The 56,724-nt window shown below is 59.1% G+C and carries 52 protein-coding genes and 2 pseudogenes (1 of these 54 only partly in view); 26 read left to right on the top strand and 28 right to left on the bottom strand.

What is annotated here, in order from left to right:
• Positions 1-509: the 5' portion of a sulfate ABC transporter substrate-binding protein gene (locus VCA57_RS05040; protein WP_411183870.1), read on the bottom strand. It extends 502 nt beyond the left edge of the window; the window shows 509 of its 1,011 coding nt (coding positions 1-509); it begins with the start codon at positions 507-509; the stop codon falls past the left edge of the window.
• A gap of 166 nt (positions 510-675) precedes the next feature.
• A complete protein-coding gene (gene oscA, locus VCA57_RS05035) occupies positions 676-858 on the bottom strand; it encodes a sulfur starvation response protein OscA (RefSeq protein WP_411183869.1) in 183 nt (60 codons plus the stop codon).
• A 259-nt stretch (positions 859-1,117) separates the two neighbouring features.
• On the opposite strand from oscA, the gene VCA57_RS05030 reads away from it, so the two are divergent.
• Both VCA57_RS05030 and VCA57_RS05025 read left to right on the top strand, forming a co-directional pair.
• Positions 1,118-1,699, top strand: a complete 582-nt coding sequence (locus tag VCA57_RS05030) for an alpha/beta hydrolase (protein WP_411183868.1) — start codon at positions 1,118-1,120, stop codon at positions 1,697-1,699.
• An 86-nt stretch (positions 1,700-1,785) separates the two neighbouring features.
• Complete coding sequence (locus VCA57_RS05025; protein WP_411183867.1) at positions 1,786-2,739, top strand: sigma 54-interacting transcriptional regulator; 954 nt, start codon at positions 1,786-1,788, stop codon at positions 2,737-2,739.
• Here VCA57_RS05025 and VCA57_RS05020 read toward each other — a convergent pair.
• Positions 2,736-3,659, bottom strand: coding sequence for a choline sulfate utilization transcriptional regulator (locus tag VCA57_RS05020; RefSeq protein WP_411183866.1), 924 nt, complete (start codon positions 3,657-3,659; stop codon positions 2,736-2,738). The two genes, VCA57_RS05025 and VCA57_RS05020, sit on opposite strands and share 4 nt — an antisense overlap.
• Before the next feature lie 112 nt (positions 3,660-3,771).
• Between VCA57_RS05020 and betC the strand changes: the two genes are divergently transcribed.
• From betC to cysW, 6 genes are all read left to right on the top strand, one after another.
• The gene (gene betC / locus VCA57_RS05015; protein WP_411183865.1) at positions 3,772-5,280 is read left to right on the top strand and encodes a choline-sulfatase; all 1,509 of its coding nucleotides are present in this window, start codon (positions 3,772-3,774) and stop codon (positions 5,278-5,280) included.
• Positions 5,281-5,333: 53 nt separating this feature from the next.
• Positions 5,334-6,257, top strand: a complete 924-nt coding sequence (gene choX, locus VCA57_RS05010; RefSeq protein ID WP_411183864.1) for a choline ABC transporter substrate-binding protein — start codon at positions 5,334-5,336, stop codon at positions 6,255-6,257.
• 82 nt (positions 6,258-6,339) lie between these two features.
• Positions 6,340-7,905 (top strand): SulP family inorganic anion transporter, encoded by a 1,566-nt coding sequence (locus VCA57_RS05005; RefSeq protein WP_411183863.1) that lies wholly within the window; start codon positions 6,340-6,342, stop codon positions 7,903-7,905.
• Positions 7,906-8,121: 216 nt separating this feature from the next.
• Complete coding sequence (gene cysP, locus VCA57_RS05000) at positions 8,122-9,135, top strand: thiosulfate ABC transporter substrate-binding protein CysP (RefSeq protein ID WP_411183862.1); 1,014 nt, start codon at positions 8,122-8,124, stop codon at positions 9,133-9,135.
• Positions 9,136-9,203: 68 nt separating this feature from the next.
• Positions 9,204-10,052 (top strand): sulfate ABC transporter permease subunit CysT, encoded by an 849-nt coding sequence (cysT, locus tag VCA57_RS04995; RefSeq protein ID WP_411183861.1) that lies wholly within the window; start codon positions 9,204-9,206, stop codon positions 10,050-10,052.
• The gene (gene cysW / locus VCA57_RS04990) at positions 10,049-10,876 is read left to right on the top strand and encodes a sulfate ABC transporter permease subunit CysW (protein ID WP_411183860.1); all 828 of its coding nucleotides are present in this window, start codon (positions 10,049-10,051) and stop codon (positions 10,874-10,876) included. The genes cysT and cysW overlap by 4 nt, the downstream gene beginning before the upstream one ends.
• A gap of 422 nt (positions 10,877-11,298) precedes the next feature.
• On the opposite strand, the gene VCA57_RS04985 is transcribed toward cysW, so the two are convergent.
• Positions 11,299-12,237, bottom strand: coding sequence for a DMT family transporter (locus VCA57_RS04985; protein ID WP_411183859.1), 939 nt, complete (start codon positions 12,235-12,237; stop codon positions 11,299-11,301).
• A 93-nt stretch (positions 12,238-12,330) separates the two neighbouring features.
• Between VCA57_RS04985 and VCA57_RS04980 the strand changes: the two genes are divergently transcribed.
• The gene (locus VCA57_RS04980) at positions 12,331-13,251 is read left to right on the top strand and encodes a LysR family transcriptional regulator (protein ID WP_411183858.1); all 921 of its coding nucleotides are present in this window, start codon (positions 12,331-12,333) and stop codon (positions 13,249-13,251) included.
• Between the two features lie 9 nt (positions 13,252-13,260).
• Here the strand turns inward: VCA57_RS04980 and VCA57_RS04975 are convergent.
• Positions 13,261-13,541, bottom strand: a pseudogene (locus tag VCA57_RS04975) (DUF1820 family protein).
• Between the two features lie 100 nt (positions 13,542-13,641).
• Positions 13,642-14,301, bottom strand: a complete 660-nt coding sequence (locus tag VCA57_RS04970; protein ID WP_411183857.1) for a TetR family transcriptional regulator — start codon at positions 14,299-14,301, stop codon at positions 13,642-13,644.
• Between the two features lie 219 nt (positions 14,302-14,520).
• Between VCA57_RS04970 and VCA57_RS04965 the strand changes: the two genes are divergently transcribed.
• The 10 genes and pseudogenes from VCA57_RS04965 (at position 14,521) to VCA57_RS04920 (ending at position 26,805) form a co-directional block, all read left to right on the top strand.
• Positions 14,521-15,675: an efflux RND transporter periplasmic adaptor subunit gene (locus VCA57_RS04965; RefSeq protein ID WP_411183856.1), complete on the top strand. Its 1,155-nt coding sequence runs from the start codon at positions 14,521-14,523 to the stop codon at positions 15,673-15,675.
• Positions 15,676-15,678: 3 nt separating this feature from the next.
• Positions 15,679-18,837 carry an efflux RND transporter permease subunit EmhB gene (gene emhB, locus VCA57_RS04960; protein WP_411183855.1) on the top strand — a complete coding sequence of 1,053 codons (3,159 nt, stop codon included), beginning with the start codon at positions 15,679-15,681 and terminating at the stop codon, positions 18,835-18,837.
• Positions 18,834-20,270, top strand: a complete 1,437-nt coding sequence (gene adeC, locus VCA57_RS04955; protein WP_411183854.1) for an AdeC/AdeK/OprM family multidrug efflux complex outer membrane factor — start codon at positions 18,834-18,836, stop codon at positions 20,268-20,270. The genes emhB and adeC overlap by 4 nt, the downstream gene beginning before the upstream one ends.
• Before the next feature lie 750 nt (positions 20,271-21,020).
• Positions 21,021-21,659 (top strand): peroxiredoxin, encoded by a 639-nt coding sequence (locus VCA57_RS04950; protein ID WP_411183853.1) that lies wholly within the window; start codon positions 21,021-21,023, stop codon positions 21,657-21,659.
• Between the two features lie 178 nt (positions 21,660-21,837).
• Positions 21,838-22,431 carry an NADPH-dependent FMN reductase gene (ssuE, locus tag VCA57_RS04945; protein ID WP_411183852.1) on the top strand — a complete coding sequence of 198 codons (594 nt, stop codon included), beginning with the start codon at positions 21,838-21,840 and terminating at the stop codon, positions 22,429-22,431.
• 90 nt (positions 22,432-22,521) lie between these two features.
• Positions 22,522-23,529, top strand: a complete 1,008-nt coding sequence (locus VCA57_RS04940) for a sulfonate ABC transporter substrate-binding protein (RefSeq protein WP_411183851.1) — start codon at positions 22,522-22,524, stop codon at positions 23,527-23,529.
• 91 nt (positions 23,530-23,620) lie between these two features.
• Positions 23,621-24,760, top strand: a pseudogene (ssuD, locus tag VCA57_RS04935) (FMNH2-dependent alkanesulfonate monooxygenase); the annotation flags it as partial.
• A 201-nt stretch (positions 24,761-24,961) separates the two neighbouring features.
• Entirely contained in the window at positions 24,962-25,756 is a 795-nt protein-coding gene (ssuC, locus tag VCA57_RS04930) for an aliphatic sulfonate ABC transporter permease SsuC (RefSeq protein WP_411183850.1), read from the top strand.
• On the top strand, positions 25,753-26,553 hold the full coding sequence (gene ssuB, locus VCA57_RS04925; protein WP_411183849.1) for an aliphatic sulfonates ABC transporter ATP-binding protein: 801 nt from the start codon (positions 25,753-25,755) through the stop codon (positions 26,551-26,553). The genes ssuC and ssuB overlap by 4 nt, the downstream gene beginning before the upstream one ends.
• A 36-nt stretch (positions 26,554-26,589) precedes the next feature.
• Positions 26,590-26,805, top strand: a complete 216-nt coding sequence (locus tag VCA57_RS04920) for a TOBE domain-containing protein (protein ID WP_411183848.1) — start codon at positions 26,590-26,592, stop codon at positions 26,803-26,805.
• 87 nt (positions 26,806-26,892) lie between these two features.
• Here the strand turns inward: VCA57_RS04920 and VCA57_RS04915 are convergent, their stop codons facing one another.
• From VCA57_RS04915 to VCA57_RS04905, 3 genes are all read right to left on the bottom strand, one after another.
• A complete protein-coding gene (locus tag VCA57_RS04915; RefSeq protein ID WP_411183847.1) occupies positions 26,893-27,669 on the bottom strand; it encodes an OmpA family protein in 777 nt (258 codons plus the stop codon).
• The gene (locus VCA57_RS04910; protein ID WP_411183846.1) at positions 27,666-28,070 is read right to left on the bottom strand and encodes a DUF4398 domain-containing protein; all 405 of its coding nucleotides are present in this window, start codon (positions 28,068-28,070) and stop codon (positions 27,666-27,668) included. The genes VCA57_RS04915 and VCA57_RS04910 overlap by 4 nt, the downstream gene beginning before the upstream one ends.
• 83 nt (positions 28,071-28,153) lie before the next feature.
• Positions 28,154-28,315, bottom strand: coding sequence for a hypothetical protein (locus VCA57_RS04905; RefSeq protein WP_411183845.1), 162 nt, complete (start codon positions 28,313-28,315; stop codon positions 28,154-28,156).
• A gap of 222 nt (positions 28,316-28,537) precedes the next feature.
• On the opposite strand from VCA57_RS04905, the gene VCA57_RS04900 reads away from it, so the two are divergent.
• Positions 28,538-29,092 (top strand): hypothetical protein, encoded by a 555-nt coding sequence (locus VCA57_RS04900; protein WP_411183844.1) that lies wholly within the window; start codon positions 28,538-28,540, stop codon positions 29,090-29,092.
• A 5-nt stretch (positions 29,093-29,097) separates the two neighbouring features.
• On the opposite strand, the gene VCA57_RS04895 is transcribed toward VCA57_RS04900, so the two are convergent.
• On the bottom strand, positions 29,098-29,826 hold the full coding sequence (locus VCA57_RS04895; protein WP_411183843.1) for a serine protease: 729 nt from the start codon (positions 29,824-29,826) through the stop codon (positions 29,098-29,100).
• A 255-nt stretch (positions 29,827-30,081) separates the two neighbouring features.
• Here VCA57_RS04895 and VCA57_RS04890 point away from each other — a divergent pair, with 255 nt between their 5' ends.
• Entirely contained in the window at positions 30,082-30,297 is a 216-nt protein-coding gene (locus tag VCA57_RS04890; protein WP_411183842.1) for a general stress protein CsbD, read from the top strand.
• Positions 30,298-30,304: 7 nt separating this feature from the next.
• Here the strand turns inward: VCA57_RS04890 and VCA57_RS04885 are convergent, their stop codons facing one another.
• Positions 30,305-30,877, bottom strand: coding sequence for a hypothetical protein (locus VCA57_RS04885; protein WP_411183841.1), 573 nt, complete (start codon positions 30,875-30,877; stop codon positions 30,305-30,307).
• Between the two features lie 127 nt (positions 30,878-31,004).
• Between VCA57_RS04885 and VCA57_RS04880 the strand changes: the two genes are divergently transcribed.
• Complete coding sequence (locus VCA57_RS04880) at positions 31,005-31,541, top strand: DUF3087 domain-containing protein (RefSeq protein WP_411183927.1); 537 nt, start codon at positions 31,005-31,007, stop codon at positions 31,539-31,541.
• Positions 31,542-31,679: 138 nt separating this feature from the next.
• Positions 31,680-33,560, top strand: coding sequence for a diguanylate cyclase (locus VCA57_RS04875; protein ID WP_411183840.1), 1,881 nt, complete (start codon positions 31,680-31,682; stop codon positions 33,558-33,560).
• Here the strand turns inward: VCA57_RS04875 and VCA57_RS04870 are convergent.
• The 9 genes from VCA57_RS04870 to VCA57_RS04830 form a co-directional block, all read right to left on the bottom strand.
• Positions 33,527-35,287 (bottom strand): NahK/ErcS family hybrid sensor histidine kinase/response regulator, encoded by a 1,761-nt coding sequence (locus VCA57_RS04870; RefSeq protein WP_411183839.1) that lies wholly within the window; start codon positions 35,285-35,287, stop codon positions 33,527-33,529. The genes VCA57_RS04875 and VCA57_RS04870 overlap by 34 nt on opposite strands.
• Positions 35,271-36,434: an alcohol dehydrogenase-like regulatory protein ErcA gene (ercA, locus tag VCA57_RS04865; protein WP_411183838.1), complete on the bottom strand. Its 1,164-nt coding sequence runs from the start codon at positions 36,432-36,434 to the stop codon at positions 35,271-35,273. Before ercA ends, VCA57_RS04870 begins: the two co-directional genes overlap by 17 nt.
• Positions 36,435-36,525: 91 nt before the next feature.
• Positions 36,526-38,391, bottom strand: a complete 1,866-nt coding sequence (locus VCA57_RS04860) for an alpha/beta hydrolase family protein (protein ID WP_411183837.1) — start codon at positions 38,389-38,391, stop codon at positions 36,526-36,528.
• A 7-nt stretch (positions 38,392-38,398) separates the two neighbouring features.
• A complete protein-coding gene (gene pqqE, locus VCA57_RS04855; RefSeq protein WP_411183836.1) occupies positions 38,399-39,529 on the bottom strand; it encodes a pyrroloquinoline quinone biosynthesis protein PqqE in 1,131 nt (376 codons plus the stop codon).
• Positions 39,530-39,659: 130 nt separating this feature from the next.
• Entirely contained in the window at positions 39,660-39,938 is a 279-nt protein-coding gene (gene pqqD / locus VCA57_RS04850) for a pyrroloquinoline quinone biosynthesis peptide chaperone PqqD (RefSeq protein ID WP_411183835.1), read from the bottom strand.
• On the bottom strand, positions 39,935-40,687 hold the full coding sequence (gene pqqC / locus VCA57_RS04845) for a pyrroloquinoline-quinone synthase PqqC (RefSeq protein ID WP_411183834.1): 753 nt from the start codon (positions 40,685-40,687) through the stop codon (positions 39,935-39,937). Before pqqC ends, pqqD begins: the two co-directional genes overlap by 4 nt.
• Positions 40,688-40,696: 9 nt before the next feature.
• Positions 40,697-41,611 (bottom strand): pyrroloquinoline quinone biosynthesis protein PqqB, encoded by a 915-nt coding sequence (gene pqqB, locus VCA57_RS04840; protein ID WP_411183833.1) that lies wholly within the window; start codon positions 41,609-41,611, stop codon positions 40,697-40,699.
• Between the two features lie 59 nt (positions 41,612-41,670).
• A complete protein-coding gene (gene pqqA / locus VCA57_RS04835; RefSeq protein ID WP_003253598.1) occupies positions 41,671-41,742 on the bottom strand; it encodes a pyrroloquinoline quinone precursor peptide PqqA in 72 nt (23 codons plus the stop codon).
• Between the two features lie 169 nt (positions 41,743-41,911).
• Positions 41,912-42,697 (bottom strand): EAL domain-containing protein, encoded by a 786-nt coding sequence (locus tag VCA57_RS04830; protein WP_411183832.1) that lies wholly within the window; start codon positions 42,695-42,697, stop codon positions 41,912-41,914.
• A 550-nt stretch (positions 42,698-43,247) separates the two neighbouring features.
• On the opposite strand from VCA57_RS04830, the gene VCA57_RS04825 reads away from it, so the two are divergent.
• Positions 43,248-44,288, top strand: coding sequence for an AraC family transcriptional regulator (locus tag VCA57_RS04825; protein WP_411183831.1), 1,041 nt, complete (start codon positions 43,248-43,250; stop codon positions 44,286-44,288).
• Between the two features lie 101 nt (positions 44,289-44,389).
• On the opposite strand, the gene VCA57_RS04820 is transcribed toward VCA57_RS04825, so the two are convergent.
• From VCA57_RS04820 to pedF, 7 genes are all read right to left on the bottom strand, one after another.
• Positions 44,390-45,910, bottom strand: coding sequence for an aldehyde dehydrogenase family protein (locus VCA57_RS04820; protein ID WP_411183830.1), 1,521 nt, complete (start codon positions 45,908-45,910; stop codon positions 44,390-44,392).
• Positions 45,911-46,369: 459 nt separating this feature from the next.
• On the bottom strand, positions 46,370-48,145 hold the full coding sequence (locus VCA57_RS04815; protein ID WP_411183829.1) for a methanol/ethanol family PQQ-dependent dehydrogenase: 1,776 nt from the start codon (positions 48,143-48,145) through the stop codon (positions 46,370-46,372).
• Positions 48,146-48,447: 302 nt separating this feature from the next.
• On the bottom strand, positions 48,448-49,374 hold the full coding sequence (locus tag VCA57_RS04810; RefSeq protein WP_411183828.1) for a quinoprotein relay system zinc metallohydrolase 1: 927 nt from the start codon (positions 49,372-49,374) through the stop codon (positions 48,448-48,450).
• 72 nt (positions 49,375-49,446) lie between these two features.
• Positions 49,447-49,764, bottom strand: coding sequence for an EthD family reductase (locus tag VCA57_RS04805; protein WP_411183827.1), 318 nt, complete (start codon positions 49,762-49,764; stop codon positions 49,447-49,449).
• A 19-nt stretch (positions 49,765-49,783) separates the two neighbouring features.
• The gene (locus VCA57_RS04800; RefSeq protein ID WP_411183926.1) at positions 49,784-50,533 is read right to left on the bottom strand and encodes a quinoprotein dehydrogenase-associated SoxYZ-like carrier; all 750 of its coding nucleotides are present in this window, start codon (positions 50,531-50,533) and stop codon (positions 49,784-49,786) included.
• 83 nt (positions 50,534-50,616) lie between these two features.
• The gene (locus VCA57_RS04795; protein WP_411183826.1) at positions 50,617-51,513 is read right to left on the bottom strand and encodes a substrate-binding periplasmic protein; all 897 of its coding nucleotides are present in this window, start codon (positions 51,511-51,513) and stop codon (positions 50,617-50,619) included.
• A 5-nt stretch (positions 51,514-51,518) separates the two neighbouring features.
• Positions 51,519-51,938 carry a cytochrome c-550 PedF gene (gene pedF, locus VCA57_RS04790; RefSeq protein WP_411183825.1) on the bottom strand — a complete coding sequence of 140 codons (420 nt, stop codon included), beginning with the start codon at positions 51,936-51,938 and terminating at the stop codon, positions 51,519-51,521.
• A gap of 310 nt (positions 51,939-52,248) precedes the next feature.
• Here pedF and exaA point away from each other — a divergent pair, with 310 nt between their 5' ends.
• Entirely contained in the window at positions 52,249-54,120 is a 1,872-nt protein-coding gene (exaA, locus tag VCA57_RS04785; protein WP_411183824.1) for a quinoprotein ethanol dehydrogenase, read from the top strand.
• A 123-nt stretch (positions 54,121-54,243) separates the two neighbouring features.
• Entirely contained in the window at positions 54,244-54,897 is a 654-nt protein-coding gene (locus VCA57_RS04780; protein WP_411183823.1) for a pentapeptide repeat-containing protein, read from the top strand.
• Positions 54,898-54,961: 64 nt separating this feature from the next.
• On the opposite strand, the gene VCA57_RS04775 is transcribed toward VCA57_RS04780, so the two are convergent.
• Positions 54,962-56,536, bottom strand: a complete 1,575-nt coding sequence (locus tag VCA57_RS04775) for an MFS transporter (RefSeq protein ID WP_411183925.1) — start codon at positions 56,534-56,536, stop codon at positions 54,962-54,964.
• Positions 56,537-56,724 lie beyond the last annotated feature (188 nt).

Below are 56,724 nucleotides of genomic sequence, written 5' to 3'. Positions count from 1 at the left end.
GCATAGGCCCAGGCCGCGAGGAAGTTCCAACGCGCTCCGCCAGAGGTTTTCGGGTTCGGGGTGATCACTGCAACGTCCGCTTTGACCAGGTCATCCCAGTCCTTGATGCCTTTCGGATTACCCTTGCGCACCAAGAAAACGATGGTCGAGGTGTACGGTGTGCTCGATTGTGGCAGACGCTCCTGCCAGTTTTCTGGGATCAACTTGCCGAGCTTGTAAAGCTCGTCGATATCACCGGCCAGGGCCAGAGTCACCACGTCGGCACGCAGACCATCGATTACCGCCCGGGCCTGCTTGCCCGAACCACCGTGGGATTGCTGGATGGTCACAGCTTCATTGCCCTGGGCTTGCCAGTGCTTGTTGAACGCAGCGTTGAATTCGCTGTACAGCTCACGGGTCGGGTCGTAGGACACGTTGAGCAGGGTTTCTGCAGCGGCTGCCGGGCCTGCGGCTCCGGCAATAGTCAGCGCGCTGGCGAGGGCGGCAAAAGCAAAACGGCGAATGGACATGGTGCGGCTCCTACTGGGACAAATATGGGGTTGGCGTTCAATGGGTCGACTGCTCTCGCGATCTGCGGTGGCTATACAGCGAGATGTGCATGAGCTCGACTCTTTTCATTGCACGCCCTCCGGTGGTCCGGTCGGGCTTTGCTGCGTGTGGCGTTCGGTGTGTCAGTTAGCTGCTCTTGTTGCTCTGAGCGTGCGGGCGAAACTTTTCCTTGCGTTCGATCTGCACGACCTGGCCGTTGTGCACGGTGATTTCTACCGAGCCGAACTTCAGGCCATTCAGCGCAGCCTGGATCTCGCGCAGGATGCTGCCGTCGTCCTGATCTTCAAGGTTTCGTAGGGTTGCGGTCATGGTAGTGCTCCTTGAAATAGCCACTATAAGCGGCGAAAACTGGCCGTAGTCAGTGGCCGTGGAGCAGATAGTAGAGAGGCACATATATTCTTAAAAATATTATTTAAGAACATTAATATACTTTTTTTGCATATAAAACCCATGACCTTCTCGCACAGAGAAATGGAATTTCAGGCATAAGCAAATAAGCTCTTATTCTTTTTGATATCCACCAATCCTCCCTACACTGCAGCCATTCACATCTGCAGGAGGGCGCGCGATGCGCAACCAAACTATCCGTTACCTGATAGTGCCGGGCTGGCAAGGATCGGCCGACGAGCATTGGCAGAGCCATTGGCAGCGCAGCCTGCCGAACAGCGCCCGGGTAGAACAGGCCGACTGGCTAAACCCCAAACGTGAAGACTGGGTCGCCGAGCTGCAGCGCAGTATCGCCAGCGATCCACGCCCGACCATCCTGATCGCCCATAGCCTGGGTTGCATCACCGTGGCGCACTGGGCAGCTCAGGCACCAGTCGAATCGCTGCGCCGGGTAAGGGCCGCGCTACTGGTCGCCCCGGCTGACGTGGAACGAGCCAACTGCCCACCAGCGCTGCAGAATTTTGCACCGATCCCCCAACACTCACTGCCCTTCCCCAGCCAGTTGGTGGGCTCGGACAACGACAGCGCTGCCAGTGCCGCACGGGCTATCGAGTTGGCCCATGACTGGGGCAGCGATGTGACCATTCTCAGCGGCGCTGGGCATATAAATGTGAAGTCGGGACATCAGCGTTGGGAGCAAGGTTTCGCCTACCTCTATCGTCTGCAGAGCCGGGTAGAACAAGCCGACCGTCGCCGCGCCTGATAAGCCGACCGCCTGAGCGGCGGATGGTTATCTATCGATCATGCAACCTGCCTGCTCGCAATCCGAGTCGGGCTGGAGACTCGTTGATGAGCCAGAACACTTTCAGCAGCAGCCAACCGTTGCTGACTTTCCCCGATGCAGAACGAAGCCCGCTGAGCATCCGCGCGAAAGCGCTGGTGTTTATCGACCCACGCTCCAGGCAGCTGCGCGATCAGGTCGAGCAGCTCGCTACACAACCCATACCGCTGCTGATTGAGGGTGAAACCGGCACCGGTAAAGAGTTGCTGGCGCGGCATATCCACCGCGCCAGTGAACGGCCGGGGCTGTTTGTCGCGCTCAGCTGCAGCGGCCTGAGCAGCAAGCATGCCCAGGCAGAACTGTTCGGCTATGCCGCCGGCGCCTATCAAGGCAGCGCCAGCAGCCGAGCAGGCTGGTTTGGCTCAGCCAATCACGGCACCTTGTATCTGGATGAAATCGGCGACCTGCCGCTGCCGCTGCAGGCTCAACTACTCAGCGCCCTGGAAACCAGTGAAGTGCTGCGGGTCGGTGCCAGCCAGCCAAGCCCGACGGATGTCCGGCTGCTGGCCGCAACCAGTATCGACCTGGCCCAGGCTGTAGCAGCTGGCAAATTCAATGAGCACTTATATGGCTACCTCAGCGACGGCCGCCTCAGTCTGCCGCCGCTGCGGGAACGTATTGGCGACATTCTGCCTATGGCGGAATACTTCCTCGGCATCTATGCCCAACGCCTGAGCTTGCCACTGCCAGTCATCAGCGAGGCGGCGCAGCAACGCCTGGAGACCCATAGTTGGCCGGGCAATACCCGCGAGCTGGAGAACGTTATCCACTTCGCCCTGTTGGTCAGCAGCGGCGAGGAAATCCTCAGTCAGCACCTCAACCTGGCAGGCAGCGTTGCGCCCCTGACGGCCGTCGAGAACGCTCTTGAACAGCTACTGGACGCAGCCGACCCAGAGCAACTGAATAGCCTGCGCCGATTGCTGCACAACGCTGAACAGCGCCTGCGCCAGCTCGGCGGTTAAAGAACGCTACTTGGCCCCTTCGCCAATTCACTTTGCAACCAATCAACAAATACCTGGGTCAAGCGCTGGCGGCGCTTGCGCTCTGGCAGCACCAGGTAATACCCCATATCCGACTGCGCCACTTCATCGCCCAACCGACACAGCAGGTTCTGCACAAGCAGCTCATCCACCAGGTGCCGCCAACCGATGGCCACGCCCTGGCCGGCAATGGCGGCCTGAATCAGCAAGGTGTAGTTGTCGAATCGCAGACTGCCCGGGCTCGGCGTTTCCTGCAGATCAAAGGCACGAAACAGCCCCGTCCAGTCAAACCAGCGCGAGCGATTTTCCGGACGCAGGTGCAACAGCGGCAGGCTGGCCAGCGCTGTCGGAGGCAAGGGCAGCGTGCGCCCCTTGAGCAACTGAGGACTGCACACCGGAAAGACCTCTTCGCGAAACATCAGCTGCGCCTCGGCATTTTTGAAACGGCCATCACCGAAGTTGATCGCCACATCGATCTCCGCTGACAGCGCGCCCTGATCGCGCTCACTGGTAATCAGGCTGACATCCACCTCCGGATGCAGTTGATGGAAGCGCTGCAAACGCGGCATCAGCCAATACGCGGCAAAGGCAAAGTCGGTGGCCACTTGCAGCACCTCGTGCTGCTGTTGCGCGGTAACCGCCAACAGCCCGGCATCCAGACTCTGCAGACCATCCTGCACATAACGCAGCAGCAGCTCGCCGGCATCGGTGAGGACGATGCCGCGGTAGACCCGGTCAAACAAGCGCGTTGTCAGTTGCTGCTCAAGGCGCTTGATCTGCTGACTGATCGCCGGCTGGCTGGTGCCCAGTTCACTGGCCGCAGCGGTAAAGCTCAGCTGGCGCGCCGCTGACTCAAACACCCGCAGCACGTCCAGCGACACCCCTTCGATGCTTTTAAACATAAGCTCAAGTTATCCAATGCATGTGCTTGCAGCAGGTTTACCAGGCTTTCTGTTAGCCGGATGATCAAGTCAGCAATGTCGCATAAATCTTTTATATGGAATACCGGCTGCCATGAAACGCCCGAATATCCTCTTTATCATGGCCGATCAGATGGCCGCGCCGATTCTGCCGCTGCACGATGCTGCATCACCAATCCTGATGCCCAACCTGATGCGCCTGGCTAAAAATGCCGTGGTATTCGATGCGGCCTATTGCAACAGCCCACTCTGCGCGCCATCGCGCTTCACCTTGGTCAGCGGCCAGCTGCCCTCGAAAATCGGCGCCTACGATAACGCCGCCGACTTCCCCGCCGATGTGCCGACCTACGCCCATTACCTGCGCCGCCTGGGCTACCGCACCGCACTGTCGGGCAAAATGCATTTCTGCGGCCCAGACCAGCTGCATGGCTATGAAGAACGCCTGACCAGCGATATCTACCCCGCCGATTACGGCTGGGCGGTGAACTGGGACGAGCCGGACGTGCGCGCCAGCTGGTACCACAACATGTCCTCGGTATTGCAGGCCGGGCCGTGCGTGCGCACTAACCAGCTGGATTTCGATGAGGAGGTGGTATTCAAGGCTCAGCAGTACCTCTATGACCATGTGCGCAGCGCCGGCGAGCAACCCTTCTGCCTGACCGTATCGATGACCCACCCGCATGACCCCTACACCATTCCGGCCGAATTCTGGGACCTCTACCGCGATGAGGACATCCCACTGCCTAGCCAGCACATCGATCAGGCCGAACAGGACCCACACTCGCAGCGCCTGATGAAAGTCATCGACCTATGGGACAAGCCGCTGCCCGCGCAGAAAATCAAGGACGCACGACGCGCTTACTTCGGCGCCTGCAGTTATATCGATAGCAACATTGGCAAGCTGCTGAAAACCCTGGAAGCCTGCAACCTGAGCGATAACACCATCATCGTGTTCTCCGGCGATCACGGTGACATGCTTGGCGAGCGCGGCCTCTGGTACAAGATGCACTGGTTTGAAATGGCCGCCCGCGTGCCCCTGCTGGTGCATGCACCCAAGCAGTTCGCTGCGCACCGGGTGAGCCAGAACGTCTCGACCATGGACCTGCTGCCCACCCTGGTGGAGCTGGCCGGCGGCACGCTGGAAGCCGACCTGCCACTGGATGGCCGCTCACTTGTGGCGCACCTCGAAGGCCGCCAGGGCCACGATGAAGTGATTGGCGAATATATGGCCGAAGGCAGCATCAGCCCGCTGATGATGATTCGCCAGGGCGACTGGAAATTTATCTACTCGCAGCAGGATCCCCTGCTGCTGTTCAACCTGCGCCACGACCCGCAGGAGCGCGAAAACCTTGCTGAATCCGCTGAGCATCAGAGCCTGTTGACCGACTTCATCAACCAGGCGAAGGCACGCTGGGATATGCCGGCGATTCATCAAGCCACCCTGGCCAGCCAGCGCCGCCGCCGTTTCGTCGCCAGCGCCCTCACCCACGGCGCCCTAACCAGCTGGGACCATCAACCGATGGTCGACGCTAGCCAGCAGTACATGCGCAACCACATTGACCTAGACGACCTCGAGCGTCGCGCCCGTTTTCCGCAACTTTGATTGCAAGCCACTGCCGCGTTGAACCATAACTAATAATTCAAGGGGACATTGCCATGCACACACTTCGCACAACACTTATCGGCGGCCTGTTACTGGCGGCCAGCAGCTATACCCTGGCCGAAGACGCAAGTTGCGCCACGGTCAAACTGGGCGATCCGGGCTGGAGCGATATTGCCGTTACCAACGGCATTGCCAGCCTCCTGCTCGATGGCCTGGGCTACAAGGCGCAAATCCAGACCCTGGCCGTGCCGATCATCTTCGCCGGGCTGCAGAAAGGTCAGGTGGATGTATTCCTCGGCAACTGGATGCCGGCGCAACAAAGCAACTACGACAAGTTCGTCAGCACGGGCGAAGTCGAGCAGCTGGTGGAGAACCTCAGCGGCACCGAGTACACCCTGGCAGTGCCCACCTACGCCTATGAGGCCGGGGTGAAGACCTTTGCTGACCTGAATAAGCATGCCGACAAGTTCAACCATAAAATCTACGGGATTGGCTCCGGCTCACCGGCCAACGAGTCAATCCAGAAGATGATTGCTGCGAACGAATTCGACCTCAAAGACTGGAACCTGGTCGAATCCAGCGAGCAGGCCATGCTGGTGCAGGTTGGCCGCGCAGTGAAACGCGAGCAGTTTGTGGTGTTCCTCGGTTGGACCCCACACCCGATGAACGTGCAGTACGACATGCGCTACCTCAAGGGCGGCGAGAAGTACTTCGGTGCCAGCGGCAGCGTCAACACCCTGGCCCGCAAAGGCTATGCCGCGCAGTGCCCGAATGTCGGCACGTTGCTGAGCAACCTGAAATTCACCCAGGAGATGGAAAACGCCATTATGGATAAGGTGCTGAGCAAGCAGGCCAGCAACGACGAGGCGATCAAGGCCTGGCTGCAGGCCAATCCGGCGGTTGTCGCCGGCTGGCTCAAGGGCGTTACCAGCCTCACTGGCGGTGACGGCCTCGCGGCGGTAAACGCCAAGTTTTAAACCTGCCGATTTGATTCCCTGAAGTCGACGGGCCGCTGCACTGCAGCGGCTTTTGTCCATCTCCTGCACAAGAAATCGACTCATGCCGCTACCCCGCCCCCAGAGCCTGCTGCCCTTTCTGCGCTGGCTGCCCAACTGCAGCAAACGCAGTCTGGGCAAAGACCTGCTAGTGGGGTTGAACGGCGCCATCCTGGCGCTGCCGCAGTCCATCGCTTACGCCCTGATTGCGGGTTTACCACCGCAATATGGTCTGTACGCAGCCATCGTACCGGTACTGATCGCCTGTCTCTGGGGATCGTCCAGCTACCTGATTTGCGGACCAACCGCAGCGATCTCCATTGTGCTGTTCAGCAGCATCAGCCCGATGGCTCTGCCTGGAAGCGACGATTTTATTGCCCTGATACTACTGCTGACCCTGCTGGCCGGCATTTGCCAATGGCTGCTCGGCCTGTTGCGCTTCGGCGCGCTGGTGAATTTTGTCTCGCACTCGGTGGTGCTGGGCTTCACCCTCGGCGCGGCTCTGGTAATCGGTATCGGCCAGTTGCCCAACCTGCTCGGCTTGACTGTCACAAGCCAGACCACAGCACTGATGAGCCTACTCAGCCTCGGTGAACACCTGACCGAGAGTGACTGGCGCAGCCTGGCCGTAGCGCTATTCACCCTGGCCATCAGCCTGCTGAGCAAACGGCTATCGCCGCGCGTGCCGGCGCTGCTCATCGGGATTGTCGCCGCCAGCCTGCTGGTCATGGCCTGGCCTGAGCAGTTCGGTTCAGTGGCCTTGGTTAGCCCGTTCGTAGGCCGCCTCCCACCATTCGCCCTGCTCGACTTAAACCTGACAACTGTTTTGCAACTGCTGCCCGCGGCGGTGGCCTGTGGCTTGCTCGGCCTGGTCACCAGCCTGTCGATTGCCCGCGCGCTGGCGGAGAAATCTCAGCAGCTGTTTGATGCCAATCAGGAGGTTCGTGCTCAGGGCCTGTCGAACATCATCGGGCCCTGGTTCGGTGGGTCGTTATCGGCAGGCTCGTTCACCCGCTCGGCACTCAATCAGCAGGCCGGCGCTTGCTCGCCCATGGCCGGAGTGTTCGCCGCCCTGCTGGTGGCGGTATTTGCCCTGTATGGCAGCCGCCTGTTCGCCTACGTACCCATCCCCGCCATGGCCGCCAGCATTTTGCTGATCTGCTGGGGGTTGCTCGACATGACTGCTGTAAAAGCCCTGAAGCGGGTGAGCCAAAGTGAGTTTCTGGTCATGCTGCTGACCGTGCTGGCGACTCTGCTACTGGAGTTGCAGAGCGCTATCTACGCGGGCGTACTGGCCTCATTGATCGTCTACCTCAAGCGCACCTCGCAGCCGCGCGTGCGCCAATGGCAGGAGGGTGACACCGACTGGCTGTGCATTGAAGGGTCTATTTTTTTCGCGGCTTGCCCTTACCTGCAACAGTTGCTGCAACGCAGCTCAGCGCGCCGAGTGATGATCGATGCGCGGCACATCAACTTTATCGATTACGCTGGGGTCAACATGCTGCACCAGGAAGCCCGTCGCCTGCAGGCCCAACAGCGCCATCTGGTGCTGCACTTTGCACGGCCGCACGTCATCAGCGAGATTGAAAAACTTCAAGGCCGCGAGCCCTGCCCGGTGCAGTTCGCTTAAGCAATCAACAGCCAATCACGCCGTTACAAGCAACCTCATCCAGCGCAATCGGGCCGAGCATCTCGAGCAATAAGATAAAAATAGAATATCAATAGCATTAAAAGTTACTTTTTATGAATAACAAACTTGTGCAGTATCCCCTCCCACATCTGGCTAAAAGGTCAGGCTTCAATTCCGCGCCTTGATAGCGGCGCTGTGACAAGGAACCTCTGCATCATGCTCAAGAAAATCCTGCTGGCCAGCGCCATTACCTCAAGTCTGCTGAGCAGTGCCGCTGCACTGGCAGAAGACGCACCGATTCTGAATGCCTCCTACGACATCGCCCGTGAGTTGTTTGCCGAGATCAACCCAAAATTCGTTGCCCAGTGGAAAGAGCAAACAGGCAAAGAATTGAAGATCGACCAGTCGTTTGCCGGCACTTCGCGCCAGGCTCAAGACATTATCCAAGGCAAGAAGGTCGATACCGTGACCTTCAACCAAGTCACCGACGTGGACATCCTGGCCAAGCGTGGCCTGGTGCGTGAAGACTGGGCCAAACAGTTCCCCAACAACAGCTCGCCGTACTACAGCACCACGGCGTTTCTGGTGCGCAAGGGCAACCCGAAGCACATCAAGGACTGGAACGACCTGGCCCGTGACGACGTGAAACTGGTGTTCCCTAACCCGAAAACCTCCGGCAATGCGCGCTACAGCTATCTGGGCGCCTGGCTGTATGCCAACGAACAGTTCAAAGGTGATGAAAGCCAGATCAAAGCCTTTGTCAGCAAAGTGCTCCACAATGTCGAGAACTTCCCTACTGGTGGCCGCGCCGCTACCGTGGCCTTCGCCCAGAATGGCCAAGGTGATGTGCTACTGACCTTCGAATCGGAAGTGGTCAACATCGCCAAAAGTGATGAGTTCAAATCCGGCGAATACGAAATTGTCGTGCCACCGGTCAGCGTGCTTGCCGAGTTCCCGGTAGCGCTGGTCGACAAAGTGGTCGATCAAAAAGGCACCCGCGAGGTATCCAAAGCCTACCTGGACTTCCAGTACACCAAGGACATCCAGCAACTGCTGACCACCTACAACTACCGTGTACATAACCCGGAAGTAGTGGCGGCTACCGCAGCGCAGTTCCCGCAGATTCGCCTGATCAACCCAACCGAAGTTCTCGGCACCTGGGACGAGATCACTGCCAAGCACTTCGATGCCGATGGTATCCTTGACCAACTTTTGGCCGAGGGTCGCTAAGACCTCATCGGTTTGAGCAACAAACAGCCGCCGTCTTTACGGCGGTTTGTGCTTTCAGGGATTTATGCGTGCCTAAGACACCCCGCTTCTTTTTGCAAAGCCCTTTGCTGCCAGGCTTCGGCCTGAGTTTTGGCTTCAGCACTTTTTACATTTCGCTGGTCATCCTGTTCCCGCTGTCGGCTCTACTGCTGTATGTCAGCGACATGAGCTGGGCGCAGTACTGGCGCGCGATCAGCGATCCACGCGTGGTGCAAAGCTACAAGGTGACCCTCAGTGGTGCCTTTTACGCCACCATTGCCACCGTACTAATCGGCCTGCTGTTGGCGTGGATCATCACCCGCTATGACTTCCCCGGGCGTCGTCTGGTGGATGCATTGATCGACCTGCCTTTCGCCCTACCCACCTCGGTGGCCGGGCTGACCCTGGCCACCCTACTCGCTCCCGGCGGTTGGTTGGGGCAATGGCTCGCGCCCATGGGTATCAAGCTGGCCTACGCCTATCCGGGCATTCTGATTGCCATGGTGTTTACCAGCCTGCCGTTTGTGGTGCGTACCGTACAACCGGTGCTACAGGATCTTGGCCGAGACTACGAAGAAGCCGCCAGCACCCTGGGTGCCAATCGTCTGCAGACGTTTTTTTATGTGGTACTACCGACCCTGACCCCTGCGCTGGTCACCGGAGCCGCGCAGTCATTTATCCGCAGCCTGGGTGAATTTGGCGCGGTGATCATGATTGCCGGCAACATCCCATACAAAACCGAAGTCTCCTCGCTGATGATTTTTGTGCGTTTGCAGGAGTTCAACTACCCGGCGGCTGCGGCAATTGCCTCGGTCATTCTGCTGGCCTCACTGGTGCTGCTGTTTAGTCTGCAAGTGCTACAAGGCCGCCTGTTCAAATGGCAACGGCAAGGCAAATGAAAAAACCTCAACACTGGCACCAATGGCTGTTGATCGGCCTGGGCCTTAGTCTCGTCACGCTGGTTCTACTGGTGCCGCTGGCGCTGATTTTCAGCAAGGCCTTCGCGGGCGGCCTGGCATTGCTGTGGGGCAACCTCGGTGAGGACTATATGCTCCACGCCATAGGCCTGACACTGCTGGTAGCGCTGCTGACGGTGCCGATCAATATGTTGTTCGGCATTCTGTTGGCCTGGTGCGTGACCCACTACGATTTTCGCGGGCGCAAGCTGCTGACCACGCTGATCGACATCCCCTACGCCGTATCGCCGGTGGTGGCTGGGCTTTGTTACCTGGTGGTGTACGGCCTGGAACACGCGCTGGGGCGCTGGTTCTACGATAACGGCATGCAACTGATGTTTGCTTGGCCAGGGATTGTCATGGTCACGGTGTTCGTCACCGCGCCCTATGTCGCGCGAATTCTGATTCCAGTGATGCAGACCCAAGGCCAGGACGAAGAAACCGCCGCCCTGTGCCTGGGCGCCAACGGCTGGCAGATTTTCCGCCACATCACCCTGCCGAAAATCAAATGGGCACTGTTGTATGGCGTGGTCGTGACCAATGCCCGCGCGGTCGGCGAGTTTGGTGCAGTGTCGGTGGTGTCCGGCACCATCATCAACCAAACCCTGACCCTGCCCTTGCTGGTCGATCAACTGAACAACGACTATAAACCTGCCGCCGCCTTTACCGCTGCCGCGCTGCTGGCCTGCATGGCCCTGCTGACCCTACTGCTGAAAACCTTTATGGAGTGGCGTCAGCGCACCTTGATGCAACGGGCCGAAGCCTAGGGCTAGGCACATTAGCCTGCATGACCGGCTCAACCGAGCAGACCATGCAGATCAAAAAAAGCCAGCCACGACGTTAGGCACAATGGGTTGATACGCTCATCTGAGACATGTGACTGTTACCGCTTCAGCCCACCACGAGACATTGAGCGATAGCCTTCCCCGCATCCAGACCTTGACCTATTGATCCACCTCAAATGGGTGCCGTAACCCATCTACTGGGCACGCTATTTCGGGATTATCTGGAAAGATAAGGAAAGAACAATTGAGTGGCACATTAAGGCCGGAAGAACCCAAGCCACCTGCCGTAGACGATATACAAGTGGATGACCAAGGGCTGGAGCAACAATAACCCCTATTGTTGCTCCCGTACCCAAGACCAACCTGAGCGAAAAATCCTTAAGACGCGGTCACAGGCAAGGTTATTAGCATGTGGCTCTACTTCCCCCAGCCGCCGCTAACGAGCGGCGACCTTTGGTCAGCAGTGCAGGCAAGGTCAAGCCCACCACGACTACCAGCATTCCCACCAGCTGCAGCGCACTCACGTTATGCCCCATCAAAACTGAAGTGAGCGCAGCGAATACCGGAACAAAGTTGAAGAACAACGACGCTGTCGCGGAACCAAGCGCATTGATGCCGCTGATCCAGAGCAAATAACCGCCTACGGTGGCAAATAGCCCAATATAAAATAGTGTCAGCACTGATACCGAGGGCAGTTGCAGCAGTTCCTGCCAGGGATGTGCTGTGGTACTGAAAAGACACACGAGGCCCAAGGTGACTGCGCCGGCCAGCATACTCAAGGCAGTGAACGGCAACGCTGGCAACCAGCGCCCAATAAACTGACTGCACAGGGTGTAGAAGCTCCACGCCAACATGCCAAGCATGATGATCAAATCACCCTGATTGAAGCTCAGAGCCAGCAAACGCTGCAACGAGCCACCGCTGATGACAATCATCACGCCAAGCAAACCCACAACCAAACTGAATCCCTGCGCCGGCGACGGCAAACGGCGAGCCGCTATTGCCGCCATTAATGACGTCACCACCGGGCTAAGCGCCATGATCAGCGCACCATTGGTTGGTTCGGTCAGCCGCAGACCGGAGAACAAAGCCACATTAAGCCCACCCACACCTATGACTGCGACCACAGCCACTATGGCGTACTGGCGCAGGTTCAATCGCGGCCAGGGCTGGCGCAGCACCAGTAGGTAAGCGGCAAGGCTGACCCCAGCAATCATGAAGCGCCAGAATGCCAGCGACATCTCATTCATATCGACCAGTACCAGCTTTGCCAGCGGAAACACACTGCCCCAGGCAAAGACACACACCAACAGCATCACCACTGCACGCACGGACCCGCTCATGATCTTCCCCAGAAGAAAATAACTACAGGCCGCCAAGCCTATAGATTTCAAATACAATGGAAACAAGCACGATAAGGACAAAGGATTTCAAAAATGGAATCTACCTATTCATTGGATGACATGCGTCTGTTCTGGGCGGTGGCGCACTATGGCAGCTACAAGCAGGCCTCGACGGTCCTGCACGTCCCACTATCGACTCTGAGCCGCCGCGTAAGTCGCCTGGAAAGTGATCTGGGGTTACGCTTGCTGCACCGCGACTCTCACCGCGTGACGCTGACAGCGACCGGGCAACACTACTTTGATCGCTGTGCACCGTTGTTTTCGGAGTTGAACGATATTGCCAGCCAGCTACAGGCTGACAAGCAGCAACCCAAGGGCAAGATCCGCATTTCCGCGCCCATCAACCTGACCAGCTTCTGGCTCGGCCAACTGTTCAATGATTTCCTGGCGCTGTACCCGCAAATCGATCTAGACCTGAGCCTCTCCAATACGCCTATTGATATTCAAAGCCAATTTATCGATATCGCTTTTCGCGCAGGTAATGCCACCATCGAGAACTGGATTGCTCGCCCACTGGTTAACCTGAATTACCTGCTGTGCTGCGCCAGCAAACAGGTTCAGTGGCACGACCTCAAACATCCCAATCAATTGACCGAGCTGCCGTTGATCGTCAGCAAACCTATCTTCCAATGGTCAATGCGCCACCGGCCGACAAACACATTTTGGGAAGAGGATGTCAGCGCGCAGGCTAAATTAGCAGTAGACAATATGGATGTAGCACTCAATGCGATCATTGCCGGACTCGGCATTGGGCTACTACCCTCGTTTCTGGTAACGCCACTGATTCGTCAGGGCGTATTGACCCAACTGGCACCGGACTGGCAAGGCAGCCAGCGCAGCGTCTATATGCTCTATCGGGACAGAGACAACATCCCCGGACGCATGCGCTTGCTAATCGACTTCATTATTCAGCGCTTTGCCGAGCAGGATGTACGTATGCGCTTTGATCCCTAGCGGACCTAATCAGCTATCCAAGCACGACGGCATGAGGAAATGCATCGCATTCCTGCCAGCATAGTCCTTGGCCTCGCGGATCTTGACCGCACCCACGTGCTCAACCTCATGGATACGAATGATCGACTGCACCGGAATAAAGCTGCGCTTGACGCAATCAAACTGATTTTTGAGCTTTCTTCATCCCGATCGTCCACCAGTAGCGGGCGCTCACCGCAGATCAACTCTTCGATCTCCATGAAGCCCCACAGCTCGTTCTGAAAAATCTGCGGCGCGCAGAGTTCAAACATCTGCTGGCAACTGGCAACTGCGGCCACGTGGTCCAAAAGATCTACGTCACGCTTACCATCCTGGTGCCAGCGACAGCTATCAAGCTTGCACTTCATTAGTTTAGAGCGCTTGCCGGCAAACAGGCGATTGGCCCTGCAGGCTTGGACTGTGGCGCAACATGTCGAGAACGCAATCGACCAGGCATTCAGCGTCCTTGTACAGGTCGAATGCTTCGGGGCTGAGCAGCCACTGCGCAAGGGTTCCTTCAATGTAGGCATGCAGACAACGCGAGGCGCGCGCGGTGTTTAAAGCTGCCGGCAACTGGCCACGATTGACCGCATTGCGTAGTGCAAGCTCAATGCGTAGGTGACAGTCCAGGCTGTTGGCATGGCGCTGCCGACGCAAATCACACATCTCGTCAATGAACTCGCATTTATGGAATAAAATTTCATTAATTCGGCGGGTTTTGGGGTCCAAGGCCACTTGTTGGAAAACTTGAATTAACAAGGTACGCATACAGCCCAGTGGATTGATCTCATTGGCATTTTCACTGGCCTTGGCAAGCTCATCAAAAGGCTCGTGCAGGCTGTCAAGCAGGGCCTGGACCAACGCTGCCTTATTCTCAAAATGCCAGTAAATCGCCCCACGGCTAACGCCTGCCAAGGTGGCGATATCGGCCAATGTAGTGCGTGCCATACCACGCTGATAGAAGGCCTGCTCGGCCGCTTCAAGGATCTGGTTACGGGTATGCAGGGCGTCGTCTTTGGTTTTCCGGGCCATGGCAGTCTCTTCTAAAAAAACGAACCTCCGGTTGCTCCGGAGATTTGCTGGGAAGGCCTTCTCGGTGCCAACCCCGTTGTTAGGTTTATTTGTAACCTTATCTCGATAAGGTGTTTACAAACAATCATGAATGTAAGTACATTCATAGCACGCTATTGATCGTCCCCCGAGCTCATTCAATTCCTGTGAAGCGCTGTCGCGCTCTTGTCCGAGGATTCCATGCCATTCAAGCCAGCTTTCCCCGCCCTGGTTACCGCCGTTCTGTTGGCTTCTCTGCTCAGCGGTTGCGAACAGGAGCAGGCACCACCGCCCGCACAAAAACCCCAGGTAGGTGTAGTTACCCTGCAACCTCAAGCTTTTACTCTGACGTCTGATCTGCCGGGGCGTACTACCGCCTACCGCATCGCCGAAGTACGCCCTCAGGTCAACGGAATCATTCTCAAGCGCCTGTTCGAAGAAGGCGGGGAGGTCAAGAAAGGGCAACAGCTTTATCAAATCGACCCGTCGGCCTATGAAGCAACCCTGAAGAGCGCCCAGGCCAACCTACAATCGACCAAGTCGATTGCCGACCGCTATAAGTTGTTGGTGGATGAGCAAGCCGTGAGCCGCCAGGAATACGACACCGCTATGGCGAACCGCCTGCAGTCGGAAGCCACGTTGCAAAGCGCCCAGATCAACCTGCGCTACACCAAAGTGCTCTCGCCATTGACTGGCCGTATTGGTCGTTCAGCGGTTACTGAAGGCGCACTGGTCAGCAACGGCCAAAGCGACGCCATGGCAGTTATTCAGCAACTAGACCCGATTTTCGTTGATGTCACGCAATCTTCCGTCGAACTGCTGAACTTACGCCGCGAACTGGAAAGCGGCCGCCTACAGAAAGCTGATAATAATTCAGCCAAGGTCAAGCTGACCCTAGAAGACGGTAGCCAGTACAAGCTCGATGGCACGATGGAATTCTCAGAGGTCTCGGTTGACGAAACCACTGGCTCGGTAACCCTGCGTGCAGTTTTCCCAAACCCAGACCACACCCTGCTACCTGGCATGTTTGTGCATGCGCAACTGCAATCGGGGGTCAACGCCGCGGCCATTCTAGCGCCGCAACAAGGCGTAACTCGTGACCTGAAAGGTACTCCGACTGCCCTAGTCGTGGGCCAGGACAACAAGGTCGAACTGCGCCAGCTCAAGGCCAGCCGTACCGTGGGCAACCAGTGGCTGATCGAAGACGGCCTCAAAGCCGGTGACAGACTGATTACCGAAGGCCTGCAATTCGTTAAGCCGGGCAATGAGGTCACTGTGGCCGAGGCTGGCAACGTCAATACGACCCAGTCTGGTGACGCCCCAGCCACTGGTAGTGCCGACGGTAAAGAGGAATAACCCATGTCGAAGTTCTTTATCGACCGTCCGATTTTCGCCTGGGTTATCGCCCTGGTGATCATGCTGGTCGGGGCTTTATCAATCCTCAAGCTGCCGATCAACCAGTACCCGAGCATCGCGCCACCGGCCATCGCTATATCCGTGACCTACCCGGGTGCTTCCGCACAAACCGTGCAGGACACCGTGGTTCAGGTCATCGAGCAGCAGCTTAACGGTATCGATAACCTGCGTTATGTATCCTCGGACAGTAATTCCGACGGCAGCATGACCATTACCGCGACCTTCGAGCAAGGCACCAACTCTGACACCGCCCAGGTTCAAGTACAGAACAAGCTGAACCTAGCTACCCCGCTACTGCCGCAAGAAGTGCAGCAGCAGGGTATCCGAGTGACCAAGGCAGTGAAGAACTTCCTTATGGTCATCGGTGTGGTATCCGAAGACGGCAGCATGTCCAGGGATGACCTGTCCAACTACATCGTGTCCAACATGCAGGACCCGATCTCGCGAACAGCGGGCGTTGGTGACTTCCAAGTGTTTGGTGCGCAGTACGCCATGCGGATCTGGCTCGACCCAGCCAAGCTGAACAACTTCAAAATGACTCCGGTGGACGTAAAGAACGCCGTAGCCGCGCAGAACGTCCAAGTGTCGTCCGGCCAGTTGGGTGGCCTGCCCGCCATGCCCGGCCAGCAGTTAAACGCCACCATTATTGGCAAGACTCGCCTGCAAACCGCCGAACAGTTCAAGGCTATCTTGCTGAAGGTCAACCCAGATGGCTCACAAGTGCGCTTGGGTGATGTTGCCGATGTAGCGCTGGGCGGTGAAAACTACGCCATCAGCGCACAATTCAATGGCAAGCAAGCTTCCGGCCTGGCAGTGAAACTGGCCAACGGCGCTAACGCTCTGGATACCGCCAAAGCGCTGCGCAAGACCATCAGCGACCTAGAACCCTTCTTCCCGCAGGGCTTGAAAGTGGTATTCCCGTACGACACCACACCAGTGGTGAGTGAATCGATCTCTGGTGTCGTGCACACCTTGATCGAAGCGATCGTGCTGGTGTTCCTGGTGATGTACCTGTTCCTGCAGAACATACGTGCCACGGTAATTACCACCATGACGGTCCCGGTGGTCCTGCTGGGCACATTCGGCATCCTCGCGGCAGCAGGCTTCAGCATCAACACCCTGACCATGTTCGGCATGGTGCTGGCCATCGGTTTGCTCGTGGACGACGCCATCGTCGTGGTGGAAAACGTCGAGCGGGTGATGAGCGAAGAAGGCTTATCACCCAAAGAAGCCACCAAGAAATCCATGGGGCAGATCCAAGGTGCCCTGGTGGGTATCGCCCTGGTGCTGTCGGCAGTGCTACTGCCAATGGCCTTCTTCAGCGGTTCCACGGGGGTTATCTACAAGCAATTCTCGATCACCATCGTCTCGGCTATGGCTTTGTCGGTGCTGGTCGCACTGATATTCACCCCTGCCCTGTGCGCCACCATGCTCAAACCAATCCCTAAGGGCGAGCACGGCACACCGAAACGCGGCTTCTTCGGCTGGTTCAACCGCAACTTCGACCGTGGCGTCAAAAGCTACGAACGCGGCGTCGGCAGCATGCTGCGTCACAAAGCACCGTATCTGCTGGCTTACTTGCTGATCATCATTGGCATGATCTGGCTGTTCACCCGCATCCCGACTGCGTTCCTGCCGGAAGAAGACCAGGGCGTTCTCTTTGCCCAGGTGCAAACACCTACCGGCTCAAGTGCCGAGCGCACCCAAGTTGTTGTGGATGAAATGCGCGAGTACTTGCTGCGCCCAACTAAGGACGGCGGCGAAGGCGATGCCGTTAACTCTGTATTCACCGTAACCGGCTTCAACTTCGCCGGCCGCGGCCAGAGTTCTGGTATGGCGTTCATCATGCTCAAACCATGGGAAGAGCGCTCTGCAGAAAACAGCGTGTTTAACCTGGCACACCGCGCCCAAATGCACTTCTTTAGCTTCCGTGACGCAATGGTATTTGCCTTTGCCCCGCCGGCGGTAATGGAGCTGGGTAACGCCACCGGGTTCGACGTATTCCTTCAAGACCGCGCCGGTATCGGTCACGAGAAACTGATGGAAGCACGCAATCAGTTCCTTGGCATGGCGTCTCAAAGCAAGGTGCTAACTCAAGTTCGCCCTAACGGCCTGAACGATGAACCGCAGTACCAGTTGAGCATCGATGACGAACGCGCCAGTGCCTTGGGCGTAACCCTGTCGGATATCAACAACACCCTGTCGATCGCCTTGGGCAGTAGTTACGTCAACGACTTCATCGACCGCGGCCGAGTGAAGAAGGTCTATATCCAGGGTAAGGCTGACGCCCGTATGAACCCTGAAGACCTGAATAAATGGTACGTACGCAACAGTGTCGGGACCATGGTGCCGTTCTCCGCGTTTGCCAAGGGTGAGTGGATCTACGGTTCGCCAAAACTGTCTCGCTACAATGGCGTGGAAGCGTTGGAAGTGCTGGGCGCCCCCGCACCTGGCTACAGTACGGGTGACGCCATGGCGGAAGTCGAGGCGATTGCCAAGAAGCTGCCAGCAGGCGTAGCGATTTCCTGGACCGGCCTATCCTATGAAGAGCGCCTCTCTGGCTCTCAAGCACCGGCCTTGTACGCACTGTCCTTGCTGATGGTATTCCTCTGCCTGGCAGCGCTGTATGAAAGCTGGTCGATTCCGGTAGCCGTGATGCTTGTCGTGCCACTGGGGGTTATCGGTGCATTGCTGGCCACCAGCCTGCGCGGTCTGTCCAACGACGTGTACTTCCAGGTGGGGTTGCTGACGACTATTGGTCTGGCGGCGAAAAACGCCATTCTGATCGTCGAGTTCGCCAAGGAGCTACATGAACAAGGCAAAGGCCTCGTAGAGGCAACAATTGAGGCCTGCCGCATGCGTCTGCGCCCAATCATCATGACCTCACTGGCCTTTATCCTGGGTGTCATCCCATTGGCGATCGCCACCGGCGCTGGCTCGGGCAGCCAGCATGCAATCGGTACAGGGGTAATCGGCGGCATGTTAACGGCCACCGTCCTGGCGATATTCTGGGTGCCGTTGTTCTTTGTCACGGTGTCCTCAATTGGCCGTCGCAAAAAGACCACTGAAATCACTGAAACTCCTAAAGAGGCTGGCCAATGAGCAAGTCGCTACTCTCCCTGGCAATCACTGCGGCATTGCTCAGTGGTTGCTCGCTGATCCCTGAGTATCAGCAGCCGCAAGCACCAATAGCGGCGCAATACCCGCAAGGTGCGGCCTACTCGCCTACGGCGGCTGCCAACCAGGCAGCCGCCGAACAAGGCTGGCGTCAGTTCTTCCATGACCCGGCGTTGCAACAACTTATTCAAACCGCTCTCGAGAACAACCGCGATCTCAAGGTCGCGGCCTTGAACATCGATGCCTACGCCGCCCAGTACCAGATCCAGCGCGCGGATCTGTTCCCGGCGGTATCGGCCAGCGGTAGCGGCAGCCGCCAGCGTACCCCGGCGAGCATGTCGCAAACTGGCGAGGCAGGAATCTCCAGCCAGTACTCGGCAACCGTTGGTATCAGCGCCTACGAACTGGACCTGTTCGGCCGTGTACGCAGCCTCAGCGAACAAGCCCTACAGACTTACTTCGCCAGTGAAGAAGCCCGACGGAGCACGCAGATCAGCCTGGTGGCCAGCGTGGCCAATGCCTACCTGACCTGGCAGGCCGACAAGGAACTGTTGAAGCTGACCCAAGAAACCCTGTCTGCTTACGAAGACAGCTTCAAGCTGACTTCACGCAGCAATGAGGTCGGCGTGGCCTCGGCCCTGGACCTAAGCCAGTCGCGAACCTCAGTCGAAAATGCCCGCGTGCAACTGGCGCGCTACACACGCCAGGTAGCTCAAGACGAAAACAGCCTGACGCTGCTGCTGGGCACAGGTATTCCAGCCGACCTACCTGCTGCGCAACCACTGGCGGCAGAAGTGCTGAGCGAAATGCCAGCGGGCCTACCGTCAGAGTTGTTGCAACGGCGTCCGGACATTCTCCAGGCCGAACGCAGCCTCAAAGCGGCCAACGCCAATATCGGCGCGGCGCGGGCAGCGTTCTTCCCGAGCATCAGCCTGACCGCCAATGCTGGCACCCTGAGCCCGAACCTGTCCGGGCTGTTCAAGGGTGGTTCAGGAACTTGGCTGTTCCAGCCGCAGATCAACCTGCCGATCTTCAACGCCGGCAGCCTGCGAGCAAGCCTGGACTACGCGAAAATCCAGAAAGAAATCACCGTCGCGCAGTACGAGAAAGCCATCCAGACCGCCTTTCAGGAAGTCTCCAATGGCCTTGCTGCACGCCAAACCTACAACCAGCAATTGCAGGCCCAGCGCGATTTCGTCAGCGCCAACCAGGATTACTACCGCCTGGCTGAGCGACGCTACCGCGTGGGAATCGACAGCAACCTGACCTTCCTCGACGCACAACGCTCGCTGTTCAGCGCCCAGCAATCGCTGATCACTGACCGCCTAGCGCAGCTGACCAGTGAAGTGAACCTGTACAAAGCGCTGGGCGGCGGCTGGTCTGCCGACAATCAAGCATCCACCAGCGTGACACGCTAACCCCGCGGCCGGCGCACTCACGCCGGCCCATATATTCAGGGAGGCTTTTTGCCTCCCGCTTACCTATTCATTTAAGCCAGTTCATTCTTGCTCGATTTGGCCTCGCTTAATCGCCCCCACCGACACACCAAACGCAACCAACTCGCCCAGTGACCGTTCATTCGAGCACGAAACGCCAGCACGCCCGGCTCTTTAAGCCTTTAAACGCTTTGGAACATCGTCACCATGCCCCTCCTCCTGGCTACTGCGCTGGGCACACTGGCGCAGCAAACGAATGCAGTCAGCTTTATCGAAGACAGTGTGGTTTGCCAGTAGACCGCCATGGTGGGTTACGGCGCGTTGAGATTCGATGGTGTTTGTCTGATCCCAGCTCGCGCCTAACCCACCCTTGTATTACCGCGCTTCATACACCGTAAAGCTGTTCTGGACGACTCAAAACGCAATGGGCACATAGTCTTTTTTATGGCGGCCATCCATGCCCTCTTCAAGCTGAAAACCAAGCACCGTGGGAGGCGCTTCAGCGGCGAGCTCTTAATCCTAGTTATCGCGGCTACGACTGCATGAATGCAGGAGGTAGCGCGAAGCAGGATGCCTGAACCGTAAGCACCTCCCACAACACTCTTTATCTTCCTTACCTCACCAACCACTTATTCCTTTAAGTGCTAAATAAATTGTTATTTATTCTTTTTAAAATCTAAAAAGCCTAAGCATAGTGAGTACCACGTAACGACCGACCCAAGGAGAACACGCATGACCATCCGTCTCGGCGATATCGCCCCCGATTTCGAACAGGACTCCAGTGAAGGCCGCATTCGCTTCCACGAATGGCTGGGCAATAGCTGGGGCGTGCTGTTCTCCCACCCAGCAGATTTCACCCCGGTGTGCACCACCGAGCTGGGTTTTACCGCCAAGCTCAAAGAGCAGTTTGCCGAGCGCGGCGTCAAGGCCATCGCCCTGTCGGTTGACCCGGTGGACTCGCACCTGAAGTGGATCGACGACATCAACGAAACGCAAAACACCACGGTCAACTTCCCGATCCTGGCCGATGCTGATCGCAAGGTCTCCGACCTCTACGACCTGATCCACCCGAACGCCAACGACACCCTGACTGTGCGCTCGCTGTTCATCATCGATCCGAACAAGAAAGTGCGCCTGACCATCACCTACCCGGCCAGCACCGGGCGCAACTTCCACGAGATCCTGCGGGTGATCGATTCGCTGCAACTGACCGACAACCACAAGGTCGCCACCCCTGCCAACTGGGTGGACGGTGATGAGGTGGTGATCGTGCCGTCGCTCAAGGATGAAGAGGAAATAAAGCAGCGCTTCCCCAAAGGCTATCGCGCGGTCAAACCTTACTTGCGCCTGACCCTGCAGCCGAACCGTTAAGAACCTGTTTACGATCTGCTGCGCGTCGGCCCTGCTGCGTTGAAAACAGACTCGGATGCGAGCCCAGTCGGAATGCTCATGTACAAAAGTACACTCCGCTTCCTCGCCTGTTTTTGCCTGGCAGGTCTCTAGCTCGCGAGATCGTAAATCGGCTCTAAGGACCTAAGGAGCCCGAATAATGCTTGTCGTATCCCTGGGCGGCAGCCCGAGCCTAAAATCACGCAGCAATATCCTGCTTGATCGCGCCAAACACTGGTTACAGCTACGTGGTATGGAAGTGATCAGCTACCAGGTGCGTGATTTCAATGCCCAAGACCTGCTGTTTGCCAATTTCAGCAGCCCGGCCGTGCAGCAACTGATTGAGCAGGTAGTGCGCGCCGACGGCGTGATCATCGCCACACCGGTGTACAAGGCGTCGTTTTCCGGCGCGCTGAAGACCCTGCTCGATGTGCTGCCCGAGCGCGCGTTGAACCACAAGGTGGTGCTACCCATTGCCACCGGTGGCAGCAGCGCGCACATGCTGGCCGTGGACTACGCGCTCAAGCCGGTACTGGCGGCGCTGAAAGCCCAAGAAATGCTGCACGCCATCTTTGCTGACGACAGCCAGATTGCCTACGGCGAGAACGGCGCGCTGGCGCAACTGGCACCAGCCCTGGAACAGCGTCTGGAGGATGCCTTACAGCACTTCCAGCAGGCCCTGGCACGCCATCCGGCACCGATTGATCCGGGCGTACTGAATGATCGACTGATCAACGCCCGCTGGAGCATCTGAAACACCGCTACACGCTGCACCCCACCTTACTCGCCCGCCAACGGGCAAGCAGGTCGCAAGCCAATAACCCCAACAGCAAAGGAGAGCGCTATGCGCACTGTTACTTTGCGTCGGAGCCTGGTCGCCCTGTTTGCCGCGACCTTTGCTTTCGCCGCCATCACCCACGTTCAAGCTGCAGCCAAGGACAAAAGCGTCCTGCGTATCGGCTACCAAAAGTACGGCACTCTCGTGCTGCTCAAAGCCAATGGCACCCTGGAAAAACGCCTGGCCGAGCAAGGCATTGAGGTCAAATGGACTGAGTTCCCCGGCGGCCCGCAATTGCTCGAAGGGCTGAACGTCGGCTCAGTGGACTTCGGCACCACTGGCGAAACCCCACCGGTATTTGCCCAGGCTGCCGGCGCAGACCTGCTGTATGTCGCCTATGAGCCAGCAGCGCCGACCAGCGAAGCCATTCTGGTGCCGCAGGACTCGCCGCTAAAATCGGTGGCCGACCTCAAGGGCAAAAAAATTGCCCTGAACAAAGGCTCCAACGTGCACTACCTGCTGGTACGCGCCCTGGAAGATGCCGGCCTGAAATACAGCGACATCCAACCGGTGTACCTACCGCCCGCCGATGCCCGCGCCGCATTCGAGCGCGGCAGCGTTGATGCCTGGGTGATCTGGGACCCCTTCCAGGCCGCCGCCGAACACCAGCTAAAAGCACGCACCCTGCGTGACGGCCAAGGCCTGGTGAGCAACCACCAGTTCTACCTAGCGAGCAAAACCTACGCCGAGAAAAACCCGCAAGTGGTCGTCGCCCTGGTTGATGAAATCCGCAAAATCGGTGAGTGGACCAAGGCCAACACTGATGCCGCCACGGCGCAAGTCGCGCCGCTACTCGGCCTGTCGGCAGCAATCACCCGTGATGCCGTCGAGCGCCAGCGCTACGGTGCGCAGTTGATCAGCCCGCAAGTGGTCGAGGCGCAGCAGAAGATCGCCGACACCTTTACCGATCTCAAGCTGATCCCCAAGCGCCTGGTGATCAAGGACGTGATCTGGACTCGGTCAGATGGAGCGCCGACTCAAGCGGCCCCAGCCAAGCTCGCAACAGCCCAATAACCCTTGTAGCCCGGATGCAATCCGCGGCCTCAATAGCGGCAGCGGATTGCATCTGGGCCACAGGTCAGCGATTTATTAAGGAGACCACTCCATGAGTTTGAATATTTTCTGGTTCCTGCCTACCCATGGCGACGGCAAGTACCTGGGCACCAGCGAGGGCGCACGCGCCGTCGATCACGGCTACCTCACCCAGATTGCCCAAGCAGCCGACCGCCTTGGTTTTGGTGGTGTACTGATCCCAACCGGACGTTCCTGCGAGGACTCCTGGCTGGTGGCCGCGTCGCTGATTGCCGCGACCCAGCGCCTGAAATTTCTCGTCGCCTTGCGCCCCGGCATCATCTCGCCGACCGTGGCCGCGCGTCAGGCTGCAACCCTGGATCGCCTCTCTGGCGGCCGCGCGCTGTTCAATTTGGTCACCGGTGGCGACCCGGACGAGCTGGCCGGCGACGGCCTCAATCTGTCCCACGCCGAACGCTACGAAGCCTCGGTGGAATTCACCCGCATCTGGCGCCGCGTGCTGGAAGGTGAAGTGGTCGACTACGACGGCAAACATATTAAAGTCAAAGGCGCCAAGCTGCTTTACCCGCCAATCCAACAACCACGTCCGCCGCTGTATTTCGGCGGTTCGTCAGAAGCCGCGCAGGACCTGGCCGCCGAGCAGGTCGAGCTGTACCTGACCTGGGGCGAACCACCGGCCGCCGTCGCCGAGAAGATTGCAGCGGTACGTGAGAAGGCCGCCGCCCAAGGCCGTGAAGTACGCTTCGGCATCCGCCTGCACGTGATCGTGCGCGAAACCAATGCCGAAGCCTGGGCCGCCGCTGACAAGCTGATCAGCCATGTCGACGACGACACCATCGCCCGCGCCCAAGCCTCCCTGGCGCGCTTTGACTCGGTTGGCCAGCAGCGTATGGCCGCCCTGCACGGCGGCAGCAAGGACAACCTGGAAGTCAGCCCCAGCCTCTGGGCCGGAGTCGGCCTGGTGCGCGGCGGTGCCGGCACGGCACTGGTTGGCGATGGCCCGACCGTGGCTGCGCGGGTCAAGGAATACGCAGCACTTGGCATCGACACCTTTATTTTCTCCGGCTATCCGCATTTGGAGGAGTCGTACCGGGTTGCCGAACTGTTGTTCCCGCACCTGGACGTTAACCGTCCCGAAGTGCCAGCCAGCCAGGGTTATGTCAGCCCGTTTGGGGAAATGATCTCCAGCGACATTCTGCCCAAGGCGGCGTCGCCAGTTGATGGCATTCGTAGGATGGGTCGGACCACGCTGGTTGAGCCTGCGATACCCATCGCACTGTGCCGCATGCGCGCCACTCATCCTACACGCTGAAAATATCGTAGCCCGGATGCAATCCGCGGCTCCGCACTCCGGTTCCCCCGGATTGCATCCGGGCTACGCGGCGATGTGGACAAGGATTCTTCGAGGTAAACGATGAGTAACACAACCTTAAACAACCTGGCCCTGCGCCTGGCCCCATGGGCCTTGCCGGTGGCGCTGTTGACGGCTTGGCAACTGGCAGTGGTCAGCGGCCTGCTGTCCACACGGATTCTGCCGGCCCCCAGCGCCGTGCTCAGTGCTGCCTGGGAGCTGCTGCGCAGCGGGGAAATCTGGACGCATCTGGCCATCAGCGGCTGGCGCGCAGCCATCGGCTTTGTCATCGGCGGCAGCCTGGGTTTGCTGCTGGGCTTTATTACCGGCCTGTCGACCTGGGGCGAGCGCCTGCTCGACAGCTCCGTGCAGATGATCCGCAACGTACCGCACCTGGCGCTGATCCCGCTGGTGATCCTCTGGTTCGGCATCGACGAGAGCGCAAAGATCTTTTTGGTCGCCCTCGGCACCCTGTTCCCGATCTACCTGAACACTTACCACGGCATTCGCAACGTCGACCCAGCCCTGGTGGAAATGGCGCGCAGCTACGGCCTGTCAGGCTTCAGCCTGTTCCGTCAGGTGATTCTGCCCGGTGCCCTGCCCTCGATCCTGGTCGGCGTGCGTTTCGCCCTGGGTTTTATGTGGCTAACGCTGATCGTCGCGGAAACCATTTCCGCCAACGCCGGCATCGGCTACCTGGCGATGAATGCTCGGGAATTCCTGCAAACCGATGTCGTGGTAGTGGCAATTCTGCTCTACGCCGTGCTCGGCAAGCTGGCCGATGTGGCGGCGCGCACGTTGGAACGCAGCTGGCTGCGCTGGCACCCGGCCTATCAGACCAAAGGAGGTGGCCAATGAGCGCATTACAGAACATTCGCCAAGGCATTCCCCTGGCCATTCAAGGCATTGCTAAAGCCTTCGGCGCGCGCCAGGTACTCAAGGCTATCGACCTGCATATTCCCGCCGGGCAGTTTGTCGCCGTGGTCGGCCGCAGTGGTTGCGGCAAGAGCACTCTGCTGCGTCTGCTGGCCGGCTTGGATGTACCCAGCGAGGGTGAATTGCAAACCGGTAGTGGCGCGCTGGCCGCCTCACGCGAAGATATTCGCCTGATGTTTCAGGACTCACGCCTGCTGCCCTGGAAGCGCGTAATCGACAACGTCGGCCTGGGCCTGTCCGGCAACTGGCGGCCGCAAGCGCAACAGGCGCTAGACGCCGTTGGCCTGGCTGATCGGACCAACGAATGGCCTGCTGCTTTGTCTGGCGGACAGAAACAGCGCGTAGCCCTGGCCCGCGCGCTGATCCACCGGCCGCGCCTGTTGCTGCTGGATGAGCCACTCGGCGCGCTGGATGCGCTGACCCGCATCGAGATGCAGCAACTGATCGAGCGCCTATGGCAACAGCATGATTTCACCGTGCTGCTGGTGACCCACGATGTCAGCGAAGCGGTGGCAGTTGCCGACCGGGTGATTCTGATTGAGGACGGCCAAGTCGGCCTGGACATCAACGTCGACCTACCGCGCCCACGTCAGCGCGCCTCAGCCAGCCTGGCGGCTGTTGAGGAGCAGGTGCTTAACCGCGTGCTAGCCCTGCCGGAACTACCGCCCCAACCCGAAGCCATTTCACCCTTACCCACGCAGTTGCGCTGGGCGCTTTAACCCGCACGAGCAACCTTAAAACCAAGGAGCATCACCATGACCATTAAAGCCATCAATGTACGCAACCAGTTCAAAGGCACCATCAAGGAAATCGTATTGGGTGACGTACTCTCGGAAATCGACGTACAAACCGCCTCGGGTATCGTCACCTCGGTGATTACCACCCGCTCGGTCAAAGAGCTGGAGTTGGGCGTGGGCAGCCAAGTGATCGCCTTCGTAAAATCCACCGAGGTGTCGATCGCCAAGCTATGAATGAAAAAACCAGCGCAGACCGAAAATATCGATCTGCGCTGGCCTTGGCCGCCTAAAACTGCGAGTCAAGCATCTGACCTGCGCGTTTTATTCTTTGCTGATGATGAGTTCAACGCGGCGATTCATCTGCCGGCCAGAGGCCGATTCATTACCGGCAACCGGCATGCTCTCGCCTTTGCCCGACGCACTCAAACGGCTTGGCGCAACACCTTGAATGGTCAGGTAACTCATCACCGAAGTGGCACGACGCTGGGACAAGCTCAGGTTGTTTTCCTCGCTGCCAACGCTGTCGGTATGCCCTTCAATCATCACGCGACGCTCAGGGTTCTGCTTAAGAAAAATCGCCAGTTTGCCCAGATTATTCGCCGTGCCCGCACGCAACTCGGAGCGCCCTGTGGCAAACAACACGTCACCCAAGGTCATCACCAAGCCACGCTCGGTTTGCTTGGCATTCAGCTCATCAAGCTGGCGCTGTAACTGATCGGCCTCCTGGGTGCGTGAATCCAAGCGTGCGCCTGCGCGCTGTTCGCTGAGCACCTTGCGCTGGTCTTCATAGAATCGCGTTTGCGCCAAAGCGCTGGCAATTTCGACCCGGCGGTCTGCCATCACCACCAAATGCTGGCCCAATGCCTGTGCTTCAGGTTGGTCCTTACGCGGTTGCTCGGCGTTGATCACCGCTTGCTCAGCCGCTTTAAGCGCAACCGGTGCACGCGTATTCAGTTGTGGATCGGCTTGCAGCTGCGTGAGCTTGTTGCGCACGTCGGCGGCGCCTTGCGGCATGCTCGGGGGTGAGGCACAGCCGGCCAGAGTGAGGCTGATAGCAGCGGCCAAGAGCAAGTACTTAACGTGATGGGCATTGTTCATTGTTGTGCTCCCGTGTTGCGCTGCATTTCTTGCTTCAAGCTGTTGGTACTTTTGCGCATTTCGTCATTGACCACCTTGGCCTTGGTCGCCTGCGACTTGGCCAGGGCCAGCTCGGCCTCAACCCGCGACTGTTCGGCCATGCGCTCAGCCAGCAGCATCTCTTCACGCTGCACCGCAGCATTGGCGGCAGCGAGTTTTTCACGTGCTACGCCCAGCTCCGGCGAGGCGTAGTCCGCCACGCGGGCCTGCTCGGCATTGCTGATTGCCGACTCGGCGGCTTGCAGTGCCTGGCTCGGTGGAGGCGGTGGCGAAGCGCAGGCGCTGAGCATCAGTAACCCGGCGCAGAGGCCGGCAAAACGCAACGCAGCCATGCCATCAACGATGGATGAAGTCCTGTTCATAGGTGGAGTCCTCAAAGACAACTACGGATGGGCACGCCACGGCTAAGCCGCGCACACCCAAGTGAGCAAGCCACAGCGCTCAATCAGCGCGGCAGGCAGCATAGGGGAACGCCAGGACAATGGCCGCTGACGCAGCTAGCCACAGAGCCCTGGGCCAAATTCATAGCAATCAGCAGGCTGGACACGGCCAGGCCGGCATAGGTCATGGCAAACGCCAGTAACAACGGGCGGTAATGGAGTTTCATGGTGCCTCGTCAAGCCGTTTCCGGCACTGTGGGCGGCGGCCTCAGCGCTAGACGCAGCTCGCTGATAGCAGAATTACAGACCCGCACGCGGCTGTCGGTACGCTAGCGCGCATAGCCCACTGCAGCAGCGGTCTGCGTACGGCGGCGCACAGACAGGTATGGCGGTGCCGCCTAAGCTGGTGCCTCGGCCGCTAGCGACGGTTCTCGCTCAGGAGCAGGACAATGGATCTCTACCGTCACCACGTATCGGGCTTCTTTAGCCAACGCAGCACTGCGGAGCAGGCACTGGCTCAGCTTATTCAGCGTGGCATGCACAGCGAACAGCTGCAGATAGTCAGCAGTGGCAGCAACGCGTCACCTGCGCCGGCCCCACAGGCCAGAAGCAACAGGGTGTTAAGGGACATGCTGATCGATATTGCGATTGGTGCCGGCATGGGCATTGGCATCGGCGCTTTGATGGCAGTGGCGCTGATTGTCAGCGAGGCCAGCCTGTTCTATGCCAGTCCGCTGCTCGCGCCCTTCGCGCTGATGGGTATGGGCGGTTTCATTGGAGGTTTTCTCGGCAGCGTAATCGGCGCGTCCTCGGCCCCTGGCCAACATCACGGGCGTTTTGCCAAGCTGGTCAGCAAAAGCATTACTCACGGTGATGTGGTGTTGGTGGCACAAACCCACAATGCCCAGGAAACCAGCATGGCCCGTGACGTGATCAAGGCCACTGCCGGCCTGGTCAAAGACATCAACATGGCCAATGCCGACCCGTCACAGACCCCGCGTTGAGCGCCCTACTCGGTTAGCGTCAGGAGAATATCGGCATACCAGGTGCAATTGAGCCCCAGCGCCTCATCCACTTCGACATCCCGACTGCCCAGGTCAAGCCGCGCCGAGTGCACGCCCAACAACACCCATGGCAAACCATCCTTGCCCAATCCTGGCACTCGCATGACCACCGGCGCGCCGCTGGTGCCACGGTGCGTACGCGCATCGGTAAGAAAGTAGCCTTGGCCTTGAAAACGCAAGCCGAAGGATGACGCCACCACCGCATGCCGGACCACCGCGATATGGTGCAGGGTGTCGTGAAAACCCAGGGGAAAGCCCACGACGAGCAGCAAGGTGCCCACTTCAACCGGGATTTGCGGGGGCTGCAGGTGCTCCGGGGTAAAGGCGTGATAAACCATGCCATCGGGTAGCGCCGCCCGCTCAATCTCGAGCACCGCCACATCCACTTCACCAGCGCCATCGCAGCCCTGTCGCCAGAGGCTCTTGCCATCACGATAGAGCGGCATGGAAAAGCCCGTGGTTTGCGCCACATTGTGCAAGTCGGTATGCACTTCAATCTCGATGCGATCCGGGAAATGCTTGCTTGGCTCATCGACCATCACATGCCGGCTAGTCACCAGGAACAGGCGTTCGCCACGGGCGAAGTAAAAGCCGCTGGCGTTGGTCAACAACTGTTGACCATTGAAGGTGCAGACACGTGCTGCAGTGAGCAGCACAGGTTCAATCATTGACATCGCGGGACATCCTTGAGTTGGCGGCAGGCATGCCTGAACAGGCCCTGCCTGTCTTAAAGCGGAGCAATTGCCACGCCACAGTCGGCTGCGGCGCAAGCATCAGCCTAACGCGTGATGCACATGACGTCGGTACGCCAGCGCGCATAAGCGCTATAGCGCACCGACTAGCTAGGCCAACTCTGACAGGCTGGCTTGATGACAATTCCGCTCTAAGCGTACATCCGGCCCCGTCCGGCCATCATAGGAGCACCCGCGATGAACAAACCACTTGCCGAGATCATCCAGAAAAACTGGCGCAGACTTGCCGGCTTAGCGCTGATTGTTTGGGATGAGCTGACCCTGGATGAACTGCTTAAGTCTGGAGGCGATGAGCAGAAACTTACCAACCTGGTGCAACAACGCTATGAAATGCCTCGCGAGGATGCCAACAAACAGGTCATGAGCTTCTTTGAAAGGCACCGCACCATTTAAGCCAGGCCTACTTCAGCCCGTAGCGCGCCAACTCGGCTGGGCTCAGCACGCGCATACGCTGTGGCTCGGTGTTGTTGATCAGCGCAAGCAGTTCAGGCGCAACGTGCATTTGCTTGAAGTAGGCAGCTTGGCTGGCCCGGCTTGCCCCGCCGGCCGAAGCTGAGTGCACCGAGTCACTGCCGGAATAATAAGGCCGGTGAATACCTACATATCCACGCACGGTTTTATGTTGGCCGGCAGCCAGCAGATAAACACAACTGCCCTGGCACACCCCGGTGGACGGCACCAGGCTGTCAAAACCGGTTTCACGCAGCAGCCGACCGATGCGGATGGCTTCACTCACGCTGCCACCAATGCTGTCGAGCATGACGATTTTCTTGGCAAACTTGCCCGGGTTGGCCTTGATGCCCTTTAGCAAAGCCTCATAATCGCCCAGCGCGATATCTTCGGAGACCTTGGCCACCAAGATTCGCCCAAGGGTTTTGTGCTGCCCGGCCTGCACCTCGACCTTAGCCAAGGCAGTGTTTGCACACAGCAGCGCCGCAACGATAATCACAGCCTGAAACACACTACGACTCATAAGTCCGACAATTCCTTAACCAAGCTCATTAATGGTTAGGCAAGATACCCTGCAGCGCAGATCCCGCATACGTTGTATCAGTTGAATGACCTCGCCCCTTCATAGCAGAGATTGCCCCGTGGCCACGATGTTCGAAATCCAGCAACAGAGCCCAGAGCGTTACCGCCAGCAAACCCGCCGCAGCACACTGATTATCGCGTTGACCTTCGTTGCCCTGGCCATGTTGCTGTCCACCGGCAGCGTCATGCTGTTCGGCGAGCCTGGCGCCGATAATTTTCGCTGGAACATGGCGGGTGTGGTGGTGGCCCTCTTGCTGACGATAGCCCTGGTACGCAGCGTTATGTGGCCACAACCGTGGATGGCCGCTGCCGTCTATGGCTGGCGACTCAAGCGCAGCCTGATGCGCGTCACCAACATCATGCACCACGTAAAAGCCGGGGTGGCTGCCCGTGATCCTGATGCCATGCAATTGCTGCGTTTTTATCACTTGGGCCTGACCCAGATGCACCAGCTAGATGGAAACTCCAGCTCACTCAGCGAAACCGTCGCAGAGATCAACAAACACAAAGAATCGATGGAAAGCCTGGGTATGAACACCGAGCAACCACGGCTGGACGCCAACTGGATCGCCAGCGTAAAAGCAATCCCAGTGCTGCCCGGCTAAACCCCATCGCCATATGCAGTTGAGACACAAGCCAGCGTGGCCTTTGGTGATGACCACGGCGCTGGATAGACTGCCCGGCCTAAGCATCACAGACGTAATCCCACCTCCATTTACCCCAAGCCACGTCAGGTAGTTCACATGCACCACCCGCGCATCTATCAGTACCTGATGACTGGGCTGTTGCTTTGTACGGCCTGGTTTGCGCTTCCCGTTTGGGCAACAGAGGCGCTGGATGTCAGCAATATGTCGGCCGAGCCGGTGTCGCTCACGACGTTTGTAGCGTTATTGGAAGACCCCGAACGCAACCTGACCCTGGGCGATGTACAGGCACCGGCGCAGGCTGCGCGCTTCAAAACGGACTTACCAGCCAGCAACTCCTTGGCACTCGGCTTTACCCGCTCGGCCTATTGGCTGCGCTTGACGCTGCGCAACAGCAGCGCAACGCCAGTTGAACGCATGCTGGTGGTCGATAACCCGCGCATCTCGCATATCCAGGCATACCTGCCCAACGTTCACGGTGCCTACCAGTCCATCAGCACGGGCAGCGACAGCGCCACCCCGCGCATCTACCCCAACCGCGACTTCGTCTTCCCGCTCAGCTTGCCGCCTATCAGCGAGCAAGTGGTTTACCTACGCGTAACGTCGAGCATCGGCTTGCTGGTCCCGCTGCAGCTGTGGTCGCCGGCGGCCTTCCACACCCATGAGCGTAACGACTACCTGGCACAGGCCTGGTACTTCGGAATTGCCAGCGCCATGATCCTGTTCAACCTGATGCTGTTCTTCGCCCTGCGCGAGCGTATTTACCTGCTCTATGTGGTCTTTGTCAGCTGCGTGGCCTGCACATTGGCGATCAAGAATGGCCTAGTCGGCGAGCTGTTCTCGGGCGGCACAGTGCTTGATTCAAATGTAGCCTACTACTGCGGCGCATCGCTGACGCTGAGCACGCTGATGCTGTTCATGCGGCGCATGCTGCGTACCGATCAACTGATGCCGCGCGTGGATCGCCTATTGCAGGGGCTGATCGTGCTGTTCCTACTCACCACAGTGGCCTTCGCTATGGCCCTGCCAATACTGGCCCGCGCGGCAGTCATGCTGCACCTGAGCACCGTGTTGATAGTGCTGGTAGTTGTGGTGGCCTGCGCGCTCAAGCGCCAGCGCAGCGCCTACTTCTTCCTGGCGGCGTTTGCCGTGCTGATGCTCGGCGGTGCGACCACCCCTCTAAGGGCAATGGGCATCGTCCCGACCAACGCGTTTACGGTGGATGCCATCCAGCTGGGCTCCACACTGGAAATGCTCCTGCTGGCTTTTGCCCTGGCTGACCGTTTCAATGTGATGCGCCAGGAAAAAGCCAAGGCGCAGGCCGAACTGCTGCAGGCGCAACAACAACTGGTGGACACCCTGCAAAGCTCCGAACGCAAGCTGGAACAACGCGTGGCGCAGCGTACCGATGAACTGCAACTGCTCAATAACAAGCTTGAAGCCCTGAGCCTGACCGATAGCCTGACTGGCATCGCCAACCGCCGCCACTTCGACAGCATTCTGCAGCAGGAATGGCAGCGCGCCCGACGCCTGGGTCAGCCCCTGGCACTGGCCATACTCGATGTCGACTGGTTCAAAGCGTACAACGATCACTACGGCCATCCCGCCGGCGATGTCTGTTTGCGGCAAATTGCGCAAATACTAGCCGCCACGGTGTGCCGCTCCAGTGACCTGGTGGCGCGCTATGGCGGAGAGGAGTTTGTTTTTATCACACCGGTAACTAACGCCACTGGTGCACTGGATATTGCCCAGAAAGTGGTGCAGGCCGTTACCGCCCTGGCCCTGCCGCACGCCCGCTCACCGCTAGGCCAGGTAACCGTGAGCATCGGCGTGGTATCGCTCACGCCCACTGCCGAGAGCAGCGCTGAAGTGCTGCTGCAGCATGCAGATGCTGCGCTCTATCAAGCCAAAACCCAGGGCCGCAACCGAGCAGAGCTGGCAGCGGATTACTCCGCGACTGATGACGCTTGCAGAATCTGACTCAGCACGGCACGCAACTTGCCAGGTTTCACCGGTTTATTGAGCAATGGTACGCCCATGCCATGTAGCGCGCGCCGACACTGATCACTGCGGTCTGCAGTGATCATCACCGCAGCAATGTTCAAGCCGAAGTGCTGACGCAAGTGTTCAACCACCTGGCTGCCAATCACCCCGTGATCGAGGTGGAAGTCGGCCAGAATCAGCTCCGGTGCACGTGAGCCAAGCACCTGCAATGCACTGGCCTGATCGGTGGCGGTGAGCACTTCGCAGCCCCACTGTTCAAGCAAGGCCGACATGCTGTGCAGAATGCTCAGCTCGTTATCCAGCACCAGCAACCGCCGCCCTGGCAGCGGATCACCCAAGCGCTGTTGCGGCAGCGCCAACGGCGCAACAGCTCGTTGCTGCGTGGTACTCGCCAGCGGTACGCGAATACTGAATACCGAGCCCCGCCCGGGCTGTGAGCGCACCGTGATCGGATAACCGAGAATGCGCGCGATACGCTCAACAATCGCCAGCCCCAAGCCGACGCCTTTGCGCTCTGCCGCACGGCCCACATTGAGCTGATTGAACTCAAGGAAGATGCTTTCCAGCTGATCCTCGGCAATCCCAGTGCCGGTGTCCCACACCTGCAACTCGACAAAGGCACCGCGCTTGCGCGCCGCGAGCAAAATCCGCCCCTGCTCGGTATAGCGACACGCGTTGCTGAGAAAGTTGCGCAAAATCCGCGTCAACAGGCGTAGGTCGGTATTAAGCAAGTGTTCGCCGTAGTGTTCGCGCAGCGCCAGCCCGGTAGCCGCCGCAACGGGCTGAAACTCGGAAACCAGCGGCGCAAGCAGTTCCTCCAGGCTGTAAACATCCAGATCCGGCTTGATCGCCGCTTGGTCCAGGCGCGCAATATCCAGCAAGTCGGTCAGCAGATCCTCCGCCCCTTCCAGTGCTTGGTGAGTGCGCTCAACCAGGTTCTGCTCACTGGCTGGCAAACTGCGCTCGCGCAGCGTTGAGATCAGCAACCGTGCGGCATTCAGCGGTTGCAGCAGGTCATGGCTGGCGGCGGCCAGGTACTTGTCCTTACTGCGGTTAGCTTCTTCGGCGGCATCACGGGCCTCACGTAGGGCCTGCTCGATGCGCTCGCGCTCAACAATCTGCTGCAGCAGGTTGCGGTTGGCTTCCTGTAACTCGCCGGTACGCGAACTGACACGTTGCTCCAGCTCATCATTGAGCTGCTGCAAACGCTGTTGCGCCTGCTTACGCTCGGTAATGTCCGCTACAAAGCCTTCGAACAGGCCATTTTCATCGGGTTTAAGCAGCAGGTTCATCAGCACATCGATGACGCTGCCATCGCGCCTACGCAGCTGTGTTTCATAGCCAAACAAGCCCGGCTCATGGGCCAGTACCCGGCGAATATGCTCCAGCTCGTCGACACCACCGACAAACAGGTAATTGGCCAACCCGCTCAGCGACCACAGCACCTGCTGCGGGTCGTCATAACCCAGCATGCGCGCCAGCGCCGGATTGGCAGCCAGCAAGCCGTCCTGCAGGCTGGCCTGAAAAATCCCGTGTACCGCATGTTCGAACAGCCACTTGTAGCGATTGCGCTCGGTTTCCAGCTCTTCCAAGCGCGCCGACAGTTCGGGGTAGTGGCTTTTGCGTGCGGAGTGACTACCAAGACCTAACAGCCCTGCAAGCGCCTCACTCTGATTCTTGCTCGGATCAGAGCGCCTCGGCATACACAACCTCAACATCCCGCTGACTGGACTCACGCGGGTTAGTCAGAATGCATGGGTCCTCCATGGCATGCCGCGAGAGGAAGGGAATGTCGGAAATGGAAACGCCATGCAGTTTGAGGGTGTCATGGAAGCCGACTGACTGCTTGAAGGTAATCAAATGCTCCACCAGGCGTTGGCGCACTTGATTGTGGTTGAGCCCACGCGGATCAATGCCCAGCGTTTCTGCAACCATGCGAAAACGCTCAGGTGCCGAGTTGTAGTTGAACGCCACCACGTGCTCGACCAGCGCCGCATTGCACATGCCATGGGGCAAATCGAGAAACCCGCCAAGGCTGTGGCTCATGGCATGCACCGCACCGAGAATCGCATTGGAGAACGCCAGCCCCGCCTGCATGCTGCCCAGCATGATCTTCTCGCGCAGGGCGATGTCATTGGGCGTGGCAATCATCTGCACCAGGTTGCCGTTGATCAGGCGCATCGCCTCAAGGGCGTGGGTATCCGTCAGCGGGCCGCTGCCGGTGGAAACGAAGGCCTCGATGGCGTGCACCAGCGCATCGATGCCGGTACAGGCCGACAGGAATGGGTCCATGCTCAGGGTGGTTTCCGGGTCGATCAGCGACACATCCGGCACCACGGCCTTGCTGACGATGGAGAACTTCATCCGTTCGGTCTGGTTGGAGATGATCACGAACTGCGAAACATCTGCCGAGGTGCCGGCGGTGGTCGGAATCAGGATCAGCGGCGGGCTCGGTACGCGGATGGTATCCACGCCCTCGAACTCGATAATGCTGCGCCCGTGGGCAACCACGATGCCAATGCCCTTGGCGCAATCCATCGGGCTGCCGCCACCGATGGCGACGATCACGTTGCAGTTATTAGCGCGGTAAAATTCCGCGCCGTGCATCACCTCTTCCACCCGTGGGTTGGGCGAAACCTCGGTGTAGAGGCAATAGTCGATGTTCTGCGCCTGCAAGCTGGCCTCAACATCGGCCACCCAACCGGCGGCAACCACACCGGGATCGGATACCACCAATACCTTACGAGCACCGAAGGTACTGGCGTAGTTGGCGACGTTGTGTCGGCAACCGGCACCGAAAATGATTTCCGGTGAAACGAATTTACGTAACTGGCTAAGCGTGCTGCTCATACAACGGCCTGTTCTTGTTGTTATCGAAAAACATCGGCCAGCCTACTGCATTCCCGGCTTTATGCAATTGCACCATGGCAGCAGGCGTTACTCACAACAGGCGGCGGTAAAAAGCCAGCTCGGCATCCAGGGCATCGGCCAGATTCACTGCCTGACGAAAACCATGGCGCTCGTTTTCATAGACCCGACACTCCACCTCGACGCCACGGCGCTGCAAGGCAGCGACCATTTGCGCGGTCTGCTCGGGCACCACGACACTATCCAGCGCGCCCTGGAAGAAAATCAGCGGCGCCTGAATGCGCTCGGCATGCAGCAGCGGTGTACGTGCTTGATAACGCGCTGCATCGCGCTGCGGATCACCAATCAGCCAGTCCAGGTAGTCGGCCTCGAACTTGTGGGTGACACGCCGCAGCGCCAGTGGATCGCTGACGCCATACAAGCTCGCACCCGCGCGAAAAACCTGGGTAAAAGCCAAGGCACACAAGGCGCTATAACCGCCGGCGCTGGCCCCGCGAATAAACACGCGGTCAGCGTCTACCAGGCTACGTTCAGTCAGGTGTTGTACGGCAGCCACGGCGTCTTCGACCTCCAGCTCGCCCCAACCGCCCTGCAAGCGCAAGCGATAGGCGCGGCCATAGCCACTGCTGCCGCGATAGTTGAGGTCGACCACGGCAAAGCCGCGCTGAGTCCAGAACTGGATGCGCGGATCAAACACTGGGTAGCAGGCCGACGTTGGCCCACCGTGCAGAAACACCAGCAGCGGCGGCTTCTGCCCACTAGGGGCCTGAAACGCCGGGTTGTGCGGCGGGTAGAAAAAACCATGGCAATTTTCCCCTGCACCGCTGAGAAACAACAAGCGCTGCGGCAAGGAAACCGCGTCGGCTGGCAACGCGCACTCGCTTGCCGCCAGCACCTGGCAGGCATGACTTGCGCGATCAATAGCCAGCACCACACTGCCGCGCTGCGGTGCCGCGGCGATCACGTAGAAATACTGCTGATCCGCCGCCAACTGACGAAAGCGGCTGTAATCCGCCGCCAGGCGCTGCTCATGGCCGCTGGCCGGGTCACGCTCAACCAGCCAGGCAAAACCGCCATCAAAGCCACTGAGCAGTAAATGCTCACCTGTCAGAGTTTGGTAGTTACACGCCCCCAGTTGCCAGGGCGCAGCGGCATGATCCGCCGCGCGGCAGTTAAGTGGTTGCATGCCGCCCTCGCCTTCACGCCAGGGTTGCCAGTAACCCTGGCGATCACTCAAGGCCAGCAAACGGTTGTGCTCATCAAAGCTCGGTTGTTGAATCGATTCATCCGCCCCCTGCCCAGCCACCACCTGCCCTGGCGACCAGCCACCCTGCACAGTGCGCTGGCTCAGGCACAAACGCGTGGCCAGCCAGGGCTGCTGGGGGCGGTCCCATTCGATCCAGGCCAGACGCTGAGCATCGTTGCTGAGCGTAGGTGCCGCGTAGAAATCACGACCTTCGCTGATCACCTGACGCGCGCCATCATCACGGGCGATTGCCACCAGGCGGTGCACCACGCCCGAGGCACTGTGCTGCTCTTCCACAGCGAGCACTGCCCGGCGCACAGGGTCATAACACAGGTCGCCGTAGCGGCAATCGCTACGCGCGGTGAGTACCTGCGGCTGCCCGTGCAGGTATTGCCAGTAGAGCTGCTGATCCGCCTCGCAAACCAGCGCCAGGCCATCGTCAGCGAGGCAGAAGGCACCGCCGCCGTACTCGTAAACCCGGCTACGCACGGACCAGCCCGTGGCCGTCAGGCAGCGCAGGCTAGTGGGCGTCCAGTGCCACAAGCGGGTGCAGGCATCTGCCGGATCGAACTCGGACCACACCACGCCGCCCAGCCCAGTGCGCAGCTCGGCAAAGTCGCGACTGGCGCTGGCCGCATGGGCGCTGCTCCAGGCGCTAAACCAGTGGCCATAGTCGGCGGTGCGTGGCGTCATCAGCGCGTCACACCTTACAGATCAGCTTGGAGGCCTTTTCGTTGCGAAACTGCAGATTTTCCAACGCGCCGGGCGCCTGCTCAGCCTCTGCCCGCGCGGCGAGGATGATGCCGTGATGGGCCGATTTGCTGCACACCGGGTCGGCGTTACTGGCATCACCGGTGAGCATAAATGCCTGACAGCGGCAGCCGCCGAAGTCCTTGTGCTTCTCGTCGCACGAACGGCACGGCTCGGGCATCCAGTCATCGCCGCGAAAACGGTTGAAGCCGAAGGAGTGACGCCAGATCTGTTCAATGCTCTGTTCGCGCACATTGGGAAACTGCACTGGCAGTTGCCGCGCGCTGTGGCACGGCAAAGCGGTGCCATCCGGGGTGATGTCTAGGAACAGGTTGCCCCAACCGTTCATGCAACCCTTGGGGCGCTCTTCGTAATAGTCAGGGGTGACGAAAATCAGCTTGCAAGGGTGATTCTCGGCCGCCAGTTTGTCGCGCCACTGGTTAGTGATGCGTTCGGCGCGCTCAAGCTGAGCACGGGTCGGCAGTAGCCCGGCACGGTTCAGTTCGGCCCAGCCGTAGAACTGACAGGTAGCCAGTTCGACAAAGTCCGCTTCCAGCTCCAGGCACAGCTCGATGATCCGCTCGATATTGTCGATATTGTGCCGATGGGTGACGAAGTTCAGCACCATCGGATAGCCATGCGCCTTGACCGCACGGGCCATGGCCAGTTTATGGGCGAAGGCCTTTTTCGAGCCGGCCAGCAGGTTGTTCACCTCCTCGTCAGCGGCCTGAAAGCTGATCTGAATATGGTCCAGCCCCGCCTCGCTGAAGCTGGCGATACGTTCTTCGCTCAAGCCAATGCCAGAGGTGATCAGGTTAGTGTAATAGCCCAGGTCACGCGCTGCCTTGATCAGCTCGGCCAGGTCTTGGCGCACCAACGGCTCACCACCGGAAAAACCCAGCTGCGCTGCGCCCAGTTCGCGGGCCTGGCGAAACACCTCGATCCATTCAGCGGTACTCAACTCGGCACCCTGCTGGGCGAAGTCCAGCGGGTTGGAGCAGTACGGGCACTGCAGTGGGCAACGGTAGGTCAGCTCGGCCAATAGCCACAGTGGTGGCCCGGCCTCTACGGATCGCCGCAAGGCTACCTGCGTTGCCGATGCGTCGTTAAGAACAGGCTCAGAATGCTCATGTACGGCTTGTACACTGCGCTTCCTCGCCTGTTCTTGCCTAGCCTCGGCTGCCTCGCCTACGCCTTGCAACGACCCGTCCTCAACGAAGCTCGATCCAGAACTGAGCATTGGCGACCTCCATAAAGGCGAGGATGTCTTCGTCGAGCCCCGGCACATCGGGAAACTGCGCGCTCAGGCTGGCAATAATCTGCCCCACACTGTGATCGCCATTGACCTGCTTGAGGATGGCCCCGGCGCTGTCATTGAGCTTGATCATGCCTTCCGGGTAGAGCAGCACATGGCAGTCCTGAGCGGGTTCCCACTGCAGGCGGAAACCACGGCGCAGCTTCGGCACGTGGTCGATAGACAACTGGGTCATAGGGTAATCCCTCGGTGCCAAACGCGTTCAGCCGTCACGCTGTGATACGGCGGCCGCTCCAGTTGATAGGCCATGCTCATGGCATCGAGCATGCTCCACAGCACATCCAGCTTGAATTGCAGGATTTCCAGCATGCGCTGCTGGGCCTCCAAGGTAACGTAGTGCTGCAAGGTGATGCGCAGGCCATGCTCAACATCCCGGCGTGCCTGCTGCAGGCGCGAGCGGAAGTAGCTGTAGCCCTCGGCATCAATCCAGGGATAGTGCTGCGGCCAGCTGTCCAGGCGTGACTGGTGAATCTGCGGGGCGAACAGTTCGGTCAGCGAACTGCTGGCAGCTTCTTGCCAAGAGGCGCGCCGCGCGAAGTTGACGTAGGCATCCACGGCAAAGCGTACGCCGGGCAGCACCAGCTCTTGCGACAGCACCTGCTCACGCTCAAGCCCCACGGCCTCGGCCAAACGCAGCCAGGCCTCGATACCGCCCTCCTCACCGTGCACACCATCATGATCAAGGATGCGCTGCAGCCACTCTCGGCGGGTGTCGCGGTCCGCGCAGTTGGCCAGAATCGCCGCGTCCTTGAGCGGAATATTCAGTTGGTAATAAAAACGGTTGGCCACCCAGCCTTGAATCTGCTCACGACTGGCCTGGCCGGCATACATCGCCTGATGAAACGGATGGTGGATGTGGTAGTACGCACCTTTGGCGCGTAACGCCTGCTCGAACTCGGCAGGGCTCATGGCAGTTTGGCTCATAGCCACTCCTCACAACTCGATACGCATGCCATCCCAGGCGACATCAATGCCATGCGCGGTCAGTTCAGCGCGTTCGGCAGAGTCGACATCCAGGATCGGGTTGGTGTTGTTGATGTGAATAAGGATTTTCTGCGGTGCCGGTAGACCATCGAGCACCTCGATCATGCCGCCTGGGCCGCTCTGGCACAGATGGCCCATCTCACTGCCGAGTTTGTCGCCGACTTCGCAAACACGCATTTCGTCATCACGCCACAACGTGCCGTCGACCAATAGGCAATCAGCACGACGCATCCAGGCCAGCAGTGGTTCATCGACCTGACCAAGACCTGGCGCATAGAACAGCGTGCTGCCGCTGCGCCGGTCTTCGACAAGCAGGCCGATGTTGTCGCCAGGGTGCGGGTTGCCGCGATGTGGCGAATACGGTGGCGCACTGCTGCGCAAGGGAATCGCGGTAATCACCAGGTCCGGGCAGGCCGGAACGCTAAAAGGCTCGCCATCCAGGCTAATCAGGTTGTGCTGCAGGCCACCATTCCAATGGCTGAGCATGTTGAACAGAGGGAAGCCGCTGGTCAGGTCCTGATGCACCATTTCGCTGCACCAAACTTGGTGCGGACAACCTTCACGCAGGGTCAGCAACCCGGTGGTGTGATCAATCTGGCTGTCGAGCAGGATGATCCCGGCAATGGCGCTGTCACGCAGCCGACGGGCCGGATTGAGCGCGGGAAACGCCTCGATCTGTACGCGGATATCTGGCGAGGCGTTGCACAGAATCCAGTCTTTACCGTTGTCACTCAGGGCAATCGAGGACTGTGTGCGCGGCTGCGCACGCACGCTGCCATCACGCACGCCACGGCAGTTGCGGCAATTACAGTTCCATTGGGGGAAGCCACCGCCAGCGGCGGAGCCAAGAATCTGGATATACATGGGCGCGTCCGATTGGCATACCGGGTGGGATGCCCCGGCGCTGGCCGGGGCAAAACGGCTCAGCGGTTGGCGAAGTACATGGTCACTTCAAAACCAATACGCAGGTCGGTAAACGCGGGTTTAGTCCACATGGCGCGGTCCTCTTCTTATCGATGCCGGCGAATTCCGGCACCCTCATTAAGCCCCGCGACCGGTAGAGGCCAAATGATACTTTGGGAGGAATTTGTACTGGCATTGGTAGCGCCTGACGCTACCTGAGGAGCTGCCTATAACGCACTGGCGGTGCGCTGCCGGCTGGCGCTAACCGGCGACTGGCAAGTTTTCGTGCAGCCCTTCTGGTGTCGCGCTGGGGTGACCAAAGAGATAGCCCTGCCCCCATTCTGCGCCCGCTCTAAGCACCAATTCATGGTCGCTTAAATTTTCAATACCCTCGACGATAACCACCGGTGCCAAGGTCCTGCAGAGCCCGACCAGATGTTCCAGGGTTTTTTCCGAAAGTGCCTGGTCGCGCGCACGGCGAACATAACCCTGATCCACCTTGATGATGTCCGGCTGACATTTCTGGATAAATTCCAGGGTGCCGAAACCGGAGCCAAAATCATCGACAGCGACCCGACAACCAACATTCTGCACACGCCGTACAAATTCAACAGCCCGCGCGATATCAGCGAAAGCAGTACTTTCAGTAATTTCGATGACCAACCGTGAAGCCACCTGCGGCATGGACGCCAGCAGCTCAAGCGTGCGCTCCCAACCTTCATCGAAGGTCGCGCTTTGCGCGGAGATATTGCAACCCAATATCAGGGGCTCATTGCTCTGTAGGGTCTTAATTAGGTGTTGGACGACACAATGGTCCAGGTGGCGCATCGCACCATAGCCTTCGAGCAAGCTGAACGGGTTGAAGCCCAGCCCGCTGCCGCGATAGCGCAATAAGCCTTCACTGTAGAGCGGCTGCATTGCCTGGGTGGAAACCACCGGTTGGTAATGCAAATGAAAGTGGCCGCGTAGTAGCTCGGCATAGAAAAAACTGATGCGCTTATGTTCAACGCACTCGGCTGCAGAGAGATTACGGCAATTGGCCAACATACAAACGTCCTCGTGGGGCACGCCATCGACTCGCAATGAAATGGGCGCCACAACATCCGAAGCGACATCCGCCAGGAACCCTAGCCATCACGCAGTTCCTTGGCGCATAGAAGCAAAGGACCAGTTTATGGACATGGCCATGGACTGAGAAGTGTTCTCAGGCCCCCGTTAACTGTCCTCAAGCCCTTAGAACGCACAACATGCTTGCGTTAACCAATCATAAGATAGGCGTCTCGCTGGGTTTCCCTTAGGATTGCCATCCTAGGGTCTGTTGCCGTTTCGTTCGCGGCCGCGCCGGAGCCAGTTTTAGCGCGAGGCAAGGCACGAGATGCGAAGTTTAGCGAGCTAAATGAGTCATCGAGAAACGCAGCATCGCGCTAAAACTGGCCCGGCCCTTCGGGTTGCGCGTAAAATCTCGCCATGCGGTGTTGGAGGACTTGGCAAGGGAACAACCATTACCGGCGTCCTCCGCCTAGCCTGGCGAGATTTTGCGCGGCAACGCGGCTCGCGACGAAACGACAACAGACCCTAACAATCACCCAGAACCTCTATGCACACCCTGTCGACAGCCTGCGTGAACATCATGGTGAAAGCCCTGTCGGCACAGGGCATCAGTCTGGCAGGACAACTGGACAAGGCGGACTCATCGTTATGCGATGCCCTGACCCGGGGTAAGCCGATCCGCCTGGTAGAGATCTATAGGCTACTCAGTCACCTTACCGCGCTGACACAGAACCCAGATATCGGCCTGAGTGCCTATGCTCATATGCACCCCAGCATCCTCGGGGTGCAGTGCTATGGCGCGCTTTCCAGCCCCACCCTGGGCGCCGCCTTGCAGTGCATCGCGGAGCATCACGTGCTTGTCACCAACGGTTCACGGTTGTTGCTTGAGCAAGCTGACGATCACATCAAACTGATTGGTATTGAGACGCTTGGCACCACAGAAAGCGCGCCCCGCGCCTTTCTCGATATAGGCCACGCACTCATGCTGGGACTGATCCACTGGCTGCTGCCCTACCAGAAAATCATGCCATTGGAGGTGGCTTTCAGTTACCCACGGCCAGCCGATACGGGAAAGTTAGAGGCGTTGTTCGGCAGTAATCTGCACTTCTCGGCGCCCCACAACAGCATGACCTTTAGCGCGCAGATCAATCAGCTGCCCTTGCCTACGGCAAACCCGGCGCTGCACAGCCAGCATCAAGAATTCCTGCGTAACTACGTACTAGAAACACTGAATCAGTCCCTCGCCGCCCGGGTACGCCTCATCCTTGCCGAACAGATAGCCCAAGGCCTGCCTTGCAGCCTGCAAGGCACCGCACAGTTACTCGGCACTACCCCACGCGCACTGCAGAACGCCCTCGAACGTGAACAGGTGACCTACACCGTTCTGCAAGACGAAGCGCGCCTGAAGGCTGCCCATGGTCTGCTGTGCCACTCCACACGGCCACTCAAGTACATCGCCACGATGCTCGGTTTTCATGAGCCGAGCAGTTTTCACAAAGCCTGCCTGCGCTGGTTCGGTATGCCGCCAATGCACTACCGCCGTTACGCCGGCACAGCACCGGCCACAGCCGACACAACAGCCGAATAACACCCATAAAAAACGCGGCCGAAGCCGCGTTTTCAAACCGCTTAGTGCTACTGGCGGCGTTCACTGGGAAAGTGAACGCCGCCAGAACAGCAGCGCTGACCTTAGAAGAAGCCCAGTGGGTTGATGTCATAACTGATCAGCAGGTTCTTGGTCTGCTGATAGTGATCGAGCATCATCTTGTGGGTTTCGCGGCCAACACCGGACTTTTTGTAGCCACCGAATGCGGCGTGCGCAGGGTACAGGTGGTAGCAGTTGGTCCACACGCGACCCGCCTTGATGGCGCGCCCCATGCGATAGGCGCGGTTGATATCACGCGTCCACAGGCCGGCACCGAGGCCGAACTCAGTATCGTTGGCAATCGCCAGAGCTTCGGCTTCGTCCTTGAAGGTGGTGATACCCACCACCGGGCCAAAGATCTCTTCCTGGAACACGCGCATCTTGTTGTTGCCCTTGAGCAGGGTCGGCTGGATGTAATAACCGCTGGCCAGATCGCCTTCCAGGCGCTCGGCAGCACCGCCGGTGAGCAACTCGGCACCTTCTTGCTGGGCGATTTCCAGGTAGCTGAGGATCTTGTCGTATTGCTGCTCGGAAGCCTGAGCACCCACCATGGTTTCGGTGTCCAGCGGGTTACCGCGCTTGATCACCTTGATCTTCTTCATCACCTCGACCATGAACGCGTCGTAGATGGATTCCTGCACCAGCGCACGCGATGGGCAGGTGCACACTTCGCCTTGGTTGAAGAATGCCAACACCAGGCCTTCGGCGGCTTTCTCGATAAACGCCGGTTCAGCATTCATGATGTCTTCGAAGAAGATGTTCGGTGATTTGCCGCCCAGCTCTACGGTGCTCGGAATGATGTTTTCAGCGGCGCACTTGAGGATGTGCGAACCCACCGGCGTGGAGCCGGTGAAGGCGATCTTGGCGATACGCTTGCTGGTCGCCAGAGCCTCGCCCGCTTCGCGGCCAAAACCTTGCACCACGTTGAGCACGCCTGGCGGCAGCAAGTCGCCGATAATTTCCATCAGCACGGTGATCGACAGCGGCGTCTGCTCGGCGGGCTTGAGCACGATGCAGTTACCAGCGGCGAGTGCCGGGGCGAGCTTCCAGGCCGCCATCAGCAGCGGGAAGTTCCACGGAATAATCTGCCCGACCACACCCAGCGGCTCGTGGAAGTGATAAGCAGCGGTGTGTTCGTCAATTTCGGCGGCGCTGCCTTCCTGCGCGCGGATGCAGCCGGCGTAGTAGCGGAAGTGGTCAGCGGCCAGGGGCACGTCAGCGTTGAGGGTTTCGCGCACGGCCTTGCCGTTGTCCCAGGTTTCGGCCACGGCCAGCAGTTCGAGGTTGGCTTCGATACGGTCAGCGATTTTCAGCAGCACCATCGCGCGATTCTGCACGCTGGTTTTACCCCAGGCATCGGCGGCGGCATGGGCGGCGTCCAGCGCCAGGTCGATATCGGCAGCATCGGAACGCGGAAACTCGCCAATCACCGAGGCATCGACCGGACTGGTGTTGGTGAAATAAGTACCGTTGCGCGGCGCGACGAATTCGCCACCGATAAAGTTGCCGTAGCGCGGTTTGAGATTGATCACTGCGCCTGGGGTACCGGGTTTGGCATAAAGCATGGTATTGACCTCTCTTATTGGCGGAGCCTGCCCCCTGGAAGGTGGTGCAGGTCATGGTTCGATCTTAGGAAGCCATCAGCGCGACCGGTATGCGCCCATGGCACAAAACCTCTCGTCATTTGGTAGTAGAGCCGCAAGCCGCTAGCCAGAGCCTTACTATGCTCCGATCCAGGGCAACTGACGACGAAACTCACGCCTCGTCGGCATTTACCCAGCGTAGCAGCACTGCTGTTACGCCAACTGGCGCAACCTCTTCCAGTAAGCATTGGCCGCCAAACCGGCAAAAGGTTCGCCCTAAAGCAGATTGCGGTGCGCCCCTTTGATTGCAAAGCATGTCGGCGGATACCACAGCAGCCGAGGCGCGATTCAGGTCGCCTCGACCGGGCTACAAACTCAATTGCCCCGCCAGAAATGCCAATGGCCGGTCTAGACCGGCCATCGTTGCACGCTATGCGCCAATCAATGTTTGGCGACCAGCTCCTTGGGCAATTTGAAGGTCCAGAGCATGCCGCCCTGGTTGAAGTTTTTCACCCGCTTGGCCACTTCGCCGCCCCACAGCGGCACCGCGCCGCCCCAGCCTGAAAGCACCGAGACATACTGCTCGCCGTCCATTTCCCAGGTCACAGGCGAACCGAGTACGCCGGAGCCCGTCTGGAACTCCCAGACTTTCTCACCAGTCTTGGCGTTAAAGGCCTGCAGGAAGCCCTCAGGATTACCGGTGAACACCAGGTTGCCCTTGGTGGTCATCACCCCGCCCCACAGCGGCGCATAGTTCTTCTGCCGCCAAACTTCCTTGCCGGTCTTCGGATCTATCGCACGCAGCACGCCAATGTAGTCTTCGTTAAGCGGCTTGATGGTGAACCCGGCGCCTAGATAAGCCGCGCCCTTCTTGTAGGCAATGTCTTCGTTCCAGATGTCCATGCCCCACTCGTTGGAGGGCACATAGAACAGCCCGGTGTCCTGGCTGTAGGCCATCGGCATCCAGTTTTTCGCACCGAGGAAGGCCGGCGCGGAAAACACGCTCGTGCCTTTCGCGGCAGCGCTTGGCGAACCTGGGCGGTTGCTGTCGTCGTAGATCGGCCGACCGTTTTTATCCAGACCTTTGGCCCAGGTGATCTTGTCAACAAACGGGAAGCCACGGATGAACTTGCCGTTAGTGCGGTCAAGTACGTAGAAGAAGCCGTTGCGGTCAGCGGTGGCAGCGGCCTTGATGGTTTTACCGCCTTCCTGATAGTTGAAGGAGATCAGCTCGTTGACCCCGTCAAAGTCCCAGCCGTCATGGGGCGTGGTCTGGAAGTGCCAGGTGATGCTGCCGTCGTCCGGGTTCAACGCCAGACGCGAAGACGAGAATAGGTTGTCGCCAGGGCGCAGGTGCGAGTTCCACGGTGCCGGGTTACCGGTACCGAACAGCAGCAGGTTGGTTTCCGGGTCGTAGTAGCCGCCCAGCCAGGGCGCGGCACCGCCAGTTTTCCACAGATCGCCCGGCCAGGTTTTGCCCGCCTCGCCGCCGCTGATACCGTTCTCAATGGCCTTGCCGTCTTTGTAGACATAGCCCATGTGGCCTTCTACGGTTGGCCGGGTCCACAGTAGGTCGCCGTTTTTCGGGTCGTAAGCTTCGATCTTGCCGACCACGCCGAACTCGCCACCGGAAACCCCGGTAATCAGCTTGCCGTTGACCACCAACGGTGCGGCGGTGATCGAGTAACCCGCCTTGTGGTCCGCCACATTCTTGCGCCACACCACTTTGCCGGTGTCTTTATTCAGGGCCACCAGCTTGGCGTCCAGGGTGCCGAAGATCACCAGGTCGCCATACAGCGCCACACCACGGTTGATCACGTCACAGCAAGGACGAATGTCATCCGGCAGGCGGGCATCGTACTGCCACAGTTCTTTGCCGGTGCGGGCGTCCACGGCAAATACCCGCGAGTAGGAGGCGGTCACGTACATCACGCCGTCCTTGATCATCGGCTGCGCTTGTTGGCCGCGTTGTTTTTCGCCACCGAAGGACAAGGCCCAGACCGGGCGCAGGTCTTTGATGTTGTCCGTATTCAGGGTGGTCAAGGTGCTGTAGCGCTGGCCTTGCAAGCCCATGCCGTTGGTGACGATTTCATCCGTGGTGTTCACATCGTTAAGAATCTCCTCATCAGTGACCGCCCAGGCTGGGGCGGTGGCCAGCAGCATTGCGCTACACAAGGCACTGAAGACGAAGGATTGACGAAGACCGGAGTGTTTCATTGCGGCTACCTCTGCGGGCTGGTTTTTGTCGTCGGGAAAATTTCCCGGTTCTGCCGCCGATTCTTGGCTGCATGGCCACGCCCAACAATTGCCCGCTATGCCGATTTAGCTAGTTCCTTGGTAGCAATACCGCCACACACACCAGCGTGTTTGGCAGCAAGATCTGCGCCCGAGCCGGGGCAAATTTCCTGCCCGGCGCAGATCGCTGGCATAAGCAAACCGCGCCGGCGCATAAGGGTATGGCAGGAAAAACCTGGTGGGGATCTGCCGCTGTAATCGGCAGAGAACGACGGGCCAGCGCTTTACTGATCGACGCGCTGCATGGCGGCCCGTTCGTAGCGCGGATAGAGGTGGCTGACGCTGCGGATCAGCTCGTAGCGGCTCAGGCTGACGCGGGCAAAACGCTCGGGGATCGGCACGCGGATCAGCTCATTCATATCCGCGCCCTGCTCCGCGCCGTTACGCATCACGCCGTCCAGCCAAGTGAGGTAATCACGCATCTGCGCAAAGGGGCCGGCATCGCTCGCCACGGGGCCGTGGCCAGGCACGATCTGCTGCCAGGGCAACTGCTGCAACTGATCGAGGTCCGCCAGCCAGGTATCCAACCCCGGCGTACCGGGGGTGGTCAGCGCGCGCTGATAGAAGAGCAAATCGCCGGCAAACAACACGCCGGTCTGCTCGTCGAGAATCGCCAGATCCGCGCCGGTGTGGCCACGCAACGCCAGCAGTTGCAATGAGCGCCCGCCTATCTCTAGCTGCCCCGCGTTTAGCTCTTCAGTCGGCAGCACAACCTCGGTTCCACGCATCCAGTCGCCCACCAGGCGGTACATGTTTTCCGCCATGGCATCCCCCTGCTCCGCCAGCAGCGCAGTGGTGCCCGGCAAGGCAGCAATCGGCACATCAATGAAGGCCTGATTGCCCAGCACGTGGTCGGGGTGGTGATGGGTCAGCATGACCTTGAGCAGCGGCTTGTCGGTGACCTTGGCAATCGCCTGGCGCATGGCCTCGCCGTAACGCTTGGAAGGCCCGGTATCAATCACCAGCACGCCCTGATCGCTGACGATAAACCCCGTATTGACGATATTGCCGCCATTGGCCTGGGAGAAGTTGTCTGTACTGCCCTCAAACAACCACACGCCGTCGGCAATCTGCCGGGGCTGCAAGGCATAGTCGAATTCAGCATGCACGCAGGCGCTGGCCAGCGCCGCCAGTAACAGAATCCAGCGCATAAGCACCTCGTGATGAAACGGGCAGCGCCGTACGGCCTGCCCTATTCAAAATATCCAACCGTTGGCAGCGACTCAGGGCGCGAGTTTGACCTCGCTGATCTGCACTACGGGCTGGCTGTCAGTGAAGTTCGGCAAATCGCCCATGATGCGCTCGGCATGCGGGGCAAAACTCTGCTGAAAAACCGCAACACTGTCGAAGTACAAATGGCCCATGGCGATATAGGCAGCCGCCTCACCGGGCGTGGCACTGGCCAGGCCGGCATCCACAGCAATGCCCTTGCAGACGCTACCCAGGCATTCGCGCACGATCGCCATGTGCTGTTCGCAGTAATAGTTCATGTCAAACCGCACGCCGGGCGCATTGGGGTACAGCACACTGACTTTGATCATCGGAAGATCCTTGGGATGGTTAAAGGTCGGCTTTGAACTCATTGCCGTTGTTGTCACGCAACCATAGCTCGGTCTCGACGGCACCCTTTATATCCAGGCTGATGGTCGGATTTTCGCTGACAGCTGGAAACAGTTCGAGGTTAGCCAAGGTGTTGCCCTGACGGTCACGCAGCTGCGCCTGATTGAGAAAAAACTCGGGGATGCCGCCCACCAGACCGTTATCCATCGGATGCGCCACTTGTATTCGCAGGCGATTGGCATCGGCCAGCACATAGCGTTTACCGAGCACTTCGCCCAGGTGATCTTCCCAGCCAGCCTGGGCACGCACCACGCTCGGCGCGGTACAGCCGCCACCAGCGGCTTCAACCTGGGTCGAGCCGATATGCCAGAGACCATCTCGGGTCAGCACCGCAACCCGCAACGGCGTGGCCTGCTCGACACGAATACGAATGGCCAGGCGCGGCAGCACTTGCTCGCCGGGCGAAAAGTCGAAAATCTGCGCAATCGGGTTGAGTTCAGCCCAGGCCAACATGCGCAGCACTTGGCCATCGAACGCACTGGCATCGACCTGAATCGGCACCTGGCGGGAATCCTCGGCAAAGGGCGGTGCGCTGAGTTTTACCCGTTCATCGAAGACAAACGCCTCACCGCCCAGCAGGCGCTGGTGGTAGTAGTCCCACATCACCGAAGTTACCGAGTCACGCTGCGCAGCCCAGCTATGCCAGGGCAAGGCCAACACCGCCAGCAGTAGACATGCACGCCAATTCAGTTCCATCCCACACCTCCCTGCACTGTTTAGGCGCTCATTGCTCGCAGCAGCGCAACTGGCGATAACACGGCAATAGACCAGGGCTACTCAGCCTCCTGGTACAACTCCGGTAGCTCATAGCGCAGGCCGTACTGGGCATAAATGCGCTTGATCTCGCCGGCAAGAATCAACTCTTCGAGCTTTTCTTCCAGCGCGTAGGCCAACTGTCGATTGCTTTCGTGGACTGCCATGCCGATGTCCCAAACCTGCTTGCCCATCTTCGGGTAAGCATTTTCGGCAAGCGCCAGGTGGCTGTCGCCAGCCTGTTTGAGCTGCCAGTCGACCTCACCGCGCAGCGCCATGACCGCATCCACTTCGCCGTGCTTCATCGCCGCGAACGCTTCCTGCGGATTGCGATAGTGATGGGTCATTTTGCTGAGCATGCCGTCGAACACCGACGACAAATAAAACGACGGCACGCTCTCCACCTCAACGCCAATCGGATGCCGCTGGAACACCGCGACACTCGGCACCGCCTCCAAGCGGCGCTGGTCGTATGCCACTTGCCAACGCTCGCGCTGATAAGGCCCGAACATCACCACCAGTTCGTTGACCAGCTCGCCGAACTCGTTGCTCTTGTAGGAGAACTCGCGGTCATAAGGCACCCGCAGCATCACATCAGCCAACTGCTTGGGCCGCAGGTAATGGCCACGCCAGATGTAGTCCCGCAGGTCGTCATCGAGCTTCTCGCCGGGCGGTGCCCAGATCACCTCAAGGGTCAGCCCCAAACCGGCAGCCAACGCCTGGGCGATGTCATAGTCAACGCCTCGCGGCTGACCATCCTGCTGAAAGCTGTAGGGCGGGAAGTCCTCATACAGCGCGACCTTGAGCACGCCAGACTCAACGATTGAGTCATAGCTGCGCACCTGCGCCTGCAGCGCCCCACTGAGCAACAGCAAGAGGCTGCACAGCACCGCCAGCCAGGGCATCCGCCGCAACATGGGCCTTACTCCTCGACAGCCACGCTCTCCAGGTAGCTACGCACAGCCCACAGCGCCTCCTGGCTGAGGTAGTCGGCCATTTTTGGCATATACACCCGGCCATCGCGCACCGCGCCGTTGATCACCCGTTCCTTGAACCACTCATCACCGACACTACCTGTTTCAAGCAGACGCAAATCCGGGGCGATGCCCCCCGACTTGGCTTCCAGGCCATGGCAGGCGGCGCAGTTCTGGTTGTACGCCGAAGAGCCAATCTCAATAGCGCGAGGGTTGCCCCGGTAAGGGTTTTCATCGAGCCACGCTTCGCCCAGCGGCTCCAGCCCGTCAGTCTTTACCGCCTGGGGCACCACATCGCCATGGGCCCAAAGATTGGCGGAAAAGGCCAACAGCAGGAATGCATAACCGGTGTTGTTTTTAATTGTCATGTTCTAGGCCTCATCGAATGCACGCAAAACAGCGCGTATGGCGCTTGCTTGTGAGCATCTTAGAAACAGCGCCGCGCCCACCGAATGCTGCTTTGGTGGCTCGCGCCTAGTCCCTTGGTAGTAGGGCTTGTGGCCGTGTAACAGGTGGCTTTAGCAGCAAGGCTAAGTCATGTGCGGTTTGGGCATTCTTCCCGGTGCAGGCGGGAGTTTTTCCGTTTCGGCGTTATCCGCGTGGCTCCACTATCGGCTCACCAGGTCGCCAACACGGCAGCACCTGCAACACTCCTCACCACGATGGGAAACCACAACCATGACAACAAGACCGTTACCCAGCACGCCGCGCCCCGTGGCACTCGCCATCCACAGTTTGTTACTGGCCAGCAGCCTGGCTTTGAGCGGCAGCGTCCTGGCCAAAAATGTCACCTGGGACGACATCGCCAACGACCACAAAACCACTAACAACGTGCTGCAGTACGGCATGGGCACCAACGCCCAGCGCTGGAGCCCACTGGCCCAAGTCAACGCCGACAACGTATTCAAACTGACCCCCGCCTGGTCGTTCTCCTTCGGCGACGAGAAGCAGCGCGGCCAGGAATCCCAGGCCATCGTTCACGAAGGGGTGATCTACGTCACCGGCTCTTACTCACGGGTATTCGCCCTCGACGCAAAAACCGGCAAACGGCTGTGGACCTACAACCACCGCCTGCCGGACAACATCCGTCCGTGCTGCGATGTGGTTAACCGTGGCGCGGCCATCTACGGCGACAAGATCTACTTTGGCACCCTGGACGCCCGCGTCGTAGCGCTGAACAAAGACACCGGCAAAGTGGTGTGGAACAAGAAGTTCGGCGACCACGCCGTCGGCTACACCATGACTGGCGCGCCAACCCTGATAAAAGACCAGAAGAGCGGCAAAACCCTGCTGATTCACGGCAGCTCCGGTGACGAATTCGGCGTAGTCGGCAAACTGTTTGCCCGCGACCCGGACACCGGCGAAGAAGTCTGGATGCGCCCCTTCGTTGAAGGCCACATGGGCCGCCTGAACGGCCAAGACAGCACCCCGACCGGCGACGTCAAAGCGCCCTCCTGGCCGGATGATCCCAACCACCCAACCGGCAAAAAAGCCGCCTGGAGCCAGGGCGGCGGTGCGCCATGGCAGAGCGCCAGCTTCGATGCCGAAACCAACACCATCATCGTCGGTGCCGGCAACCCCGCGCCCTGGAACGGCTGGGCACGTACCGCCGACGGTGGTGACCCCAAGGACTACGACAGCCTCTACACCTCCGGCCAGGTTGGCGTAGACCCCAGCACCGGCGAAGTGAAGTGGTTCTACCAGCACACCCCCAACGACGCCTGGGACTTCTCCGGCAACAACGAACTGGTGCTGTTCGACTACAAAAACAAAGATGGTAAAACCGTCAAAGCCACGGCTCATGCCGACCGCAACGGTTTCTTCTATGTGGTTGATCGGAGCAACGGCAAACTGCAAAACGCCTTCCCCTTCGTCGACAACATCACCTGGGCCAGCCATATCGACCTTAAAACCGGTCGCCCGGTAGAAAACAAAGGCCAGCGCCCAGCTAAGCCAAAACCAGGCGAAGCCAAGGGTGAAGCCGTAGAAGTGTCGCCACCCTTCCTCGGCGGCAAAAACTGGAACCCCATGGCCTACAGCCAAGACACTGGTCTGTTCTACGTGCCCGCCAACCACTGGAAGGAGGACTACTGGGCCGAAGAAGCCACCTACAAGGCCGGCTCCGCCTACCTGGGCATGGGCTTTCGCATCAAGCGTATGTATGACGACCATGTCGGCATCCTGCGCGCCATGAACCCAACCACCGGTAAGGTCGTCTGGGAACACAAGGAAAAACTGCCACTGTGGGCCGGCGTGCTGGCCACCAAAGGCAACCTGGTGTTTACCGGCACGGGTGATGGTTTCTTCAAAGCCTTCGACGCCAAAACCGGCAAAGAACTGTGGAAGTTCCAGACCGGTACCGGGGTGATCTCCCCGCCCATCACCTGGGAACAAGACGGCGAGCAGTACATCGGCGTAACCACCGGTTACGGCGGCGCAGTGCCGCTGTGGGGCGGCGATATGGCCGAGCTGACCAAACCGGTCGCCCAAGGCGGCTCGTTCTGGGTATTCAAGCTACCAAGCTGGGATAACAAAACCGCCCAACGCTAACCGCTGCACGTATGGCGCACCCCGGTGCGTCATACGCCCTATCGCGCGCGACTAACGCCCCCCCCCTTGTGGCTGCGGCTTTAGCCGCGAGCGCGGCATCAATTACCGCCCCGAGGTACTGCCATGAACTACCTGCCCCTGCTGCTTCCGGTTCTGCTCCTGGTCATCGGCAGCCACGCCCTCGGTGCCGAAGACGACGGCACCCTGGTAATCAACGGCTGCCGCATCGAAGCCGACAGCCAATGCCCCAACGCCAACCTGCAAGGTGCCGACCTGAGCAACCAGGACATGCGCCGCATGAACCTGCAAGGTGCCGACTTACGCGGAGCCAATCTGCGCCACGCCCGCCTCGACCTGGCCAACCTGGAAAAAGCCCAGCTGCAAAACGCCAACCTCACCCGGGCCAGCCTGCAACAAAGCAACCTGCGCTTAGCCAACTTCAGCAACAGCAGCCTGGTATCGATCAACGGCTGGGCACTGTTTGCCCAGGCCGCACAATTCAAAGCAGCCGACATGCGCGGTGCCAACCTGGAATTCGCCCGCCTGTCCGCCGCCAAAATGCACGCCGTCAACCTGCAAGCCGCCAACCTGGAAATGACCTGGCTAAGCAAAGCCGACCTCAAAGGCGCGGACCTTAAAGACGCCAATATGCAGGAAGTAAAACTCTCCGGCGCCAACCTCGCCGACGCCGACCTAAGCGACGCACGCACCCACTACGGCAACTTCCAGGGCGCCAATATGCAAGGCTGCGTGGCATGCCCGCAGGGCTGGGACTAAGCCTTGTTCATGTGCAGCCAGAACGCAGAAATGCCGCGAGGAATGATGACGGTTTAAAACCTCATCATTCATCAGCGATTACCTCGGTCGTTGTGCGATTGGGCAGAAACACCCCGATGAGAACAGCCGCCGCGAGAGAAATAATGCATGAGACGAACATCGCATCGCTGGTGCCGCTCATAAACGCCGCGCGCGCCTGCTCAGCGAACGTTGCGCCTTGTGCGCCCAACACTTCTGCCACCGAGAGTGCGGCGGCCAACGACAACTCAGCAGTGGTGCGCAGCGCATCAGGCAGGTTGACGCTGGCCTCGGCAATCTTGCTCGCGTAGCCAGAGGAGATCATCGACCCCAGCACCGCAATACCTAGCGCGCCGCCCAATTCACGGGTTGTATCATTGATCGCAGAGCCCATACCCGAACGGTTTTTCGGAACGGCAGCCATCATCATGTTGGTCGCTGGAGTCATCACCAGGGCCATGCCCACAACGACAGCGCCCATCCCCGCCAGAAAGTGCCAATACTGCACGTCAACCGGCCACTGAGACATAAAGAGGAAGCCCGCAGAAATAAGGAGCAGCCCTGGAGCTACCGTCCATTTAGTACCAACACGATCAACGATCTTGGGGACCATCGGGCTGAGAATCATCATCGGCAGCATGACGGGAAAGAAGGCGATAGCAGACTTGAACGCGCCATAGCCCATCACCAGTTGGAAGATTTGGCTCATCCCGTAGAACGCGCCCATCATGGCGAAGAAAGTCAGCGTCACGGCGAGCGCCGACAAACCGAAGGCAGAATGCCGAAACAGGCGAATGTCGAGCAGTGGGCTAGACGAGCGCAGCTGCTGCCACACAAACCCGATCAAGGCCAACGTGCCCAGCACAAGCCCTGTCGCTACCCGAGTGTCGGCCACACCCACCGATGGAATCTCGGTGATTGCGTAAATGATGCCACCGAGGGCCACGGTGATCAGCACACCGCCAATCCAGTCCACAGGACTCTTGAGTTCATCCCGCGTTTCGGGGACCAGCACATGGTTGAACACCACGGCAAAGGTGGCGAGGATCACGCCAAAGATAAAGGTCGAATGCCAGCTAAAGAACTCAAGAAGCGCGCCGGTGATGATCGACCCCAACATCATTCCGACACCCGAGACGGCCGCCCAAATGGCGATAGCCCGTGCACGCTCAGCTACGGGGAACACAAGATTAACGATCGACAGCGTTGTCGGCATGACAAAGGCACCGCCGATGCCCATAACCAGCCGAGCCACAATAAGCTCGGTGCCGTTGTCGGCAAGAAATGCCGCGTACAGGGAAGCACAAGCAAAGACGATCAAACCGATCTGCATCGCCATCTTGCGGCCATAGCGATCGGCAATGGCACTCGCCACAAACAACAAGGCCGCGAAGATCAGCGTGTAGGCCTCAATTGCCCAGGTCATCTGCAACTGCGTCAAATCGAGGTCTAGGGCGAGGTCTGGCAATGCCAGGTTGAGACTCATGTTGGCGATCATCACCGTCATGAGAGAAACACATAACACAGCGAGAATGCGCCATCGTCGGGCGAAGGTTTGCGCGCAAATGCCTTCCGCGAGGGCCTCTTCCGGAGTTACTCGCACAACGGGTGTATTGGCCACAGTGGTCTTCTCTTGATACTTGGGAAATTTGCATATGGATGGCGGGACTAAGGAAACTCTGAAAAAGACTTCCTGATTTTGGCAAAATACCCAGACTCCACCCGCCGAGTTTTCCGATGAAGCAGATGACCTTCGCCGACGCCGAGTACGCCGGTAAGCGCAAGCAGACCCGCAAAGAGTTGTTCCTG

The organism is Pseudomonas sp. (assembly GCF_046581935.1).
Lineage (GTDB): Bacteria > Pseudomonadota > Gammaproteobacteria > Pseudomonadales > Pseudomonadaceae > Aquipseudomonas.
This window is presented reverse-complemented; position numbering and strand designations above follow the sequence as displayed.

Coding starts and splice junctions, on each gene's coding strand:
- oscA (WP_411183869.1), bottom strand. CDS start 858: ATGACCGCAACCCTACGAAACCTTGAAGATCAGGACGACGGCAGCATC.
- VCA57_RS05030 (WP_411183868.1), top strand. CDS start 1,118: ATGCGCAACCAAACTATCCGTTACCTGATAGTGCCGGGCTGGCAAGGA.
- VCA57_RS05025 (WP_411183867.1), top strand. CDS start 1,786: ATGAGCCAGAACACTTTCAGCAGCAGCCAACCGTTGCTGACTTTCCCC.
- VCA57_RS05020 (WP_411183866.1), bottom strand. CDS start 3,659: ATGTTTAAAAGCATCGAAGGGGTGTCGCTGGACGTGCTGCGGGTGTTT.
- betC (WP_411183865.1), top strand. CDS start 3,772: ATGAAACGCCCGAATATCCTCTTTATCATGGCCGATCAGATGGCCGCG.
- choX (WP_411183864.1), top strand. CDS start 5,334: ATGCACACACTTCGCACAACACTTATCGGCGGCCTGTTACTGGCGGCC.
- VCA57_RS05005 (WP_411183863.1), top strand. CDS start 6,340: ATGCCGCTACCCCGCCCCCAGAGCCTGCTGCCCTTTCTGCGCTGGCTG.
- cysP (WP_411183862.1), top strand. CDS start 8,122: ATGCTCAAGAAAATCCTGCTGGCCAGCGCCATTACCTCAAGTCTGCTG.
- cysW (WP_411183860.1), top strand. CDS start 10,049: ATGAAAAAACCTCAACACTGGCACCAATGGCTGTTGATCGGCCTGGGC.
- VCA57_RS04985 (WP_411183859.1), bottom strand. CDS start 12,237: ATGAGCGGGTCCGTGCGTGCAGTGGTGATGCTGTTGGTGTGTGTCTTT.
- VCA57_RS04980 (WP_411183858.1), top strand. CDS start 12,331: ATGGAATCTACCTATTCATTGGATGACATGCGTCTGTTCTGGGCGGTG.
- VCA57_RS04970 (WP_411183857.1), bottom strand. CDS start 14,301: ATGGCCCGGAAAACCAAAGACGACGCCCTGCATACCCGTAACCAGATC.
- VCA57_RS04965 (WP_411183856.1), top strand. CDS start 14,521: ATGCCATTCAAGCCAGCTTTCCCCGCCCTGGTTACCGCCGTTCTGTTG.
- emhB (WP_411183855.1), top strand. CDS start 15,679: ATGTCGAAGTTCTTTATCGACCGTCCGATTTTCGCCTGGGTTATCGCC.
- adeC (WP_411183854.1), top strand. CDS start 18,834: ATGAGCAAGTCGCTACTCTCCCTGGCAATCACTGCGGCATTGCTCAGT.
- VCA57_RS04950 (WP_411183853.1), top strand. CDS start 21,021: ATGACCATCCGTCTCGGCGATATCGCCCCCGATTTCGAACAGGACTCC.
- ssuE (WP_411183852.1), top strand. CDS start 21,838: ATGCTTGTCGTATCCCTGGGCGGCAGCCCGAGCCTAAAATCACGCAGC.
- VCA57_RS04940 (WP_411183851.1), top strand. CDS start 22,522: ATGCGCACTGTTACTTTGCGTCGGAGCCTGGTCGCCCTGTTTGCCGCG.
- ssuC (WP_411183850.1), top strand. CDS start 24,962: ATGAGTAACACAACCTTAAACAACCTGGCCCTGCGCCTGGCCCCATGG.
- ssuB (WP_411183849.1), top strand. CDS start 25,753: ATGAGCGCATTACAGAACATTCGCCAAGGCATTCCCCTGGCCATTCAA.
- VCA57_RS04920 (WP_411183848.1), top strand. CDS start 26,590: ATGACCATTAAAGCCATCAATGTACGCAACCAGTTCAAAGGCACCATC.
- VCA57_RS04915 (WP_411183847.1), bottom strand. CDS start 27,669: ATGAACAATGCCCATCACGTTAAGTACTTGCTCTTGGCCGCTGCTATC.
- VCA57_RS04910 (WP_411183846.1), bottom strand. CDS start 28,070: ATGAACAGGACTTCATCCATCGTTGATGGCATGGCTGCGTTGCGTTTT.
- VCA57_RS04905 (WP_411183845.1), bottom strand. CDS start 28,315: ATGAAACTCCATTACCGCCCGTTGTTACTGGCGTTTGCCATGACCTAT.
- VCA57_RS04900 (WP_411183844.1), top strand. CDS start 28,538: ATGGATCTCTACCGTCACCACGTATCGGGCTTCTTTAGCCAACGCAGC.
- VCA57_RS04895 (WP_411183843.1), bottom strand. CDS start 29,826: ATGTCAATGATTGAACCTGTGCTGCTCACTGCAGCACGTGTCTGCACC.
- VCA57_RS04890 (WP_411183842.1), top strand. CDS start 30,082: ATGAACAAACCACTTGCCGAGATCATCCAGAAAAACTGGCGCAGACTT.
- VCA57_RS04885 (WP_411183841.1), bottom strand. CDS start 30,877: ATGAGTCGTAGTGTGTTTCAGGCTGTGATTATCGTTGCGGCGCTGCTG.
- VCA57_RS04880 (WP_411183927.1), top strand. CDS start 31,005: ATGTTCGAAATCCAGCAACAGAGCCCAGAGCGTTACCGCCAGCAAACC.
- VCA57_RS04875 (WP_411183840.1), top strand. CDS start 31,680: ATGCACCACCCGCGCATCTATCAGTACCTGATGACTGGGCTGTTGCTT.
- VCA57_RS04870 (WP_411183839.1), bottom strand. CDS start 35,287: ATGCCGAGGCGCTCTGATCCGAGCAAGAATCAGAGTGAGGCGCTTGCA.
- ercA (WP_411183838.1), bottom strand. CDS start 36,434: ATGAGCAGCACGCTTAGCCAGTTACGTAAATTCGTTTCACCGGAAATC.
- VCA57_RS04860 (WP_411183837.1), bottom strand. CDS start 38,391: ATGACGCCACGCACCGCCGACTATGGCCACTGGTTTAGCGCCTGGAGC.
- pqqD (WP_411183835.1), bottom strand. CDS start 39,938: ATGACCCAGTTGTCTATCGACCACGTGCCGAAGCTGCGCCGTGGTTTC.
- pqqC (WP_411183834.1), bottom strand. CDS start 40,687: ATGAGCCAAACTGCCATGAGCCCTGCCGAGTTCGAGCAGGCGTTACGC.
- pqqB (WP_411183833.1), bottom strand. CDS start 41,611: ATGTATATCCAGATTCTTGGCTCCGCCGCTGGCGGTGGCTTCCCCCAA.
- VCA57_RS04830 (WP_411183832.1), bottom strand. CDS start 42,697: ATGTTGGCCAATTGCCGTAATCTCTCTGCAGCCGAGTGCGTTGAACAT.
- VCA57_RS04825 (WP_411183831.1), top strand. CDS start 43,248: ATGCACACCCTGTCGACAGCCTGCGTGAACATCATGGTGAAAGCCCTG.
- VCA57_RS04820 (WP_411183830.1), bottom strand. CDS start 45,910: ATGCTTTATGCCAAACCCGGTACCCCAGGCGCAGTGATCAATCTCAAA.
- VCA57_RS04815 (WP_411183829.1), bottom strand. CDS start 48,145: ATGAAACACTCCGGTCTTCGTCAATCCTTCGTCTTCAGTGCCTTGTGT.
- VCA57_RS04810 (WP_411183828.1), bottom strand. CDS start 49,374: ATGCGCTGGATTCTGTTACTGGCGGCGCTGGCCAGCGCCTGCGTGCAT.
- VCA57_RS04805 (WP_411183827.1), bottom strand. CDS start 49,764: ATGATCAAAGTCAGTGTGCTGTACCCCAATGCGCCCGGCGTGCGGTTT.
- VCA57_RS04795 (WP_411183826.1), bottom strand. CDS start 51,513: ATGTTGCGGCGGATGCCCTGGCTGGCGGTGCTGTGCAGCCTCTTGCTG.
- pedF (WP_411183825.1), bottom strand. CDS start 51,938: ATGACAATTAAAAACAACACCGGTTATGCATTCCTGCTGTTGGCCTTT.
- exaA (WP_411183824.1), top strand. CDS start 52,249: ATGACAACAAGACCGTTACCCAGCACGCCGCGCCCCGTGGCACTCGCC.
- VCA57_RS04780 (WP_411183823.1), top strand. CDS start 54,244: ATGAACTACCTGCCCCTGCTGCTTCCGGTTCTGCTCCTGGTCATCGGC.